We start from the raw sequence: 56,772 nt of genomic DNA on the forward strand, positions 1-56,772 counted from the left end.
TTCCAGCTCAGTGTGCTTCACCCAGGGCACCCCAGCGGTCTCCAGCTCAGCGTGCTTGACCCAGGGCACCCCAGCGGTCTCCAGCTCAGCGTGCTTGACCCAGGGCACCCCAGCGGTCTCCAGCTCAGCGTGCTTGACCCAAGGCACCCCAGCGGTTTCCAGCTCAGCGTGCTTCACCCAGGGTACCCCAGCGCTTTCCTGCTCAGCGTGCTTGACCCAGGGCACCCCTGCGGTTTCCAGCTCGGCGTGCTTGACCCAGGGCACCCCGGCGGTTTCCAGCTCAGCGTGCTTCACCCAGGGCACCCCAGCGGTTTCCAGCTCAGCGTGCTTGACCCAGGGCACCCCAGCGGTCTCCAGCTCAGCGTGCTTGACCCAGGGCACCCCAGCGGTCTCCAGCTCAGCGTGCTTGACCCAGGGCACCCCTGCGGTTTCCAGCTCAGCGTGCTTCACCCAGGGCACCCCAGCGGTTTCCAGCTCAACGTGCTTGACCCAAGGCACCCCAGCGGTCTCCAGCTCAGCGTGTTTCACCCAAGGGACGCCGGCGGTATGCAAGTTGGGATGAGTATTTACTTGAGCATTGGGCTGCTCAGGGACGCTGTTATTGATCCAGGGAATGTTCTTTATTTCGCTGCTGCCTGATTCCAGCCACGGAACACTTGCAAAGGCATTGGTAGACAGAGTTAAAGACAGAACAAGAACAGAGAAAGAAAAACGCGGGGACATGGCCGGCTCCTAACCTTTATAAGCAAGTGAGTAAACAGTTGCATAAAGGTTAGCAAGCGTTGTGCCAAATTACTCGACGGTTTCTTGACTGGCCGAAAATTCCAAAGAAGGGCTCTTCAGAAGCATTTTTTCAAATTCGACTTCTGGGATGGGTTTACTGAAAAAATACCCCTGAACGAGGTCGCACTGGAGACCTTTGAGTACCGCCAACTGTTCTTGGGTTTCTACTCCCTCGGCCACCACACTCAATTCCATGTTTCGTGCGATGGTCACGATGGAAGCGGTCATCATCCGGTCTTTATTGCTGGTAGCGATGTCGTCCACGAAGGACTTGTCCACCTTCAGGGTGTCGATGGGGAAGCGTTTGAGGTAGGACAACGACGAGTAACCGGTACCGAAGTCGTCCAGAGCCAAGTGGATGCCCATGTCCTGCAAAGACTGCATGGTGGCGATCGCCTTATCAGGCTGCTGGATCACAGTCCCCTCGGTGATCTCCAGTTCCAGGCAGTGCGCCGGCAGTCGGGTCAGCTCAAGAATGCGCTGAATGCGCTCGCACAGATCCGGCAGCATAAATTGCTGAGAGGCCAGATTCACCGCAATCCGCCCATTGAGCGCGCCCATGCTTCGCCATTTCTCCGCGGCGAAACAGGCCTGTTTGAGGACGTACTCCCCGATCTCCACCACCAGGCCAGTTTCCTCTGCCAGGGGGATGAACTCGCCGGGCCTGATCAGGCCCCGAACGGGGTGATTCAAGCGCACCAGGGCTTCCATCCCGTGAATTCGATTGGTCTTCAAATCCACCTTGGGCTGGTAGTAAACCTCGAAGTGGTTCTCCTTGAGCGCCTGACGGATCAGGTTCTCCGTATCCAGGCGCTCCATTGCCGCCTGATTGAGGGATTCGCTGAAGAACTGGTAACACTGCCCGCCCTGGCCTTTGGCGTGGTACATGGCCAGATCCGCCTTTCTCAGCAGCGCCTGACGCTCGATGTCGTCCTCCGGGTAGGTGACGATGCCGATACTGGTGTTGACCACCACTTCGCCCTCATCCAGTAGGAATGGCTTGCTGAACGCCGCCAGAATCTCCTGGGCCAGCTTGGTACTCTGGTTTAGGGCATTGGCCCCGTCATACACCACCGCAAACTCGTCGCCGCCCAAGCGGTACAAGGAGGTGTCCTTAGGCAACTGGTTCTTGACCCGGTTGGCCACATGACACAGCAGCGCATCGCCAGCCCCGTGGCCCAGGGAGTCGTTGACCTTCTTGAAGTTGTCCAGATCGAAGATCAGCAAGCACAGCGGTACCTGTCGTCTGACCAGGTTATCCAGGGAGATCTGCAGGTAGCTGCGGTTGGGCAGGCCGGTCAACACATCGTTGTTGGTCAATCGACGCAGTTCGGATTCGGCCTGCTTGCGGTGGGTGATGTCACTGAACACGCCCACGTAGAAGCTGGCCTGGGTGTCGTTGTCCCGGATTTGATCGAGGGTCAGTTCTATTTGGATAACCCGGCCGTTGGAGCGCTCCAGCTCCAACTCGCCACTCCATCGGCCCTGCTGGCGGACGATCCGGATGATGTCGTCGGTATAGGCCTCGGGGTAGCGCTCAAACTTCATCGGTTGATCAATGAAGTTGTCGTTGGGAAACCCGGTCAGTTCGAGGCAGGCTTCGTTGACCTCGATGTAGTGCATGCGGTCATCGAGGATGAACATCCCCTCGGAGATGTTCTTAAGTGCCCTGGCAAACAGGGTCAGGCGCTCCTCGGCCTCCTTGATGCTGCTGATGTCCTTGATGGTGCCCGTCATCCGCGTGGGACGGTCCTGCTCGTCGCGCTCCACCACCTTGGCCCGGTCCAGGATCCACAGCCAGTGGCCGGTTTTGCTCTTGACCCGGTAGGTGGCCTCGAAGTGCTCGGACTCACCCTTAAAATGCTCGAGCAGCAGGTCATTGACCCGCTCCAGATCGTCCGGGTGGATATTACTTTCGCCCTTGCCGCTGCGTTTGCCGTCCCGAGGAAACTCCAGGGTACCCCAGATGTTGGAGCGGTAGATCTTGCCCGCTTCCATATCCCAGTCCCACATCTCATCCCCGCTGCCCCACAGAGAGAGTTTGAGACGCTCTTCGCTTTGGGCGATTCGAAGCTGAACCCGCTTACGACGGAGAAACTCTCTGTGAGCCATGTAGAAGATGAGCAGCGCGATCAACCAGTAGGTGGTCTTGGCGTAGGTTGAAAGCCACCAAGGGGGCGTAATGATGATGCGGATTCTGGACTTGCGTTGAGACTCGCTCAGGAAGGGAATAAAGGACTCAAGCTCCAGCGTGTATTCACCGTAACTCAGATTGGTGAAGGTGATGAAGTTCAGACTGTTGTCCAGTTCAATCCATTTATCATCCAGGCCGACGACCCGGTAACGGTAGGACGTCAGCGAGCCGTAATCATTGATGAGGCTGGCGAAGCTCAGTGAGAAGGGATAATCACTGTACTTCAGTTCAATTTGACTGGCGGTCACGATGTTTTGTCGCAAGCGCTGACCAACGCTCTCCTCTTTATTGAAGACTTTCAGTGAGGTGAATATCGGGCTGGAGACCCGGATACCCAGGTGCTCCTGAGTGCCGGTGAGGCGATTAACGCCCTGGGTACCACCAAAATACACCGCATCGTTCGTCGCGAGCGATGCCATGCCGTTGAACTCCTTTTGCGCTCCGCGGCTTTGATCATAGAAGTTGAGTACCGAGAGGCTTTTCTGATCGATCTCGACAATGCCATTGCTGAATGAGGCGTACACCGAACCATTCTGCTCAACGGAGCTGTACACCAATATTTTTTCTTCGTCCGGGATCCCAAAAGATTGTTTGCTTTCACTCCAGTCGGCTGAAAGCTTGTAGAATCCTTCCCCGACAGTGCCAATCAAATACCCATCAGAGATGGGCGAGATAGAGGTAATGATCTTCTCCGGGAAGGCATTCTTGCGCCTTATCCAAATCCCCAATCGGTCATCCATTTCGTAGATATGGACGCCGGTTTGACTGCCAACGAGAATAAAGTGGTCTGACACTTCGATGGTGAATACGGTGGATGAAACCTGCGGGGAGAAATAGGCGCTGTCGACCTCTTGATTGTTGTCTAGCAGCAGCACCCCGTGTGAAAAGGTGCCAAGTAAAACACGTTCACCCAGGCTGGTAATCGAAGTGACGATCTTATCGTCCAGGCTAATGGCACTCTCGACCACCGCCCCACTTTCCACCGTCGCCAGATGAAGTAGGCCCTTGCCACCGGTCAGCAGAGTGCCCTCATGACTGTGGATGGTTTTGGGCCCCAGAATGCCCGTTTCCAGCTTTCGTCTTGGGCTGTCATTTTGGTTGAGTGTGATGACGTATTCCGAGTCGTTGGCAACCCAGATATCGCCATCAAATTGCGCCAGGCTCCAGACCTGGTTGCAGTTTGCGTTGGTGCACTGAATGTCGTGTTGCGAGATGTTTGAGCTGCCAAAAGACAGCTTTACCGCACCGGTACCTATGATGCCAAGCCACAGGTTGCCAAGGGTGTCCAGATAGAGCGAAGAGGGGTTGGTTTCAAACCTGGCGCTGATCAGAGTGGGAGGAAGCTGCTGCTGTAACTCATCGGTTCGAGCGACAAACAGGCTCTTCCCCGAAGTGAAATACAGCGTTTGGCTCTCCGGGTTGAACTGGGCGTAGTCAATGGGCAGTTGGTAGATGCGTTCCAAGCGAAATTGCTCGGTATCGAGAATGATGAGCCCGACCGAGGTACCCAGTACGTAAAGACTTCCGTGAATTTTGGATACGCTGTTGATGTGGCCGTTCAGATTCAGCTCAATGGTTTGCTCGCTGTGCACATCGTACGCGAAGGAGCTGCCCTTGCTTTCGGAAAACAGCAGCAGGCCATTGCCCAGACCAAACACTTCGGCAATACCGGTGTAGGAAAAGCGCTCGGACTTTACCTCCAGCGTCGACTGACTCTCGATGTCGTACTTGAGCAGGCCCGTTTCGGTGCCAACAAACAGATGGTTGCCTTCCGACGTCACGCTCCAAAGATTTGAGGTGTGATCAAGGGGGACACCGTCAAAACGGTCTTTGACCAGGTCGTACCGGTAGAGCTGCTGATTGGTGACGACCCAAAGCCGATGCGCTTCGTCCACATGCAGTTGGCGAATGGTATTGTGGCCGAGGCCGTAAAGATCGGCATTTGAGGAGTTGTATTGCTTAAAGGATTTGCCGTCGAATCGATTTAAACCGTTGATGGTACCGACCCAAACAAAGCCGATATGGTCTTCTTGGATGCTGGTGACGGTGGTTTCGGACAGGTTTTGTTCGAGTCCGAAGTAGCTGAGCTTGTGAGAGGCGGCCTGACGGTCGTCAGAGGCTATCGCCGGCAATGCGAATAGAATGAGAAGCAGCGCTATCCATGGCTTCATCGGGCATCCTGCTCAGTAGAATCAATGGTTATTAGTTATTGTTATCAGTAGGTAACGATAGCACCTGCTCCGAGCAAGGCCAATACCCCCGAAGGGGATTCGTGCCCCGGCCCGCCTGGGATTGCGCAATTCGCCGCCAGCCGGTGCAGAGCGGGGATCTTAGCCGAAGTTGGGCAGTACGCATAGGGCGTCAGAATACCTCAAATTATTGAATTAAAAATCGATCAATGCCGATTGCCCTTTGAAGTGGGACAGGTCGGTGATGCGGCTTTTACCGGACAGGGGTTCCAGTTCACTGTGAGAGCCGCCGCTGGAGTAGAGCACCAGGCGGTCCGGGTTACTGCATCGCATGCGTTGCATCATAAAGCGGATGAGATCCGCCCGCTCGAGGGCCTGAACCGCCTCGGCGATTCGCTCCCGGTGGTTGAAGTCGGTGTCTTTGTTGCCGATGGAGACCCAGAGCCGCTGGGCTTTGGCCTTGAGGTTGTTGTCCTGCTCCAGGATCTGATTGCACAGGGCGTCTTTGGTGGCCTGCCACTGGGTGTGGGAGATCTGCATCAGCGCGTAGCCGAAATCCGCGATGAACTGGTCGATGGACTCCATCAACTGCAGCGGGCCGGCCACCGGGCTCTGCACGTAGAATATGATGCCCGGACAGCGGTTCATCGGTACGTAGCTGGTGCCCACCATGTAACCCAGCTGCTGCTTGGTGCGCAGTTCGTTGAAGAAGCTGCTGGACATGCTGTGGTTGAGCAGACAGAACAGGGCCATCTTTTGCAGGTCGTTCTGCCGTGATTGGTAGTAGACGATGATGGCGCTGTCCTGATGATCGTGTTCGATCTCCCGCAAGATGGTGCCCTTGCCGTGGATGCTGATGAGCTGACGCTGCACCTCCGGACCGGGGTTGGAGACCTGGGCCAGGGTGCGGGTCAGGCGCTCGTTCAGCCCCTCCGCTTCCTCTTTGAGCCAATCACCGTAGATCAGCCCCTCGACGTGCACCTGCTGATAGATGCTGTCGATGTGGTAGTGCAGTTGCTCCAGGGTGCAGTGCTCCAGCGCCGCGGCCATGTTCAGCGGCTCGTGACTGCGCCGCTGCAAGGTGGCGGTCAGAGCGTTGAACAGACGTGAGATGGGGCGGGCCGAGCGGATGCCGTTCCAACTGCGCAGCAGCTGGCCCTTGATCTCGTTGAAGCGGTCCGGGGCGAAGTTGCGCTGGCGCGCCTCGCGCAGCAGCAGGTCCAGCAGCGCTTCCTGGCCCCCGGTGAAGCCGCTCAGATGCAGGGTCAAGCCGCCCTGGTGGGGGTAGACGTTGTAGCTCAGGCCGGCCACTTCCGCCTGGTAGGTGGGCTCGGCCAGGGCGTCCATCAGCATGGCGATGTAGAGCCGGGTCAGGGCGGCGGTGCGCGCGTCGTGGTGGCACGCCTCGCTGTCCAGGGCCAGGAACAGGTGCGCCTTGGGCACGTTAAACTCCTGATCCTTCTTGTACCAAAGCGCCAGGGCTCCCGTGTCGGTCAAGCGTGCCGGATCCTCGCTGGTGCTGGGCTGGTGCCTGGGTTCCAGCAAGCCGACCAGGTAGGGGTTGGCGTCGGGCAGCTGGAGATCGGGTTGGGGTTCGGTCAAAACCCAGCGCGCCCGCCGCGGTGCATCGATGGGCACCACGCAGTAGGGGGTGTCGTACCATTTGGCCTGGCGGTCGGTTTCCAGCTCCGGGGCGATCAGCGTCAGGCGCAAGTTGTCCGGGCGGAAGCGGTCGAGGATCTCGTGTACCGCTTCGGTGTCCAGGCCATCCATGCGGTAATCGCCGTAAGCGATGTCCTCGGTGTCATAGTGGTGCATGTTGATGGCCAGGTGGCTGGCCAGATCCAGGGGCTTGCTGGGCTCCTGGAAGCGGAACGCCCGCTCCAGCAGCTGCTGGCGCTCGTGGTAGCGCCAAGGCTCGATGCCGCCCTCTCTCATCAGCGTCAAGTAGTGAAAGGTCTTGGCCAGGATGCGATCCCTGTTGGCCAATCCCTTGTCCGTCAGCTGGTAGCTGATGTTGTAATCCTTGAAGTTGTAGCCGTTAACGCCCCCGCCGGCGCTGAGCTGGCTGACCAGCCCCTCATGCTTGAGTCCGGACAGCAAACTGCCCGGGCCTTCGTATCCCAGCAGGTAGGAGATGTAGGTCAGCGGTTTGTGCCGATACCAGGGGTCCAGGGCGGGCAGGGGGAAGGTCAGGGTCAGCTGACGCTGCCGTTTGTTGGGCAGCATCCGCAGCTCGACGTTGAGATCGCCGTCCCGGTAGAGTGGGGTGTCCGGCAGGGACTTGGCCAGCCCCCGATTGACGATCTCGCCGAAATGGGCGCGCACCAGGGCCTCCACCTCCTCCAGCGGATGGGGGCCCACCACCACTAGGGTCATCAGGTTGGCGGAGTAGTGTTCCCGGTGAAAAGCAAGCAGCTCCTCGCGGATGGAGGCGCCGTCGCGGTCCGCCAGGGTGTGCTGGTTGCCCACCGAGAACTTGGCAAAGGGGTGGGCGGGGTTCACCGTCTCCTTGTGCACCTGGTAGAAGCGACGCATGTCGTCCTGCAGTTTCATCCGAAACTCGGAGTCCACCGATTGGCGCTCCTTCTCCACCAGTTGGGCGTCAAACAGTGGCGCGGTGAAAAACTGGCTGAAGCGATGCAGCGCCTCGGCCAGGGCCTGGGGGTTTACATCGAAGTAGTAGCTGGTGAACTCCGGGCCGGTCCAGGCGTTATGGTTGCCGCCCTGGTCGCTGATGAACTGCTGGTATTCGCCGGCCTGGGGGTAATCCCGGGTGCCAAGAAAGAGCATGTGCTCGAGAAAGTGGGCCATCCCCTCCCGGTCCGCCGGGTCGTCAAAATGGCCTACCCGCACCGCCATCGCCGCAGCGGATTTGGTGGCCTCGCCGTCCTGCACCAGGGTGACGCGCAAGCCGTTATCCAGCACCAGGTACTGGTAGTGGCGCGGGTCGTTTGGGCTGATTTTCAGCTTATCGGTCATATCCTTATCCTGATGTCCACGGCGACGGTCAGCTCAATACGCGGGGGTATGAGTATCGGTCCAGTTTGCGCCTTGTGGCCTGAGGGCGCAATCTCCCGGCCCCCTTAACGACTAAAGACTAGTCAATCGGGTCTTTTTTCCCGACGAAAAGCCGCGATAAGATAGCGGCGTTGTTTTCCTTTATGAAATCTTGCATGGAACTCTTCCTGATGCGCCATGGTGAGGCCAGCTTCGATGCCCCGACGGATCGACAGCGGCCCCTGACCGAAGTGGGCGCAACCCAATGCCAGCAGATGGCGGCGCATCTGGCCGCCAACTTGACCGGCTTGGACATGGTATTCGTCAGTCCCTACCTTCGGGCGCAGCAAAGCTGGCGGGCCTGCCAGCCCCTGCTGCCCCAGCCCAAAGGCGTCCAGACCCTGGATGAGCTGGTGCCGGAGGGCGATCCGGCGCTGTGTCATGACCTGGTGATGGCCCACATGGACCTAGCCCAGGCTAAGACCGCCTTGGTGGTGGCCCACATGCCCCTGCTGGGCTATCTGGTCAGCGAATGGGTGCCCGGGGAGACCCCGCCGCTGTTCGCCACCTCCGCCATCGCCCACCTGGAGTGTCGCCCCAACCCCCGCCTGCTCAGCCTGCAGGGCCCCAGGGACTTAGCCCTCGTCGTTTAACCCGATGTCCACCAGCACCAGCAAGGCACCGTCCCCCCCCCACTCCAGGGGGGCCTGGTGGAACGCCAGCACGTCCGGGTGCTGGGTCAGCCAGGCGGGCACCTGGCGCTTGAGCACGCCGCTGCCCAGGCCATGCATCACGCTGGCGCAGGCCAGATGCTGTTTCTTGCAGGCGTTGATGAGCGCAATCAGCTCCTGGCGCGCTTCCGCCTGGGTGTGGCCGTGCAGGTCCAGCAGCACCTCCGGCACGTAATCGCCCCGGCGCAGCCGTTTCACTTCATAGCTGGAGACCCCCTCCTTGACGTAGCGCATCGGTCCCTCGGTGGGCAGGGCCGGCTGGTAGCTGTCGGAGAAGTAGTGATCCGCCTCGCGGCGCTGCTGTTGCTGCTGCACCGCCTGGCGGGGCTTCTGGGCGCGACGGTGCACCACGGTGTCGTGGTTCAATGGGCGGACATCGCTCAGGCTGTCCCGAAACAGCGCCAGCTCTTCGGGATCCATGGTCTTGGGCTTCTTCATAGCCGCCTATTATGCCACTGGTCGGGGAGATAGGAACCGGCCCCACCATTGGTTACAATGCCTGCCACTGGTTGTCATAAGGACCTCTCCTGTGGAAAAGATTTTTATCGATGAAGCGGTCAACGAGCTTCACACCATCGATGACATGCTGCGCTGGTGCGTCAGCCGCTTTAACGCCGCGGGCATCTACTACGGCCACGGCACCGACAACGCCTGGGACGAGGCGGTCGCCCTGGTGATGCACACCCTGCACCTGCCCCTGGAGCTGGGCCGGGAAGTGCGCCGGGCGCGCCTGACCAGCACCGAGAAGCACCGCATCGTCGAGCTGGTGATCCGCCGGGTGCGGGAGCGGGTACCGGTGCCCTACCTGACCAACACCGCCTACTTTGCCGGCCTGGAGTTCTACGTGGACGAGCGGGTGCTGGTGCCCCGTAGCCCCTTCGCCGAGCTGATCGAGAACGGCTTCAAGCCCTGGCTCTACAACAAGCCGGTCAACCGGGTGCTGGACCTGTGCACCGGCTCCGCCTGCATCGCCATCGCTTGCGCCTACGCCTTCGAAGAGGCCGAGGTGGACGCCGTGGACATCAGCGCCGACGCGCTGGAGGTGGCCCAGATCAACATCGAGCAGCATGGCCTGCTCAACCGTGTCTTCCCCTTGCAGTCCGACGGCTTTGCCGCACTGGGCGGGCAGAAGTACGATCTCATCGTCTCCAACCCCCCCTACGTGGACGCCGAGGACATGGGCGATCTGCCCGAGGAGTTCCACCACGAGCCGGAGCTGGGGCTGGCCTCCGGCCGCGATGGCCTGGATCTGACCAAGCGGATCCTGGCCCGGGCGGCGGACCACCTCAACGACGAAGGCCTGCTGATCGTCGAGGTGGGCAACTCCATGGTGGCCCTGGCGGAGCAGTATCCGGAAGTGCCCTTCACCTGGCTGGAGTTTGAGCGGGGTGGCGATGGCGTCTTCCTGCTGACCCGGGAGCAGCTGCTCGAAGCCCAGGACCTTTTCGCCATCTACCGCGACTGAACTTAAGGAGACCGTGTCGCCATGGCCGGCAACAGCATTGGAAAACTCTTCACCGTCACCACCTTCGGGGAAAGCCACGGCCTGGCCCTGGGGGCCATTGTCGACGGCTGCCCCCCGGGGCTGGCCCTGTCCGAGCAGGACCTTCAGGGGGACCTGGACCGGCGTCGTCCCGGCAGCTCCCGCTACACCACGGCCCGGCGCGAGCCGGACCAGGTCAAGATCCTCTCCGGGGTGTTCGAGGGCAAGACCACCGGCACCCCCATCGGGCTGCTGATTGAAAACACCGACCAGCGCAGCAAGGATTACTCCGAGATCGCGCCGCTGTTCCGCCCCGGTCACGCCGATTACCCCTACCACCACAAGTACGGCAACCGTGATTACCGCGGTGGCGGACGCAGCTCCGCCCGGGAAACCGCCATGCGGGTGGCCGCCGGGGCCATCGCCAAGAAGTATCTGGCCCAGCAGCACGGCATTGTCATCCGCGCCTGCGTCAGCCAGCTCGGTCCCATCGTTGCCGAGCAGTACCAGTGGGATGAGGTGGCGCAGAACCCCTTCTTCTTCCCCGACCCCGATAAGCTCGAGGCCCTGGACCAGTACATGCGGGACCTGAAAAAGGCCGGTGATTCCATCGGCGCCCGGGTCAAGGTGGAGGCCACCGGCGTGCCGGTGGGCCTGGGCGAGCCGGTGTTCGACCGCCTGGATGCGGATCTGGCCCACGCCCTGATGGGGATCAACGCCGTCAAGGCGGTGGCCGTGGGGGATGGCTTCGATGTGGTGACCCAGAAGGGGTCCGAGCATCGGGATGAGATGCACCCGGACGGTTTTGCCAGTAACCACGCTGGCGGCGTGCTGGGGGGGATCAGCTCCGGTCAGCCGCTCACCGCCGAGATCGCCCTCAAGCCCACCAGCTCCATCATGGTGCCCGGCCACAGCATCGACGTGGACGGCAACCCGGTGGAGATGGTCACCCGGGGACGCCACGACCCCTGCGTGGGGATCCGCGCGGTGCCCATCGTCGAGGCCATGGTGGCCATCGTGCTGATGGATCACCTGCTGCGCCACCGGGCGCAGAACCTGGAGGTGTCGGTCTCCACCCCGGTGCTGGGCATGCGGGACTGAGCCCTCGATGAGCGGGTTGTTGGCAGGCCGTCAGCGCAAAGCGCTGGCGGCCTCTTACTTTGCGTTTTTCGCCATCCTGGGGTTGATGGTTCCCTACCTGAGCCTCTACCTCGACCACCTGGGTTTCGATTCCCGCCAGATCGGCTGGATGCTGGCGATCCTGTTCGGCACCCGGATCCTGGCCCCCAACCTCTGGGCCGCCCTGGCCGACCGGCTGGGCCGGCCGGTGGGGGTGATCCGTGCCGGTGCTTTGCTGGCGGCCCTGGCCTACTTGGGGCTGTTTGTCGCCGAAGGCTTCTGGGCTCTGGCCCTGGTGCTGGGGATCTACACCTTCTTCTGGAACGCCATCCTGGCCCAGTTGGAGGTGGTGACCCTCACCACCCTGGCGGACCGGCCCCAGGATTACGGTGGACTCAGGAGCTTCGGCAGCGTCGGCTACATCGTGCTGGTGGTGGGGGCCGGCTGGTGGTTCGACCGCCAGGGCCCCGGTGCTCTGCCCATCATCGGTTTGGTGCTCTTCTTTGCCCTGGCGGCCAGCGCCCTGGTGCTGGCCGAGGTGGCACCCAAGCGACGGGGGGAGTCCGCCGAGGCCGCCTTTATGGCTCAGCTGCGCCGCCGCTCGGTGCTCTGTTTTCTGCTGGCGGCGTTGCTGCTGCAGGCCAGTCACGGGCCCTTCTACACCTTCTACGTCCTCTACCTGCGCCAGCTGGGGCTAGGAGAGGGGGTGGCCGGGGTGCTGGTGGCCCTGGGGGTGGCGGTGGAGATCGGCATCTTCTTAGTGGCGCCCCGGCTGCTGGGCCGTTACCCCCTGCGGGGGCTGATGATGCTCTGTTGCCTGCTGTCGGCCCTGCGCTGGTGGCTGACCGGCGCCCTGGGGGCCAGCCTGCCGGGTCAGGCTGCCGCCCAGCTGCTGCACGCCTTCAGTTTCGGCCTGGCCCACGCCTGCGCCATCCAGTTCATCCACAGAAGCTTTTCCGGCGGGCACCAGGGCAAGGCCCAGGCCCTCTACGCCAGCAGCAGTTTCGGTCTGGGTGGGGCCCTGGGGGCCTACATCAGCGGCCAGATGTGGCACAATGGCGCCGGCGCCGAGGCCACCTGGACCCTGGCGTCGGGGGCGGCGCTGCTGTCGCTGGTCGCCATGGCCGCCATGGGAAGGGAGAGAGATGGTTCACGCCGATGAGCTGATGCGGGTGTTCAACGCCACCTTGGGGGCCCAGTACCGGACGCGCCTGGTGCGGGGCACCGATGAGCCGCTGTACCTGCCGGCGGATGAGCATTGCCCCTATCACCGCATCTACTTCGCCCACGGTTTTGCCGCCAGTGCCCTGCACGAGTTGGCACACTGGTGCCAGGCGGGGCCGGCGCGCCGCCAACAGGTGGATTACGGCTACTGGTACCACCCGGACGGTCGGGATGCCGAGGCCCAGGCCCGGTTCGAACAGGTGGAGGCCCAGCCCCAGGCCATCGAGTGGATGCTCAGTCGCGCCTGCGGCCATCGCTTCGACGTCAGTGCCGACAACCTTTCCATCGAGGTGGACCGGGGGGCCTTCGCCCGTACTGTGCTGATGGCGGTGCACCAGTACTACCAGCGGGGGCTGCCGCCGCGGGCGGCGGCTCTGATGGCGGCGTTTGGTGACCACTTTGGTCGCCCGCTGCCGAGGATTCAGGATTTTGCGTTAAGGGAAGACGGCCGTGTTTGCACTGGGACTCATCATTAATCCCCTGGCGGGGCTGGGGGGCAGCGTCGCCCTTAAAGGCAGCGATCAGGTGGCCGAACAGGCGCTGGCCCTGGGGGCCGAGCCCAAGGCGCAGCAGCGCATGGCCGAGGCCCTGGCCCACCTGGTGCCCCACAAGGCCCACATCCAGGTTTGGACCGGCAGTGGCGCCATGGGCGAGGAGTTGGCCCGTTCGCTGGGCTTCGAGGTCGAGGTGCTGCACCGCAGTGCCCACCCCTCCAGCGCCGAGGACACCCGGGCCCTGACTCGGGCCCTGTCCGAGCGCCGACCCAACCTCATCCTTTTTGCCGGTGGAGATGGCACCGCCCGGGATCTGTGTGCCGTGGTGAGTCCGCAACAACCGGTGCTGGGGGTGCCCGCCGGGGTGAAGATCCACTCCGGCGTCTACGGCCTGACCCCCAAGGCCAGCGGCATCGTTGCCGCCCAGATGGTCAAGGGGGAGCTGGTGAGCGTTACCGACGGCGAGGTGCGGGACATCGACGAGGTGGCGTTTCGCGCCGGCCAGGTGCGGGCCAAGTACTTCGGCGAGATGACGGTGCCGGAGGCACTGCGTTTTGTTCAGGCGGTGAAGATGGGGGGGCGGGAAAGCGAGGAGCTGGTCACCGACGACATCGCCGCCGAGGTGGTGGAGCAGATGGACCCGGACTGGCAATACGTCATGGGCTCCGGCTCCACCGTGGCCGCGGTGATGGCGGAGCTGGGGCTGGACAACACCCTGCTGGGGGTGGACCTCATCCGGGATGGCCAGCTGCTGGCGTCGGATCTGACCGCCGCCGAACTGCTGTCCCGCGTCCAGGGCGTGCCCACCAAGCTGGTGATCACCCTTATCGGCGGTCAGGGCCACCTCTTTGGCCGGGGCAACCAACAACTGAGCCCGGCGGTGATCCGGGCCATCGGCCGGGACAACATCGTCATCCTGGCCAGTAAGAGCAAACTGACGGCGCTGGCCCACCAGGCGATGGTGGCGGACACCGGCGACAGTCAACTGGACCTTGAGTTGCAGGGTCACTATCGAATCATTACCGGCTACCGGGATGCGGTGTTGTATCCCCTGGCCAATCCGGAGGAAGCAGTATGTTAGAGCGGTGGGAGACGATCTGCCATCAATGGGTTGAGGAGCAACTGGCGCAGGGTAGCGACGACGAAGTGTTCGCCAGCGGCTACCTGCAGGGCCACTTTGCCGTGGTGCTGGCCAGCCTGGAGCAGGAGAGCGACCCGAATTATGCGCGGCTGGAGGCCAAGATGGCGGAGCACCTGGACCAGGCGCGCAGTGAGCTGGAACCGGCGGACTTGGCCCTGGTCAAAGCGGCCTGGGCCAGCCTGGCCCAGCGCCTGAACGGCTGAGGCTCAGCCGCCGACCGGCTGGCCCTTCAGCCGTTTTCGGATCCAGAACCGGCCCGGCGCAAGCCGGGCTTGTTGATCCTGGTCCTGGGGGCGGGGTTCATCGCACAGCTGGCTGGCCAGCAGCTCGGCGCACAGGGCCGCCGAGCACAGCCCCCGGGAGCCCAGCCCGGTCAGCAGGTGCAGCCCGTCCTGCTGGGGCACCGCCTGACCCGGTTGCCACTGCGCCAGGGCCGGCCAGTCCGGCACCGCCCCCACCAGGGGCAGATGATCCCGTACCGCCGCCCGCACCGCCGCCCGGCCGCTGTCATCCAGCACCAGCTCCTCCGCCCAGCCCTCCTGTCCGAAACTTCGGGCCATGCGCTGAGCGATCGCCTCCCGGTCCGCGTCTCGCCAATCGCTGCCATCGTCGCCCCGGCCAAAGCTGGCCCCGCAGGTCAGCCGACCTTCATGGGCGGGCACCAGGTAACCGTCGGCGCACAGTACGGTGCGCAGCTGCCCCGGGGTGCCCTGGGCCGGCGGATGGCTGATCTGCCCCCGTACCGGATTGAGGGGCAGCGCCTCAGTGGCGGCAAACTGGCCGCTGCGATGGCCCAGGGCCAGCACAACCGTGGTGGCCTGGCAGGACGCATCGTCAAATCTCAGGTGCCACTGGCCCTCCTCGTAATGCAGCTCGGTGAGGGCGTGACCATAGTGCACCTCCAATCGTCCGCTCTCGGCCGCTTCGTCCAGCAGGGCCCGGGTCATCTGCGCTGGGCAGAGCCAGCCTCCCAGAGGAAAGTAGAGCCCGCCGCGGCTGAGCGGCACCGCGGCGATGGCGCTGGCCTGGGCCGCGTCCACCGGGTGCACCAGCTCGCTGGGGTGGCCGTTCTGACCCAGGGCCGTCAGCCGCTCGCTGCTTTTCTCATCCACCGGCAGCTGCAGCACACCGCACAGTTCGTGGGACACGTCGTGGCCCCGACCCACCAGCTGAAGCAGCTGCTGGCGCGCCAGGGGGAAGGCCTGCTGGTAGAAGCGAGCGAGGCCATCGTCGGCCTGGTTGAGCAGCGGATAGAGCGCCCCCTGGCGGTTGCCGGACGCGCCCTGGGCCGGCGCGTCATCGGCGCAGTAGAGGGTGACCGACCGGCCCCGGCGCACCAGTGACAGGGCCAGGCTGGCGGAGGCGATCCCGCCCCCCACCAGGGTGATGGCCTGTGGGGTAGGGCAGGGGAGCGGCGTACCCGGGAACTGGCCCCGCACCATCTCCCGCTTGCGGCCAAAACCGGGCACCTTCTCAATGATGAAGCCGACTTCCTTCAGGCCCCGCCGAACCAGGCCGGCGGCAGTGAAGGTGGCCAGGGTGGCGCCGGGGCGGGAGAGGCGGGCCATCTGGGCAAAGAGCGCCGGCTGCCACATGTCCGGGTTCTTGCTGGGGGCAAAGCCGTCCAGGAACCAGGCGTCCATCACTCCGTTCGGCCCGGCATCCAGTGCAGGCAGCTGGGTCAAGACGTCGCCAAACCAGAGATCCACGATCACCGCCCCCTCGGCCAGCACCAGTCGGTGGCAGCCGGGGGTGGCCGGCGGGTAGGCATCGCGCAGGGCCCGGGCCAGGGCGTCGAACTGGGGCCACTGCTGATGGGCCCGGGCCAAGTCGGTCACGCTCAGGGGGTATTTCTCAAAGCTGACAAAGTGCAGGCATTGGCAGCGGGCCTCGGGGTGCTGCTGGCGAAACTCGTTGAAACGCTGCCACAACACCAGTAGGTTGAGGCCCGTGCCAAAACCGGTCTCGGCCACGGCGAAATGGCTTCGGGGGTGGTCGAGCCAGCGCGCCGGCAGGCGGTTGTGCTGGAGGAAGACGTAGTCGGTTTCGGCGGCCCCGTCGTGCTTGGAAAAATAAACGTCGTCGAACTGGGCGGAAACCGGCGCGGCCGGATCGGACCAGTCGATGCTGGCGGACTCTAGAGGGGTCACTGGCGCTCTCGATGTATCGGATGTGGCGTCATTTTAACGCCCTTTGGGGAAAGCCGACCAGTTATCACCGGGCTTCGCGCTACCATAGCGCCAGCTTGCGACAGATCTAACGTAATAGGAAGGATGCATGAAAAGAGCGGTAATTACCGGGATCGGCGTGATCTCCAGTATCGGTAACAACGCCGAAGAGGTGACAGCTGCCCTCAAGGCCGGCAAAAGCGGCCTGAGCTATTCCGAACAGTTTGAAGAGATGGGGCTGCGAAGCCGCGTCTGGGGTGACCTCAAGATCAACCCCGCCGAGCACATCGACCGCAAGGTGATGCGCTTTATGGGCGATGCGGCGGCCTACGCCTACCTCTGCATGGAGCAGGCGATCCAGGACGCCGGTCTGGAAGAGTCCCAGGTGAGCAACGAGCGCACCGGCATCATCGTCGGCACCGGCGGGGCCTCCTCCCTGAACCAGGTGCAGGCCGCCGACACCCTGCGCCAGAAAGGCGTGCGCCGCATCGGTCCCTACCTGGTGCCGCGCATCATGTCCTCCACCGCTTCTGCCTGTCTGGCCACCCCGTTCAAGATCAAGGGCGTGAACTACTCCATCAGCTCCGCCTGCGCCACCAGTGCCCACTGCATCGGTAACGCCGTGGAACAGATCCAGCTGGGCAAGCAGGACATGGTGTTTGCCGGTGGCTCCGAGGAGCTGCACTGGACCCTGGCCATGGGCTTCGATGGCATGGGCGCCCTGTCCACCAAGTACAACGACGACCCGACCCAGGCCTCCCGGACCTACGACGCCGAGCGTGACGGTTTCGTCATCTCCGGTGGCGGCGGCATCGTGGTAGTCGAGGAGCTGGAGCACGCTCTGGCCCGTGGCGCCAAGATCTACGCTGAAATCGTCGGCTACGGTGCCAACTCCGATGGCTACGACATGGTGGCCCCCTCCGGTGAGGGCGCGGTGCGCTGCATGAAGCAGGCCCTGAGCCAGGCCGAAGAGGCCGGCGCCGGTCCGGTGGAGTACCTCAACACCCACGGCACCTCCACCCCGGTGGGCGACACCCGCGAACTGGGCGCCATCCGGGAAACCTTCGGTGACAACGCGCCGATGATCAGCGCCACCAAGGCGATGACCGGTCATGCTCTGGGCGCCGCTGGCGTGCACGAGGCGATCTACAGCCTGCTGATGCTGGAGCACGGCTTCGTGGCCCCCTCCATCAACGTCGAGAACCTGGATGCGGATGCCGAGGGGATGCCCATCGTCACCCAGTGCCAGGAGAAGGCCCTGGCCACCGTGATGAGCAACAGCTTCGGCTTTGGCGGCACCAACGCCAGCCTGATCTTCCGCAAACTGCCGTAAATCTCAGCGGGCCCGGGGGTTGCTCCGGGCCCGCTGTCGCACCCGTCTCCCGCATCGGGTACACTGTCCGCCCGGACAGTTCACAATTTCCCCACCATGCTTCTCGCCGATGAAAACATGGCGTGCCTGGAACCGCTCTTTGGCGGCCGGGTGCCCATCCGCACTCAGCCCGGTCGGGCGATCCATCCTGCCGCTATGGCCGATGTGGAGTACCTGTTGGTCCGCTCCGTCACCCAGGTCAACCGCGCCCTTATCGAGGCGGCACCCAAGCTCAAGTTTGTCGGCACCGCCACCATCGGCACCGATCACCTGGACATCCCGGCCCTCGAGACCCGGGGGATCCACTGGGCAAGTGCACCGGGCTGCAACGCCGAGGCGGTGGGCGAATACCTGCTCAGTGCCCTGTTGGAGCTGGCGCTGCGCCAGGGCGAGGATCTGCATAGGCGCACCATCGGCCTGATTGGCCTGGGCAACACCGGCAGCGCGGTGGCCCGCCGGCTGGAAGCTTTGGGCCTCACCGTGCTGCGCTGTGACCCCCCGCGGGCCCAGGCCGGGGAGCCCGGCCCCTGGGTCGAGCTCGACACCCTGCTGGCCCGCTGTGACGTGGTCAGCTGCCATGTGCCCTTCACGGCCCAGACCCACCACCTGTTGAACCGCGAGCGCCTGGCTGCACTGCGCCCCGGCTGCTGGCTTATCAACGCCAGCCGCGGTGAGGTGATCGACAACCGGGCCCTTATCGAGGTCAAGCGTGCCCGGGGGGATCTCACCCTGGTGATGGACGTCTGGGAGGGGGAGCCGGCGCCGATGCCGGAGTTGGTCGCGCTGTGTGAGCTGGCCACCGCCCACATCGCCGGATATTCGGTGGAGGGTAAGATCCGCGGCACCCAGATGCTGCATCGGGCCCTGGCCTGCACCCCGGTAGCGCTGCCCGGGATGGGGGAAACCCCGTCGCTGGCGGCGCTTATGTCGGCCGAGCCGCGCCCAGAGGTGACCCTGGCGGGGCGGCCAACCCAAAGCGAGTTACACCAATTGTGCCAGGGGGTGTATGACCTGGCCGAAGAGGACCGCCGGTTTCGTACGGCACTGACCCAGCCCGGCGGCTTCGATGCGCGCCGCAAAGCCAACCTGGCCCGGCGTGAGTTCAGTGCCCAACCGGTGCACACCCAAGATACGGGGGCGGCCAAGATGATGGCGGCCCTGGGCTTCAAGATACGAGAGTAAACGCATATGGCTTACAACATCGCGGTATTGGGCGCCACCGGCGCCGTCGGCCAGACCATGATCGAGATCCTTCAGGAGCGGGACTTTCCCGTGGCCAAACTCTACCCCCTGGCCAGCGCCAACAGTGTGGGTAAGACGGTGAGTTTCAAAGGCGAGACCCTGGACGTCATCGAAGTGGACAGCTTCGACTGGAGCCAGGCGGAGATCGCCCTGTTCAGTGCCGGCGGCAGCGTGTCGGAAAAGTGGGCCCCCATCGCCGCCGACGCCGGCTGCGTGGTGATCGACAACACCAGCCACTTCCGCAACGACCCGGAGATCCCCCTGGTGGTGCCGGAGGTGAACCCCCACGCCCTGGCTGAGTTTCGCAACCGCAACATCATCGCCAACCCCAACTGCTCCACCATCCAGATGGTGGTGGCCCTGAAGCCGCTTCACGACGCCTACGGCATCGACCGGATCAACGTGGCCACCTACCAGTCGGTCTCCGGTGCCGGCCGTCGCGCCATCGAGGAGCTGGCCAAGCAGTGCGGGCAGCTGCTCAACGCCCAGCCGGCCACCACCGAGGTGTTTGACCAGCAGATCGCCTTCAACGTCCTGCCCCAGATCGACCGCTTTATGGACAACGGCTACACCAAGGAAGAGATGAAGATGGTGTGGGAGACTCAAAAAATCTTTGGCGATGCCGATATCCGGGTAAACGCCACCGCGGTTCGGGTGCCGGTGTTCTACGGCCACGCCGAGGCGATCCACCTGGAGACCCGGCTGCCCACCTCCGCCGAGGAGGCCAAGGCCCTGCTGGACCAGGCCCCGGGGGTGACCCTGATGGCGGACGACGAGGATTTCCCCACCCCCTTTGGCAATGCCGCGGGGCAGGATGAGGTGTTCGTGGGCCGGGTGCGCCAGGACCTCTCTCACCCCCAGGGACTGAACCTCTGGGTGGTGGCGGACAACGTTCGCAAGGGGGCGGCCCTCAATTCGGTTCAAATTGCCGAGCTTTTGGTGAGCGAATACCTGTAATATTCTTTAAACTGAGTGCTTTAACTGCTGCTGGCGACCGTTGTACCCACCAGCACAGCGAACCCTAGGTAACGGACTGAACGCATGAAAACACGGATCCACTCTCTCGTCCTGGCCACCCTGATGGGCAGTGCCCTGTTGGTCGGTGGTGGGCTGCAGGCCCAGACCCTGATGATCACCGGGCCCGACGGTCAGGTCCGCGAAGCGGCGGAAACGCCGATCCAGGAGTACGGCCCCACCACCAGCCGGGACACCCTGTGGCGGATCGCCAACGAGGTGCGTCCGGATGAGGGGATCACCGTCTACCAGGTGATGCTGTCCCTGTACGAGGCCAACCCCCATGCGTTCAACTCCAGCAACTTCAACAGCCTGGAAAAGGGCAAGATCCTGCGGGTGCCCACCCGTGAGGTGATGGCCGCGCTGCCCGCCAGCGAAGCCCGGGCCCGGGCCCGTCAGGACGACCGCGCCTGGCAGCCCCCCAGCGCCGCCCCGGCCCGCCCGGCAGCGCCCGCCGCCGACACCACCGAGCTCAACCAGCTGAAGGCCGAGAACCGGCGACTCAGCGAGCAGCTTCAGCAGCAGGGGCGGGAGTCGGAACAGGTGGAGCGACTGCGCAGCGAGCTGGCCACCTCGGTGGACGAGCTGGCGGCGATGCTGGAGCAGAACGAGCGGCTTAAGCGCCGCTTGGACGCCCTCAACCAGGAGATGACCATGCTGCAGTCCGCCCTGGATGAGCAGCAGACCATCAACCAGCAGCTCGAGCAGCAACTGGAGCAGGGAGCGCCGATGCCGGGCGCGGCAGTGCCCGCCACCCCGGACAGTGTGGTGTCCGAGCCGGTGGTGACCGAGCCGGAGCCGGCTCCGACCCCGGATTTCTGGCAAAGCCTGCTGAGCAACCCCTGGCTGCTGACCCTGGGTGCGGTGATCCCGGCCCTGGGCCTGTTGCTTCTGCTGTTTGCCTGGCTGCGCCGGCGCAACGATCAGGAGGCGGAAGCCTACCAGTCGGAGCTGCAGGACCAGGACAGCGTGTTGAGCGACGAGCCCCTGGTGCCCGAGGAGCACAACGATGGCACCCTGGAGAAGCCGGACCTGGACGCCGAGCTGAACCTGGGTGAGATCCAGCTGGACCCCAGCATGGAGGAGCCGGAGGGGCAATCCCTCAGTGAACTGCTGCGGGAGCAGGAGAGCGCCCGGGCCGACGTGGATATGGACAGCCACCTGCTGACCGAAGATGCCCTGGAGGATCTGCTGACGGACCCCGAGCCGACACCGGAGCAACCGACCGAACCGGAGATCACGGCGGCCGAGAGCGAAACCGAGGCGGTGCCGGAGGCGGTCAGCCCGGAGCCGGAGCCCCAGAGTGCGCCCGAGCCGACGCCCATTGCGGCGGCAGCCCAGCCGGTCACCCCCGCGGCCCCCGAGGAGCCCTTTATCGACATCGATAAGCTGCTCGAGGAGAGCGAAGGGGAGGTTGAGGTGGCCTATCCCGGGGTCTCCTTCGAGATGGAGGGCAGCCCCGAGAGCACCGAGGTGATCGAGGATGAGAGCGCCATCAACGCCAAGCTAGACCTGGCCCGGGCCTACATCGAGATCGAGGACCACGACAGCGCCCGCGCCCTGCTCAAGGAGGTGGCCTTCGACGGCAACGAGCAGCAGAAGAATGAGGCCAACAGCCTGCTGGAGCAGCTCTGACAACAACAACGGTGGCGATGGCCACCGTTTTTTTTCGCCGCTATAATGCGCCCCCTAACGACAGATTGGGGGCACTATGCGGATCGCTTTGGGCATTGAGTACGACGGGCACGGTTACTACGGCTGGCAGCGCCAGCGGGAAGTGGTCGGGGTCCAGCAGCGCCTGGAGGAGGCGATCGCCAAGGTGGCCAACCATCCGGTTGAGGTGGCCTGCGCCGGGCGTACCGATGCCGGGGTCCACGCCACCGGCCAGGTGGTGCACTTCGACGCCCAGTTTGACCGACGCCCGGCGGCCTGGACCCTGGGGCTGAACGCCAACCTGCCCGACGGCATCGCCGTGCGCTGGGCCCAGCCGGTCAGCGACGAGTTTCACGCCCGCTTCTCCGCCACCGCCCGCCGCTACCGCTACGTCATCTACAACCACCGCCTGCGCCCGGGGATCCTCCGCCACGGAGTCAGTCACTACCACACCCCTCTGGACGCCGAGCGGATGCACCGGGCGGGCCAGCAGCTGCTGGGGGAGAACGACTTCAGCGCCTTCCGCGCCATCCAGTGCCAGTCCCGCACCCCCTGGCGCAACATCCACCACCTCAACGTCAGTCGCCACGGCCAGTACGTCATCATCGACATCAAGGCCAACGCCTTCGTCCACCACATGGTGCGCAACATCGTTGGCTCTTTGATGGAGGTGGGGCTGGGCAATCAACCCGAAGCCTGGATCGCCGAGCTGCTGGCGGGCAAGGATCGCACCCTGGCGGCGGCCACGGCCAAGGCGGCGGGGCTCTACCTGGTGGAGGTGGATTACCCGGACGCTTTCGGCCTGCCCAAGGCGATCCCCGGACCGCTCTTCCTGCCGGATCCTCTGTAACCGCACGTTGCTTGAGTTTTCGCCGGCGTTGGCCGCTCTATTATGGGGGTTCACCGGGTATGACCAGTTTTCGTTAGCCCCCTAAACCCCCTTGTGGTTTAATGTTTGCCAATCCAAATCCGGCGTATTGAGTGATTGTGATGGGATTCCGGGCCCTGTCCCGTTGATTGCCCCATTATCCCCGCCGGTTCGAAACAGATAGCGCCAGAAAGGCCAAAAAGGATACAGGACTGTAAATGAGCTGGTTAAAGAAGATCCTGCCGAAGAGTAAAGCGGTCTCCGAGCGTCGCCGCAGCGTCCCGGAAGGGGTGTGGAGCAAGTGTGACAAGTGTGACGCCATCCTCTATCGCGCCGAGCTGGAGCGCAACCTGGAGGTGTGCCCCAAGTGCAACCACCACATGCGGATCCACGCCCGTGATCGCCTGGCCCATTTCCTCGATGCCGACAGCGGCCGCGAACTGGGGGCCGAACTGGAGCCCCAGGACATCCTGAAATTCCGCGACAGCAAAAAGTACAAGGATCGCATCAGCCAGGCGCAAAAAAACAGCGGCGAGAAAGACGCCCTGGTGGCCATGGAGGGCACCCTCTACGGCATGCCGGTGGTGGCCTGCTCCTTCGAGTTCTCCTACATGGGGGGCTCCATGGCCTCGGTGGTGGGCGCGCGCTTCGTCCGTGCCGTCGAAGTCTGCCTGGAGAAGAACCTGCCCCTGGTGTGCTTCTCCGCCTCCGGTGGGGCGCGCATGCAAGAAGCGCTGTTCTCCCTGATGCAGATGGCCAAGACCTCCGCGGCCCTGGCCCGCATGAGCGAACGGGGCCTGCCCTTTATCTCGGTGCTGACCGATCCCACCATGGGTGGTGTCTCCGCCAGTCTGGCGATGCTGGGGGACATCAACATCGGTGAGCCCAACGCCCTGATCGGCTTTGCCGGTCCCCGGGTGATCGAGCAGACCGTGCGTGAAAAGCTGCCGGAAGGCTTCCAGCGCAGTGAGTTCCTGCTGGAGAAGGGCGCCATCGATATGATCGTGGACCGTCGCGAGATGCGCGACACCCTCGCCCGACTGCTGGCCAAGTTTGCCCACCTCGACCCGGTGCTGGTCGAAGAGAGCGCATGAGCTCGACCCCCTTTGCAAGCCACTCCCTGGCGGAGTGGCTTGATCACATCCTCGCGCTGCACCCCACCGAAATCGACCTGGGCCTGGATCGCCTGACTGCCGTCGCCAAGCGCCTTGAGCTCACCGCACTGCCCCACAGCACCGTCATCACCGTCGCCGGCACCAACGGCAAGGGCACCACCTGTGCCCTGCTGGAGTCCGTGCTGATGGTCGCCGGTTTCAGCGTCGGGGTGTTCAGCTCGCCCCACATCGAGCGCTACACCGAGCGTGTGCGGATCAATGGCCAGGAGCTGGCGGAGGCGGAGCACGTCACCGCCTTCAGTGCCATTGCCGCGGCCCAGGACAACACCTCGCTGACCTTCTTCGAATACTCCGCCCTGGGGGCCCTGTACCTCTTTGCCCAGCATCGGCCCCAGGTGGTGCTGCTGGAGGTGGGGCTCGGCGGGCGGCTGGATGCCACCAACCTCATCGATGCCGACCTGTCGGTGATCACCTCGGTGGATCTCGACCACCAAGAGTACCTGGGCAACACCCGGGAGAGCGTGGGGCGGGAGAAGGCGGGCATTGCCCGCCCGGGCCGACCGCTGGTCTGTGGCGAGCCCAAGCCACCGGTGACCGTGGCCCAGGAGGCGACCCGCCGGGGCGCAGAGCTGGTGCAGCGGGGCCAGGCGTTCGACGGCCAGTGGCAGGCGACGCACTGGGGCTTTACCGGCCAGCAGTGGCGCCTGGAAGCCCTGCCTCTGCCCCGGATCCCCAGGGACAACGCGGTGACCGCCCTGGCGGCGCTGGAACGGCTGTGGCCCGATCTGGCGCGCAGCGCCATCGAACAGGGGTTGAATCAAACTCGGGTTGAGGGCCGACTGGAGACATTAAGCGACACACCGCGTCTGGTGCTGGATGTGGCCCACAACCCCCATGCCGCCCGTCACCTGGCCCAGTGGCTGGGCCAGCAAAGCGCAGACCGTGTGCTGGCGGTGTGCGCCATGCTCAAGGACAAGGCGGTGGAGGAGACCCTGGCAGCTCTGACCGAGTCGGTGGACTGCTGGTTTCTGGCGGACCTGTCGGTGCCCCGGGGGGCCAGTGCCAGCCGCCTGGCTGCAGCGCTGCCGGAGGCGGCCTGCTTCGATGACGTGGCTCAGGCGTTGGCGGCGGCGATGGCCGAGGCCGAGGCCGGGGATCTGGTCATTCTCTTTGGCTCCTTTTACACTGTGGCGCAAGCCAAACAGTATTGGCAGACGAGGAGATAGGCTTGGCCAAACAGCTGCATAACCGCATCGTAGGCATCGTGGTGCTGACCGCCCTGGGGGTGCTCTTCCTGCCCGAGTTGCTCAACGGTGAGAAGGCCCGGGTGGAGGAGCATTTTGCCACCATTCCGCTGCGGCCCAGCGCCGAGCGGCCGGAGCGACCGGCGGACGCCTACCAGCCCATCGAGGCCCAGGCACCCAGCGAAGTGGCGGCCCTGGTAGCCGAGGCCGACGCGCCGGCCGAAAAAGCGGCCGAGTCGGACGGAACCGTTGAGGTGCCGGTGGTCGAGGTGTCCACTCCGGCCCAGGCGGCCTGGGCAATTCGACTGGGCAGCTTCCGCGATGCCGGTAACGTCGGTCGATTGGTGAAGAGCCTGCAGGAGCAGGGCTATCGGGCCTACACGGTGCCCGCCAAGCCGGTCTCCGGGCAGCTGACCGTGGTCTACGTGGGCCCGGACGTCTCCCAGGAGAAGCTCAAGCGCACCCAGAAGAGCCTGGCCGACGAGCATGGCTTGCAGAGCCAGCTGGTCAAATACGACCCCCTACAGATGTGAGCCCGCCCAGCGGGCTCTTTTTTTGCCCCGGTTACAGGGGCTCACGAGAAATGCACAACGGCTCTAGTGAGAAAGCGTGGTGGCTCTGGTAGAATCGCCGCGCATTGGAAATCTGGAAGGATGAACTTGTGACCATGGTGTGGTTTGACTACGCGATCCTGGCGGTATTGGGGATCTCGGTGCTGATCAGCTTGATCCGCGGCTTCGCCCGGGAGGCGCTGTCGTTGGTGGTGTGGGTTGCGGCCTTCATCATCGCCAGCCGCTTCTACGAGGACCTGGCGGTCTACCTGACGCAGCTGAACGACCCCATGATGCGCAAGGGTGCGGCCATCGCCATCCTGTTTGTCTCGACCCTGATCCTGGGGTCTCTGGTGAACTATCTGGTGGGTCAACTGGTCGATAAGACCGGGCTCTCCGGAACCGACCGGGTGCTGGGGATCTGCTTCGGCGCCGTGCGCGGTGTCCTGGTGGTGGCGGCCATGCTGTTCTTCCTGGACTCCTTCACCGGCGCCTCGGACGCCCAGTGGTGGCAGGACTCGGTGCTGGTGCCCGAGTTCGGCACGGTGATCCAGTGGTTCTTCGACTACCTGGAACAGTCGTCCAGTTTCCGAAACACATAACAATAAGCCCTAAAATAGAACATCGACCTTTGTGAGGACTCTCAATAATGTGTGGTATCGTCGGAATCGTCGGTCACTCTCCGGTTAATCAGGTCATCTACGATGCCCTGACCGTCCTGCAACATCGCGGCCAGGACGCCGCCGGCATCGTGACTGTGGATGGCCAGGCGTTTCGCTTGCGCAAGGCCAACGGCCTTGTCAAAGATGTGTTTGAGATTAAGCACATGCATCGCCTGCAGGGCACCTCTGGCATCGGCCACGTGCGCTACCCCACCGCCGGCAGCGCCAGCGCCTCCGAGGCGCAGCCCTTCTACGTCAACTCCCCCTTCGGCATCACCCTGGCTCACAACGGCAACCTGACCAACGCCACCGAGCTGAAGGACGCCATGCGTAGCATGCGCCGCCACATCAACACCACCTCCGACTCGGAGCTGATGTTGAATGTGCTGGCCCACGAGCTGCAGATGATCCCGGGTCAGGAGATCAACGCCGAGCAGATCTTCTCCGCCGTGCGCAACCTGCATCGCCAGGTGCGCGGCGCCTACGCCACCGTGGCCCTGGTCATTGGCCAGGGGATGATCGCCTTCCGTGACCCCAACGGGATCCGGCCGCTGGTGCTGGGCAAGAAAGAGACCGAGCTGGGCACCGAATACATGGTGGCCTCCGAGAGCGTGGCCCTGGATGCCGTGGGCTTCAGCCGCATGCGCGACGTGGCCCCGGGCGAGGCGATCTTTGTCGACCGAGCCGGCCAGCTGTTCACCCAGCAGTGCGCCGATGCGCCCCAGCATGTGCCCTGCATCTTCGAGTTCGTCTACTTCGCCCGCCCCGACTCCACCCTGGATGGGATCTCCGTCTACGCCAGCCGGGTCAACATGGGCCGCAAGCTGGGCGCCAAGATCGCCCGCGAGTGGGAAGATCACGACATCGACGTGGTGATCCCCATTCCGGAAACCTCCTGCGACATCGCCCTGCAGATCGCCCAGGAGCTGGATCTGCCCTACCGCCAGGGCTTCGTGAAGAACCGCTACATCGGCCGGACCTTCATCATGCCGGGTCAGAGCGAGCGCAAGAAATCGGTGCGCCGCAAGCTCAACCCCATCAGCGACGAGTTCAAGGGCAAGAACGTGCTGCTGGTGGACGACTCCATCGTCCGTGGCACCACCTCTCAGCAGATCATCGACATGGCGCGGGAAAGCGGCGCCAACAAGGTGTACTTCGCCTCCGCTGCTCCGGAGATCCGCTTCCCCAACGTCTACGGCATCGACATGCCCAGCCCCAACGAGCTGATCGGCTACGGCCGGGAAGTGGAGGAGATCCGCGAGCTTATCGGCGCTGATGGCCTCATCTTCCAGGACCTGCCGGACCTGGAAGCCGCGGTGCGGGAGCAGAACGACGGCATCGCCCACTTCGAGACCTCAGTGTTCGACGGCCGGTACGTCACCGGCGACGTGGACCAGGGCTACCTGGATCGTCTCAACGCCTCGCGCAACGACGACGCCAAGACCGCCCGCTCCAAGGAGCAGGGGACCAACCTCGAGATCCACAACGTCTGCCACCCCTGAGGGAGTGGAGCACAAAAAAAACGCGCCCTCGGGCGCGTTTTTTTATGCGAGCGAGCAATCTAGCCCATGTAGGCCGGGCCGAAGCCGTAGCTCCAGAGGATCACCGAGCTGGCCATGATGGCCACCAGCAGCACCAGGCCGCAGGTCACCAGGGAGCTGGCGTAGATGAAGCCCCGCTCTTCGGGGATGTTCATCAGGATGGGCACTCCGGAGTAGAGCAGGTAGACCGAGTAGCTGACCCCGGCGAGACCGGCCATCATCACGAACCACAGCTCCGGGTAGAGGGCGGCAAAGCCGACCATAAACAGCGGGGTGGCGGTGTAGGCGGCCAGCTCCAGGGCCTGGGAGAAATCGGGATCGGCGCCAAAGGTCTTGGCCATCCAGTTGGCCAGGTAGGCCAGGGCAAAAACGCCGGCGATCAGAGCCACATACATGGCGGCGGAGATCTTCAGGGCGCTGGCTTGCGTCAGTCGGATGGGATCCCCGGCGCCGATGCTCCAGCCGATGTGGGCGCTGGAAAAATAGCCGCAGATGGCGGGGATCAAAGCGATGATCATGATGTGGATCAAGCTGGCAGAGAGGCCCTCATGGCTGCTCTCAATGCTTTTCCATTCTTGCTTCGGGTGTGCGTACAAACCCCATAAGTGGTTGAGAATCATAGTTATAGTCCTTCCCTTTACGTCACTGTGCGTTTTCGTCAGTCACTTCAGACGGTACAACTACTGCTCGCTCTTTTAGTTATTGGTGAATGTCAGGGTCGAGTCAAGCACTTATGTGATCCAGATCACGCCGGGCGCAAAGAAGGGATCCGGTATACTGCGCAGCTGTGACCCTAAATCGCCATGGAGGCCCCGTGTCCCTGCTCGACCCCATCCACCGGTTTCTGCACTGCGCCACCCCCCAGGCCTGGCTGGACGCGGCCGTCGCCCAGCCCCAGCTGCTGCTCATCGATCACTGCAACTGCGAGCTCAAGGCGGCCCAGACTGCGGTGCGCCTGATGCGCCGCTACGACGCGGTGCCGGAAGCGGCCCTGATGGCGTGGCTGGCGCCCTACGAGGCGGTGGCCTTTGGCCGCCTAGCCCCTGAGGCGCTGCTGGCCCAGCGGCCGGCCACTCCGGTTTTGAGCGATAAGTCCGAGATGGTGGAGAAGCTGTTTCTGCTGGTGCGGGAGGAGCTGCACCATTTCGAGCAGGTGCTGGAGATCATGCAGCGGCGCGGGGTGGCCTACGGGGCGGTGTCGGCGTCGCGCTACGCCAATGGCCTGCTGGCGTCGGCCCGGCGCACCGAACCCGGAGCCCGGGTGGACCGGCTGATCATCGGTGCCTACATCGAGGCGCGCAGCTGCGAGCGTTTTGCGGCGCTCATCCCCCATGTGGATGAGGAGCTGGGGCGATTCTACCGGTCGCTGCTGCGCTCCGAGGCCCGCCACTATCAGGACTACCTGGCGCTGGCTCAGGGCTTCAGCGACACTGACATCGGCGAGCGGGTGGCGCAAATCGGGGCGGTGGAGGCGGATCTTATCCGTATGCCCGACCCCCAGCTGCGCTTTCACAGCGGGCCGCCTCAGGCGGCCTGAACGCCGGGGCTAGAAAGCGCGGCTGGTGAGCTCGGCGTGGCCAGGGGTGATCACCAGTACGCTGTCCTGATGATACCAGTCGCCCACCACCAGGCGGTGGCGCTGATGGGGCAGGGGGTGGATGGCGGGTCTGTGGGTGTGGCCGTGGATCAGCCGGCTGGCGTGATGGGTCGCCATCAGGGCGTCCACCGCCTTGGGGGTGACGTCCATGATCCGCTCGTCTTTTTGCTGGGTGTGCATGCGGCTCTTGGCCCGGGCCCGGCGGGCCAGTGCCCGACGCATCGCCAGGGGCAGGGAGAGCAGCATCATGCGAAACCAGGGGCGGTTTCGCAGGCGTCGAAACTTCTGGTATTCCCGGTCCTCGGTGCACAGGCTGTCGCCGTGCAGGATCACCGTGGTTTCCCCGTACAGTTCCAGCACCTCCGGCTCCGGCAGCAGGGTCATGCCGCAGCGCCGGGCGAAGCGGGGGCCGATCAGAAAATCGCGGTTGCCGTGGCAGAAGTAGATGGGCAGCTTGGTGCTGGCCCGACGCAGCCGCTCGGCAATCTGATCGCTGAAGGGGGTCACGTCGTCGTCGCCGATCCAGGCTTCGAACAGGTCACCGACGATGTAGAGGGCGTCGGCGCCATCCAGCTCCTCGTCCAGGAACCGGGTGAACGCCTGGGTGATGTCCGGTCGGCCGGGGGAGAGGTGCAGATCGCCGATCACCAGGGTGCGAGGGCCGCCTTGGGCGGCCCTCTGGGTCAGGGTGTTAGGCTTCAATGGTCACCTTCTCGATGACCACGGCCTCCAGGGGCACGTCCTGATGCATGCCGTGGTTGCCGGTGCTGACGCCCTTGATGGCGTTCACCACGTCCATGCCGTCCACCACTTCACCGAACACGCAGTAACCGAAGCCCTGCATCGACTCGTTTTTGAAGTCGAGGAAGTCGTTGTCGTTGACGTTGATGAAGAACTGGGCGGTGGCGGAGTGCGGATCCGGGGTACGGGCCATGGCGATGGTGCCGGTCTTGTTGGACAGGCCGTTGCTGGCTTCGTTCTCGATGCCGCCCTTGGTGGGCTTCTGCTGCATCTGAGCGTCGAACCCGCCGCCCTGGATCATGAACCCGTCGATGACGCGGTGGAAGATGGTGCCGTCGTAGAAGCCCTCTTTGGCGTACTCCAGGAAGTTCGCTACGGTCTTGGGGGCTTTCTCGGCGTCCAGCGCCAGCTTGATGGCGCCGAAATTGGTCTGCAGTGTCACCATGGGTGTGTTCTCTTCATTAAAGGTTCAGCCGGGATTCTAGCGGATCCCCGCTTCGGGAAAAAGGTCGCGGGAACCGGCCTGTTACGTGTTAGAATAGCGCCTTTGTTTTCGCCATAAGGCTCAGTTCGAGCACGAGTTCAACGATGTTACAGATCTTCAATACCCTGACACGACAAAAAGAGGCTTTCACACCCATCGAACCCGGCAAGGTCGGGCTCTACGTCTGCGGGGTCACCATCTACGATTACTGTCACATCGGCCATGCTCGTACCTACGTCGCGTTCGACACCATGGTGCGCTACCTGCGCAGCCAGGGGTTGGAGGTCACCTACGTCCGCAACATCACCGACGTGGACGACAAGATCATCAAGCGGGCGGCAGAGAACGGCGAGAGCTGCGAGGCCTTGGTGGCCCGCTTCACCGAAGCGATGTACCAGGATTTCGACGCCCTGAACCTGCTGCGCCCGGACATCGAACCCACGGTGACCGGCCACATGGGCGAGATCATCGACATCATCCAAAAGCTGGTGGACAAGGGCCACGCCTATGTCACCGCCGGCGGCGACGTCTGGTTCGAGGTCAGCACCTTCAATGACTACGGCAAGCTGTCCCGCCAGGATCTGGAGCAGTTGCAATCCGGTGCCCGGGTTGAGGTGGATGAAACCAAGCGCAACCCCATGGACTTTGCCCTGTGGAAGAGCGCCAAGCCCGGTGAGCCGAGCTGGGACTCCCCCTGGGGCGCCGGTCGGCCCGGCTGGCACATCGAGTGCTCGGCGATGAACGGCAAGCACCTGGGTGACGTCTTCGACATTCATGGCGGTGGCTCCGATCTGATGTTCCCCCACCACGAGAACGAAGTGGCGCAAAGCTGCTGTGCCCACGACACCAACTACGTCAACTACTGGATCCACTCCGGCATGGTGCAGGTGAACAAGGAGAAGATGTCCAAGTCCCTGAACAACTTCTTCACCATCCGCGAAGTGCTCAAGGTGTACCAGAGTGAGTCGGTGCGTTACTTCCTGCTCTCCAGCCACTACCGCAGCCAGCTCAACTACTCCGAGGAGAACCTCAACCAGGCCCACGCGGCCCTGGAGCGCCTCTACACCGCCCTGCGTGGCGTCGAGTCGGCGGCCGAGCTGAACCTGGACAACGACTTCGTTCGCCGCTTCAACGCCGCCATGGACGACGACTTCAACACCGCGGAGGCTCTGCCGGTGCTGTTCGACCTGGCCCGGGAGCTGAACATCACCAAGGAGGACGGCGAGTCCGACGAGGCGGCCCAGCTGGCTGGTCTGCTGCGCCACCTGGGGGCGGTACTGGGCCTGTTGCAGCAGGCGCCGGAGCAGTTCCTGCAAGGGGGCGGTGACGACGATGAAGTGGCCAAGATCGAAGGCCTGATCCAGGCGCGCAACGACGCCCGGGCCAGCAAGGACTGGGCCGCGGCGGACGCCGCCCGTGATGAGCTGACCGCCATGGGGATCGTGCTGGAAGACGGTGCCGGTGGCACCAGCTGGCGTCGCAAGTAACCTCCTATTCCGCCATAAAAAAAGCCCGCAGTTGCGGGCTTTCTTGCGTTTGGGGGCCGGCTCAGCTGTGGTACTGCTCGCAGGCAAACAGGGTGTTCTCCAACAAACTGGCGATGGTCATGGGGCCCACGCCGCCGGGCACCGGGGTGATGTGGCTGGCGCGCTCGGCGGCCACCGGGTAATCCACGTCCCCCACCAGGCGGCCATCCTCCAGGCGGTTGATCCCCACGTCGATAACGATGGCGCCGGGCTTGATCCAGTCACCGGGGATGAAGTGCGGTTTGCCCACGGCCACCACCAGCAAGTCGGCGCGACCCACCTCGGCCTTGAGGTCCTCGGTAAAGCGGTGGCAGGTGGTGGTGGTGCAGCCGGCCAGCAGCAGCTCCAGGGTCATGGGGCGGCCCACGATGTTGGAGGCCCCCACCACCACGGCATGCAGGCCGTGAGTCTTGACGCCGGTGGACTCGATGAGGGTCATGATCCCCATGGGGGTGCAGGGGCGCAGTACCGGGATGCGCTGGGCCAGGCGGCCGACGTTGTAGGGGTGGAAGCCGTCCACGTCCTTGTCCGGCTGGATCCGCTCGATCACCTTGGCGCTGTCGATGTGCGCCGGCAGAGGCAGCTGCACCAGGATGCCGTCGATGGTCGCGTCCCGGTTGAGCTCATCGATAAGGGACAGCAGGGCGGTCTCCTCGGTATCGGCGGGCAGGTCGAAGCTCTTGGAGAGGAAGCCCACCTGCTCACAGGCCCGGCGCTTGTTGCCCACGTAGACCTGGGAGGCCGGGTCCTGGCCCACCAGGATCACGGCCAATCCGGGAGGCCGCTTGCCAAGGCGAACCCGTTCGGCCACGTTATGTTGAATGGTTTGGCGGATGTCGGCGGCAATGGCTTTTCCATCGATGACGGCGGCTGGCATGGGGATCCCTGTCTAAAGTGTGATAACGGCGACATTTTATCAGTCAGTGCCAAGGCTGTCACAGATGCCGGCAAGGGGTTGCGCAACCTTTGTGCAAAAGGGGTGGCAACCGGAAAAAAGGTTTGACGACAAAGGGGGCCAGCGCTAATATGCGCCCCCGTTGAGAGGCCAGCGCCTCCGACGTGTCGGTGAATAGCGCAGCCTGGTAGCGCATCTGGTTTGGGACCAGAGGGTCGGGGGTTCGAATCCCTCTTCACCGACCACTTAAGGTACGCAAGGTAAACCCTGTTTCTGCGCCCGTAGCTCAGCTGGATAGAGCAGCTGCCTTCTAAGCAGCTGGCCGCAGGTTCGAGTCCTGCCGGGCGTGCCAAGCAAATTGTGGTGGCTGTAGCTCAGTTGGTAGAGTCCCGGATTGTGATTCCGGTTGTCGCGGGTTCAAATCCCGTCAGCCACCCCACTCTTTACGAAGGGGAGACGCGTTCAGCGTCTCCCCTTTTTCATTGAAATTTCCCCCTCCGATCCCCATCTCGACTCTGCTGGGCGCTGTCGCTATAATGGCGCGTCTTGATCCCGGCGAGGACGCCGATTTTCACCTCAGAAGGGCGCACGACGCCGCCCCTGAGACCGGATTTTTTTACCAGCGGGGGATCCCGCTGGTCAGCACAAGAACATCGAGTACTTGAGGTAACGAAATGCAAGTTTCTGTTGAAACCACCCAGGGCCTGGAACGCCGCATGACCATCACCGTCGCGGCCGCCGATTTTGAGCCCAAGGTGACCGAAGAGATGAAGAAAGAAGCCAAGCGCGTGCGCCTGGATGGTTTCCGCCCGGGCAAGGTGCCGGTTTCGGTATTCAAGAAGCGTTTTGGCGCTTCCATTCGTGCTCAGGTGATGGGCGACGTGATGCAGCAGAGCTTCTTCCAGGCCATCGTTGAGCAGAAGCTCAACCCCGCCGGCATGCCGAAGTTCGAGCCCCTGAAGAGCGAAGAGGGCGGCGACCTGGAGTTCGCGGCCATCTTTGAAGTGTACCCGGAAGTGGCCCTGGCCGGTCTGGACAGCATCGAAGTGGAGAAGCCCACTTGCGACGTGACCGACGCTGACGTCGACACCATGCTGGAAACCCTGCGCAAGCAGCACGCCGAGTTCAACGCCGTTGAGCGCGAAGCTGGCGACAACGACCGCACCAAGCTGGACTTCACCGGTTCCATCGACGGTGAAGAGTTCGAAGGCGGCAAATCCGAAGGCTTCGAACTGGTGATCGGCAGCGGCCGCATGATCCCGGGCTTCGAAGAGGGCGTTAAAGGCCACAAGGCCGGCGACGAGTTCACCATTGAGGTGACCTTCCCCGAGGAGTACCACGCCGAGAACCTGAAGGGCAAAGCCGCTCAGTTCGCCATCAAGCTGCACAGCGTTGAAGAGCAGGTCCTGCCGGAACTGAACGACGAGTTCGTGGTCAAGTTCGGCATCGCCGAAGGCGGCGTGGAAGCCCTGCGTGCCGAAGTGCGCAAGAACATGGAGCGCGAGCTGTCCCAGGCGCTGAAAAACGCCGTTAAGCAGCAGGTGATCGAAGGTCTGGTGAAGGCCAACGACATCGACATGCCCCAGGCCCTGATCGATTCCGAAATCAACGTTCTGCGCCAGCAGGCGATGCAGCGTTTCGGCGGCCAGCAAGCCCAGAACATGCCGGAACTGCCGGCTGAGCTGTTCCAGGACGAAGCCAAGCGCCGCGTCCAGGTGGGTCTGCTGCTGGGTGAAGTGATCAAGTCCCAGGACCTGAAAGTGGACGACGAGCGCGTCAACGCCCTGATCGCCTCCATGGCCTCTGCCTACGAAGATCCTCAGGAAGTGGTCGACTACTACGCCGGCAACCAGGAAATGATGCAGAACATGCGCAACGTTGCCCTGGAAGAACAGGCGGTTGACGCCGTTCTGGCTCAGGCTAAAGTTACTGAGAAAGCAGTGAACTTTGACGAGTTCATGAATCAACAGCGCTAAGTTAAGTTGAGTTGACTTGGCCGCCTCGGCCAATCTTATAATGGCTCGTGTGAGGCTTTGCTCATGCGGGCCATTTTGTTAGGAAGACGGATTAACTATGCAGCACCTGCTCGATTCCCCTCTGAACGCTCTGGTGCCCATGGTGGTTGAACAAACCTCCAAGGGGGAGCGCTCCTACGACATCTACTCCCGTTTGCTCAAAGAGCGGGTGATCTTCCTCACCGGTCCGGTGGAAGACCACATGGCCAACCTGGTGGTGGCGCAGCTGTTGTTCCTGGAGTCGGAAAATCCGGACAAGGACATCTACCTGTACATCAACTCGCCAGGCGGCTCGGTGACCGCGGGCATGTCCATCTACGACACCATGCAGTTCATCAAGCCCGATGTCAGCACCGTCTGCATGGGCCAGGCGGCCAGCATGGGCGCCTTCCTGCTGGCCGGCGGCGCCAAGGGCAAACGTCACGTGCTGCCCAACAGCCGTGTGATGATCCACCAGCCCCTGGGGGGCTTCCAGGGCCAGGCGTCGGACATCGCCATTCACGCCCAGGAGATCATCGGCATCAAGCACAAACTCAACACCTTGCTCGCCGAGCACACCGGCCAACCGCTGGAGGTGATCGAGCGGGACACCGACCGGGACAACTTCATGAGCGCCACCGATGCCGTCGAGTACGGGCTGGTGGACTCCGTGCTGACCCGCCGGGCCGCTGAATAAGCAAAGGCCCTAAGCCTGTCTTAGACTCTAGAGACAACCGTGACGCACCAGCACCAAGAGGTCGTTAATGAGTGATATCAAGAAGGGGGATGGCGATAACAGCAAGCTGCTGTACTGCTCTTTCTGCGGAAAGAGTCAGCACGAAGTGCGCAAGCTGATCGCTGGTCCCTCTGTGTACATCTGTGATGAGTGCGTTGACCTGTGCAACGACATCATCCGGGAAGAGGTGAAGGAGCTGTCGCCCAAGCGCGCCTCCGATCGCCTCCCCACCCCCCACGAGATCCGCGCCCACCTGGACGAGTACGTGATCGGTCAGGAACAGGCCAAGAAGGTCCTGGCCGTGGCCGTGTACAACCACTACAAGCGCCTGCGCCACGGTGGTGACAGCGCCGAAGTGGAGCTGGGCAAGAGCAACATCCTGCTGATCGGTCCCACCGGTTCCGGTAAGACCCTGCTGGCGGAAACCCTGGCTCGCCTGCTGGACGTGCCCTTCACCATGGCCGATGCCACTACGCTGACCGAAGCCGGTTACGTGGGCGAGGACGTGGAGAACATCATCCAGAAGCTGCTGCAGAAGTGCGATTACGATGTGGAGAAGGCCCAGCGCGGCATCGTCTACATCGATGAGATCGACAAGATCTCCCGCAAGTCCGACAACCCCTCCATCACCCGTGACGTGTCCGGGGAAGGGGTGCAGCAGGCCCTGCTGAAGCTGATTGAAGGCACCGTGGCCGCGGTACCGCCCCAGGGCGGCCGCAAGCACCCCCAGCAGGAGTTCCTGCAGGTGGACACCTCCAAGATCCTCTTTATCTGTGGCGGCGCCTTTGCCGGCCTGGATAAGGTGATCGAGCAGCGGGCCTTTACCGGCACCGGCATCGGTTTCGGTGCCGAAGTGCGCAGCAAAGACGACGGCAAGTCTCTGACCGAGACCTTCGCCCGGGTGGAGCCGGAAGATCTGGTCAAGTACGGCCTGATCCCCGAGTTTATCGGTCGTCTGCCGGTGGTGGCCACCCTGGGGGAACTGGACGAGGACGCCCTTATCCAGATCCTGCAGGAGCCGAAGAACGCCCTGACCAAGCAGTACGGCGCCCTGTTCGATCTCGAAGGGGTGGAGCTGGAGTTCCGCGAAGACGCCCTGCGCGCCATTGCCCGTAAGGCGATGGAACGCAAGACCGGCGCCCGTGGCCTGCGCTCCATCGTCGAGGGCACTCTGCTGGACACCATGTACGACCTGCCCTCCGCTTCGGACGTGGCCAAGGTGGTGGTGGACGAGTCGGTTATCAAGGGCGAAACCGCGCCTTTGCTGATCTACAACGGAGACGCCCAGGCCGCCTCCGCGGAATGAGCGAAGTGATTGATGAAAAAGGGGCCATTGCGGCCCCTTTTTTTGTGACGAGGTCATTGAATCCTCTGGATCCGGCCCCATATACTGGTTATCCCCCTTATCAATCCTGCAGCAAAACGGAATCGAGCGATGACCCTAGAGCGTTCTGACCACGTTGTCATTCCTGTGCTCCCACTCAGGGATGTGGTGGTCTACCCCCATATGGTGATCCCCCTCTTTGTGGGTCGAGAAAAATCTATCCGCTGCCTGGAAGCGGCCATGGAACAGGAGAAGCAGGTGCTGCTGGTGGCCCAGCGTGAGGCCGACCAGGACGATCCCTCCGAGGACGACATCTACCAGGTGGGGACCGTGGCCTCCATCCTGCAACTGCTGAAACTGCCCGATGGCACCGTCAAGGTGCTGGTGGAGGGCGGACAGCGCGCCCGCATCGAGCAGATGACCGAACTGGACCCCTTCTTCGTGGCCGAGGCCAGCTTCCTCACCTCCAAGCCGCTTCCGGAGCGGGAAGAGGAGGTGCTGGTGCGCACCGCCATCAGCCAGTTTGAGGGCTACATCAAACTCAACAAGAAGATCCCGCCGGAGGTGCTGACCTCCCTCAACGGCATCGACGAAGCGGCCCGACTGGCCGACACCATGGCTGCCCACATGCCGCTCAAGCTGGCGGACAAGCAGGCGGTCATCGAGATGGTGGACGTGGGTGAGCGGCTCGAGTATCTGATGGCCACCATGGAGTCGGAGATCGACATCCTCCAGGTGGAGAAGAAGATCCGCACCCGGGTCAAGAAGCAGATGGAGAAGAGCCAGCGGGAGTACTACCTCAACGAGCAGATGAAGGCGATCCAGAAAGAGCTGGGTGAGCTGGATGACGCGCCGGATGAGTTCGAGGCCCTGACCAAGAAGATCGACGAGGCCAAGATGCCCGCCGAGGCGAAGGAGAAGACCGTCGCCGAGCTCAATAAGCTCAAGATGATGTCGCCGATGTCCGCCGAGGCCACCGTGGTGCGCAGCTACATCGACTGGATGGTGGGCGTGCCCTGGACCAAGCGCTCCAAGGTGAAAAAAGACCTCACCGTGGCCAGCGAAGTGCTCAACTCCGATCACTACGGCCTGGAGAAGGTGAAGGACCGCATCCTGGAGTACCTGGCGGTGCAAGCCCGGGTCAAGCAGCTCAAGGGCCCGATCCTCTGCCTGGTGGGACCGCCAGGGGTGGGTAAGACCTCCCTGGGCCAGTCCATCGCCAAGGCCACCGGGCGCAAGTACGTGCGCATGGCCCTGGGGGGCGTACGGGACGAGGCGGAGATCCGCGGTCACCGTCGTACCTACATCGGCTCCATGCCCGGTAAGCTGATCCAGAAGATGTCCAAGGTGGGGGTGAAAAACCCGCTGTTCCTGCTGGATGAGATCGACAAGATGAGCTCCGACATGCGCGGCGATCCCGCCTCCGCGTTGCTGGAGGTGCTGGACCCGGAGCAGAACAGTGCCTTTAACGATCACTACCTGGAAGTGGACTACGACCTGTCCGACGTGATGTTTGTCGCCACCTCCAACTCCATGGCCATCCCCGGCCCGCTGCTGGACCGGATGGAGGTGATCCGTCTGTCCGGTTACACCGAGGACGAAAAGCTCAACATCGCCCTGCAGCACCTGCTGCCCAAGCAGCTCAAGCGCAACGGGGTGAAGCCGACGGAGCTGACCGTTGAGGACAGCGCCATCATCGGCATCATCCGCTACTACACCCGGGAAGCCGGCGTGCGCTCGCTGGAGCGGGAGATCTCCAAGATCTGCCGCAAGGCGGTCAAGCAGATCCTGCTGGGCAAGGCGGACAAGACCGTGGTGGTCAATATGGAGAACCTCAAGGACTTCCTCGGTGTGCAGCGCTTCGACTACGGCAAGGCCGAGGAGAGCAACCAGGTGGGTCAGGTCACCGGCCTGGCCTGGACCGAAGTGGGCGGCGATCTGCTGACCATCGAAACCACCTCGGTGCCGGGCAAGGGCAAACTGACCTACACCGGCTCCCTGGGCGATGTGATGCAGGAGTCCATCCAGGCGGCGATGACCGTGGTGCGGGCCCGGGCCGAGAAGCTGCGGGTCAACGGCGACTTCTACGAGAAGCGGGACATCCACGTCCACGTGCCTGAGGGCGCCACCCCCAAAGATGGCCCCTCCGCTGGTATCGCCATGTGCACCGCCCTCGTCTCCAGCCTCACCGGCAATCCGGTTCGGGCGGATGTCGCCATGACCGGCGAAATCACCCTGCGGGGTGAGGTGCTGCCCATCGGTGGCCTCAAGGAGAAATTGTTGGCGGCCCACCGTGGTGGCATTAAGCGCGTGCTGATCCCTAAGGAGAATGAGCGCGACCTGGAAGAGATCCCGGATAATGTAAAAGCGGATCTCGATATTCGGGCGGTTCGTTGGATCGACGAGGTTTTAGCCCTGGCGCTGGAGCACCCACCAGAAGGGTTTGAAGTGGTGCAAGCCACTAATTAATCAACCAATATCAAAATGCGCCCCCAGGGGCGCATTTTTTGACTAAAGATGGCTAAAAAGGGGTTTTCAACACGAAAATACGTGGTAGTGTAGAGAACTGACGCAGCCCTGAACCCGCTGTAGACCGCAGCAGGACTGGGTTTGAGCCGTATCCAATTAATGGAATTTGCTGTCTGTATGGCGCTTGAACTTCAAATTCAGGCTTGCTATAAAACTTTCCGCAGACCGCGCTTTAATGGAACAGGCGGCGGCGCGAATAATAGCATTCAAGGGGATGATATGAACAAGTCTCAACTGATCGATCAAATTGCTTCTGGCGCAGACATTTCTAAAGCGGCCGCTGGCCGTGCGCTGGACTCTTTCATCGACGCCATCACCACTTCTCTCAAGGACGGTGACAAGATCTCTCTGGTAGGTTTCGGTACTTTCGAAGTGCGTGAGCGAGCTGAGCGTACCGGTCGCAATCCGCAGACCGGTAAAGAAATCAAGATCGCTGCCGCGAAGATCCCTGCCTTCAAAGCCGGTAAGGCGCTGAAGGACGCTGTAAACTAAGCATTGGTTTACGGTTCAACGCTCAAGCCCCGGCTTGAGCGTTGTTGTTTGATACGGTAGAAAACGCTCCGCGTTTGATGGACTCAGTGCCATCCAGATTGACTACAGTGTCACGCAAATCCCAGCGCATCTTGCATAGATGCGCTTTTTTTATGACACTGCGAACCATTCCGAAAACCGATTCGAATTAAGAGAAGGTCGATGTTAGAAAAGATCCGTGAAGGCTCACAGGGAGTGGCCGCCAAGATCATCCTTGGGGCAGTGATCCTGTCGTTCGCCCTGACCGGCGTGTACAGCTACCTGGGCAGCAATGCAGAGATGCTGGCCGCCGAAGTGAATGGGGAAGAGATCTCCCGCTACGACCTGGACCAGGCTTTCCAAAATGAACAGGGCCGCATGCGCGCCCAGCTGGGTGAGATGTTCGACACCCTGGCGGCGGATCCCGGCTACATGGCCGGCCTGCGCCAGAGCGTGCTGGACCGTCTTATCGCCGAGCGCCTGATTGACCAGAAGGTCCAGGCCCTGGGCCTGCGGGTGTCCGACGCCCAGATCCAGCAAGCCATCGTCGCCATGGAAGAGTTCCAGGTGGACGGTCGTTTCGACAACGACCGTTACCAGGCGGTGCTGCGCCAGAACAACCTGTCCGGCGTGCAGCTGCGGGACATGATGCGTCGTGACATGAGCCGTCAGCAGCTGATGCTGGGCCTGCTGGGCAGCGAGTTTGTTACTCCTGCCGAAGTGGCCTCCCTGACCGCCCTGCAGCAGCAGACCCGCGACATCGATTACGTGGTGCTCTCCCAGGCCGACTTCAACGCCGGCATCGAGGTCGGCGACGAGGCCGTGGCTCAGTACTACCAGGACAACCTGGCCCGTTTCGCCACCGCCGAGCAGGTGGCGCTGGAGTACGTGGAACTGGCGGTGGCCGATCTGGCCAAGGACGTTACCGTGACCGACGAGGAGGCCCAGGCCTTCTACCAGTCCCAGGCTCACGCCTACCAGCAGCCGGAGCGCCGTCTGGCGGCCCACATGCTGTTTGAAGGGGATGATGCCCAGGCCCGTGCCGAGGCCGCCCTGGCCCGCGTACGCGGTGGCGAAGCCTTTGCCGCCGTTGCCGCTGACAGCTCCGACGACAGCTTCACCGCAGAAAACGGCGGTGAGCTGGACTGGATGACCCCGGGTCAGATGGACGAAGCCTTCGACCAGGCGCTGTTTGCCCTGGAAGCCGGTGGCACCTCCGAGGTGATCAAGACCGACTACGGTTACCAGATCGTCCACGCCAAGGCCGTGGAAGCCGCCACCCAGCGCCCCTTCGAAGAGGTGAAGGCCAGCATTCTGCAAACTCTGCAGAACGACAAGGCCCAGTCCGAGTTCTACAGCCTGCAGCAGCAGCTGGCGGACGTCAGCTTCGAAGTGCCGGACAGCCTGGTGGAGACCGCGCAAGCCGTGGGCGGTGAGGTGAAGAGCACCGCGCTGTTCAACCGCATGAACGCCCCGGCGCCGCTGGATAACCCCCGCGCCCTGGCTGCCGCCTTCTCCGATACCGTGCTGCTCGACGGCATGAACTCCGAGGTGGTGCAGATCGACAACGGCCACATCCTGGTACTGCGTGTCAAAGAGCACCAGGCCGCCGGGACCGAGCCGCTGGAGAACGTGGCCCCGATGATCCGCGACCAGCTGGTGGTGGAGCAGGCCAGTGAGAAGGCCCAGGCCCAGGCCGAAGCGGTGGAAGCCGCCTGGCAGGCCGGCACCGCCCCGGAAGGGGTGATCGCCGTGGCCGAACTGGGTCGCTTCGGTCAGCCGGAGCTGGATCCCACCCTGGTGCAGGAGGTGTTCAAGATGCCCAAGCCCACCGAAGGCGCGGCCGTGTACGGTCACTACCGTCTGCCCAGCGGCGACATCGCCGTGGTGGCCCTGAACCGGGTCAGCGAAGGCGCGGCAGAGGCCGGTCAGAACGAAGCGCTCAAGGGCCGCCTGGCCCAGCAGATGAGCGAAGCGGACTACCGGGCGCTGGTGGACAGCCTGCGCGCGGAAGCGGAGATCCGCTACCTGGACAACCAGCCGGTGACCCAGTAAGGGTTCCCTGGTGATTCAAACGGCGGCCTCGGGCCGCCGTTTTTGTATTAAGTGCCTGAGCGGGATGGTCGGATCACCTGGCTTTGGCTTCAAGAGAGCCGGGGTTCTGGGTTAACCTTGCGCTCAAGCTCAATTCAGAGGGGCCCCGATCTGGGGGTCTCAGCGGACCCGTCGCCTGGCCGACGGCCGAACTAAGGGAATTACGACATGATCATCAAGCCGAAAATCCGTGGATTCATCTGCACCACCACCCACCCGGTGGGCTGCGAGAAGAACGTGCGGGACCAGATCGCTTTCACCCAGCAACGGGGCCCCATCGCCAACGCCCCTAAGCGGGTGCTGGTGGTCGGCTCCTCCAGCGGTTACGGCCTCTCCTCCCGCATCGTTTCCGCCTTCGGCGGCGGCGCTGCCACCCTGGGCGTGTTCTTCGAGAAGCCGGCCACCGAGAAGAAGCCCGGCACCGCCGGCTGGTACAACGCCGCTGCCTTTGACAAGGCCGCCCATGAGGCGGGCCTGTACGCCAAGAGCATCAACGGCGACGCCTTCTCCCACGAGGCCAAGCGCAAGGCGATTGAGGTGATCAAGGCGGACCTGGGCCAGGTGGACATGGTGGTCTACTCCCTGGCATCTCCGGTGCGCAAGCTGCCCGACAGCGGCGAGTTGGTGCGCTCCTCCCTCAAGCCCATGGGCCAGACCTACACCGCCACCGCGGTGGACACCAACAAGGACACCCTGTTCGAAGCCAGCATCGAGCCGGCCAATGAGCAGGAGGTGCAGGACACCATCACCGTGATGGGCGGTCAGGACTGGGAGCTGTGGATCCAGGCCCTGTCCGAGGCCGGCGTGCTGGCCCAAGGCTGCCGCACCGTGGCCTACAGCTACATCGGCACCGAGATCACCTGGCCCATCTACTGGCACGGCGCCCTGGGCGAAGCCAAGAAGGACCTGGACCGCGCCGCCGCGGCCCTGGACAGCCATCTGGCCGGCATCGGTGGCGGCGCCAACGTGGCGGTGCTCAAGTCCGTGGTGACCCAGGCCTCCTCCGCCATTCCGGTGATGCCCCTGTACATCGCCATGGTGTTCAAGAAAATGCGTGAAGAGGGCGTGCACGAGGGCTGCATCGAGCAGATCTACCGCATGTTCAACGAACGCCTCTACAAGGCTGATGGCAGCGCGGCCCAGACCGACGAGCAGAACCGTCTGCGCCTGGACGATCTGGAGCTTCAGGAGCACATCCAGCGCCACTGCCGCGAGCTGTGGCCGCAGCTGACAGACGACAACCTCAAGGAGCTCACCGACTACGTGGAGTACAAGGAGGAGTTTTTGAGCCTGTTCGGTTTCGGTCTGGACGGAGTGGATTACGAGGCCGACGTGGATCCCCAGGTGCCTTTCGAGGTGATCAGCCTGGAGGGCTAAGCCCGCCGACCCATACGAAAAGGGAGCGCACTGCGCTCCCTTTGTCGTTTCTAGCGTTCGCTGCGCAGCAGCTGCTCCTCTAAAAGACGGCGGGTGTACTCGTGTTGGGGGTCATCAAACACCTGACGGGTGGGGCCCTCCTCCACCACCTGGCCGGATTTCATCACCATCACCCGGTCCGCCACGTGGCGCACCAGGCCCAGGTCGTGGGACATCAGCACGTAGGCCAGCCCCAGCTCCTTTTGCAGTGACAAGAGCAGGTTGATGCACTGAGCGCGGATCGAGGTGTCCAGCCCGGTGAAGGCCTCGTCGGCGACGATGATCTTCGGCTCCAGCATCATCGCCCGGGCGATGGCGATGCGCTGGCGTTGGCCGTGGGCCAGCATGTGGGGGTAGAAATCCGCGTGCTCCCGCAACAGGCCCACCCGGGTCAGCGCGGTTTCCACCGCCGCCCGGCGGGACTCCTGGTCCATGGGGGTGTTGAACAGCAGCGGCTCCTCCAGCTGCTCGCCGATGCGCAGGCGGGGGTTTAGCGAGGTGGTGGGGTCTTGGAAGATCATCCGGATCATCCGGCTGCGCTGCTTGTAGTTGCGGGTGGTCAGCTCCTGGCCGTCCAGCAGGATCTGCCCCCCGGTGCGGGCCTGGGCGCCGGTTAGGATCCGCGCCAGGGTGGTGCGGCCCGAGCCCGCTTCGCCGACAAAGGCCAGGGTCTGACCCGCTTCCAGATCAAAGGAGATGGGGGAGAGCGCGGTTTGGTACTGGCGGCGCCACCAGGCCCCCACCTGGAAGCGCTTGTGCAGCTCCCGTACCTGCAGCAGCGGGGTCATGACTGGGGCTCCTTCTTGAGCGGGTTGAGCGGGTAGTGGCAGCGGAACGCCTGGCCCACCTGGGTGCGGATCCGCGGCGGCTGAACGCACTCCTTACGCGCGTAAGGGCAGCGGGGCCCCAGCCGGCAGCCCACCGGCAGGTGGTGCATGGGGGGCACGGCGCCGGGCAGGGTGGAGAGCGGCGCCTTGGCCTCCAGTTTACTGCGGGTGGTCAGGGAGCTTTGGATCAGGGCCTGGGTGTAGGGGTGCATCGGCTGCTTCAGTAGCTGCTTGGCTCGGCCCGACTCCATCAGCTGGCCGCAGTAGAGCACGCTGATGCGGTTGGCCAGGCGGGCCACGGACTCCAGGTCGTGGCTGATAAGCAGGATGGCGACGCCCCGCAGCTGGTTCATCTTGGCCAGCAATCGGAAGATCTGGGCCTGGGTGGCGGTCTCCAGGCCGGTGGTGGGCTCATCGGCGATCAGCAACTTGGGCTGGTGCGCCAGGGCCATGGCCAGCATCACCTTGTGGGCTTGACCGTCGGTCAGCTCCCAGGGGAAGGCTTTCATCACCTTGGTGTGGTGTTTGACCCCCACCTTATGCAGCAGGCGAATGGCGTGGGCCCGGCGGGCCGCTCGCTTGGGCAGCCACCAGCGCTCCCCCTCGGGCTCCGGCATCGCCTCCAGCAGCTGGGCACCAATCCGCGCCGAGGGATCCAGGCTCGAGGCCGGCTCCTGGAAGATCATGGCGATCTCCCGACCCATCAGGGCCCGGCGCTGGGCGGTGGTCATCTCCAGCAGGTTCTGGCCGTTCCAGCTGAGCCGGTCAGCCCGGACGTGGGTGCGGCGGTCGGCAATGCCGAGGATCGCCTTGGCCAAAAGACTTTTGCCGGAACCCGACTCGCCCACCAGGCCGTGGATCTCCCCCTCCGCCAGCTTGAGGCTGAAGCGATCCAGCGCCAGCATGCGGCCGTGGGGGGTGTCCAGCTCGATGGTGAGGTTGCGAATGTCCAACAGGGGCATCAGCCGCGCTCCTCTGCAATCGCCTGGCGCAGGCCGTCACCCACCAGGTTGGCGGCCAGTACCGAGAGCAGGATGGCCAGCCCCGGCATGGTCACCGTCCAGGGGGCACTGAGGACGTTGTCCAGCCCCTGGTTGACCATGGCGCCCCATTCTGGCGAGGGGGCCTGGGCGCCCAGGGCCAGGAAACCCAGGGCGGCGATGTCGAGGATGGCGTTGGAGAAGGCCAGGGTGGTCTGCACCACGATGGCGTCGGTGACGTTGGGCAGGATCACGTAGCGGAACAGCTGCCAGCGGCTGGCGCCGTCGAGCCGGGCCGCCATCACGTACTCCTTCTGCATCTCGTCGTGCACCGCGTTGTGCACGGCGCGGATAAAGCCCGGCAGCAGTGCCAGTCCCACCGCCCAGAACACGTTGTCCAGTCCCGGGCCTAGGACTGCGGCGATCAGCAGCGCGAGCACCACCGAGGGCAGGGAGAGCAGGGCGTCCATCAGGTGGCCCAGCACCGAGGATTTGAGGCCCACGCTCATGCCAGAGAGGGCGCCGATCAAAAAGCCGGCCACCAGGGCCACCAGCACAATCAGGGCGGCGTAGCCGAAGGTGAGGTGGGCGCCGTGCAGCAAGCGGGAGAAGATGTCCCGGCCCAGGTCGTCGGTGCCGAGGAAGTACTCCACTGAGCCCTCCGCGTGCCATGAGGGGGGCATCAGCAGCGCTTCGCTGGCCTGGTACTCCGGCTCGTAGGGGGCCAATAAGGGGCCAAACACCGAGAGCAGCACCACCAGGGTCAGGCACCAAAGCCCCAGCATGGCGGTGGGACGATTGGCGAAATGTTGCCAGATCAGGTGCCAGGGTGAGGGGATCTTGTCCTCGTGGTAGAGCTGAGGATTAGCCATGGATCGCTTTCCGACTGATGGGGTTGAGCAGTGCCTGGAGGATCTCCATCAGGATCCCCAGCACGATGATGAACAGGGAGATCACCAGGATCCCCCCCTGCAGGGCGGTAAAGTCGCTCTGACGCAAAGCGGAGAGCACCCAGTTGCCCAACCCGGGCCAGGAGAAGATCGCCTCGACGATGATGGCGGAGGAGGCCAGGGTGCCGATCTGCAGGCTCAGGGTGCGGAACAGGGGGGCCATGGCGTTGGGCAGGGCGTGGAACAGCACCAGGCGCATCCGATGCACCCCCCGGGCGGTCAGGGCGCGGATGTAGTTCTTGTCCAGCTCCGCCAGCATCGCCACCCGGATGGTGCGGACAATGATGGTGGCGGGCAGGGTGGCCAGAACGATGGCGGGCAGCCACAGGTGGTTCAGGGCATCGAGAAAGGCCGCGCCGCGCCAGGGCTCGCCGGAGAGCAGAACATCCAGCAGCAAGAAGCCGGTGCGGTCGGGCACGTCGTAGAGCAGGTTGAATCGCCCAGACGGTGGCAGCCAGTCCAGCTGAATGCCAAAGGTGAGCATCAGCAGCAGCCCCAGCCAGAACACCGGCAGGGAGAAGCCCAGCAGGGTGAGCCCCCAGAGGATCTTGGCCAGGGGGCCACGTCGACTGGCGGCGAGGATCCCAAAGGGGATCCCCACCAGCAGGGCCAGGGCCATGGCGAAGGCCGCCAGCTCCAGCGAGGCGGGCAGGTGGACGGCAATTTCGGAGATCACCGGCTCTCCGGAGTTCATCGACAGGCCGAGATCGCCGCTGAGGCGCTTTTGCACGTAGGCCAGGTAACCGCTGGCCAGGGAGTGCTCCAGCCGGTACTCGCGGATCACGGCTGCTTCCTCCGCCAGGGTCGGCTGGTCGATGCCGCTGAGGTTGGTGATGGGATCGCCGGGCATCGCCAGGGTGGCGGCGTAGAGCAGGCCGAGCAGCACCAGGGTGGTCAGCACAAAGAGGTTGAAGCGGCGCAGCAGGTAGGTGTGCATCAGGGTTCCTTGGCCACGGCGGAAAAGTCGATGCCGCCGGTGGTGTGCAGCATGTCCCCTTGCCAGTGACGTTGGCGACCCAGGGTGCGGCTGGCGTGGGCCAGGGGCAGCAGCGGCATCTGCTGTCGCAGGGTCAGCTCCAACTGGCGGTAGAGTTGACGACGGGTGGCCTGATCACTCTCCTGGCGAGCCGCCTGCATCAGGGCATCGAACTCGGCGTCGCACCAGCGGGCCCGGTTGGAGCCGAACAGCAAGGCTTCGCAGCTGAGCAGGGGGGTAAAGAAGTTGTCCGGGTCGTAGTTGTCGGCGCTCCAGCCGATGAGTACCGAGTCGTACTCGGCGTAGCCCAGGCGGTTGACGAAGACGTTCCAATCGTAACTGACGATGCGGCTCTGGACACCGATGACCGCCAGGTCCTGCTGGATCAGCTCCGCCATCTTGATGGCGTTGGGGTTGTAAATTCGGCCCACCGGCATCGCCCAGATGTCCATGCTGAGGGCATCCACCCCCGCTTCCTCCAGCAGCCTTCGGGCCTGATCCGGATCGTGGGGTGGCAGCTCGAGCTGACTGTCGTAAGCCCAGGAGATGGGGGGCAGCAGCCCGCGGCTGGCCACCGCGGTATTGTGGTACACCGCCGCCAGAATACGGCGCTGGTCCACCGCCATGGCCAGGCCCTTACGCACCCGAGGGTCACTCAGGGGCGGCTTCTGGCTGTTGAAGGCCCAGAAGGCGACGTTCATCCCCGGCCGGGTGTCCACCGCCAGGTCGTCGTATTGCTGGATCACCGACAGTTCGGTCACCTGGGGCAGGGCGGCCACGTCGCAGTCGCCGCCAATCAGCTTGATCAGACGCGCGGTGCTGTGGGGGGTGATGTCGAACACCAGCTGCTCCAGGGCCACCGGCCCCTGCCAGTAGGCATCGTGACGCAGGTAACGGATGTAGTGGTTGCGCTGATAGCGGGAGAGCTTGAACGGGCCGGTGCCCACCGGCTGGCTGTCCAGCAGGCCCGGGGTGCTGGCCTCCAGCATCCGCTGACCGTATTCGGCGGAGAGGATCACCGCAAAGTCGGTGGCCAGTTCGGAGAGGAAGCTGGCACTGGCGTAGTGGAGCTCGAACACCACGTCGTGGTCGCCGTAGCGGTGCACCGCTTTGATCTGCTTGTTGAGCCCGGTGCCCTGGAAGTAGGGGTAACGGCCGCCGCCGATGCCATGGTAGGGGTGATCCGCATCCAGCATCCGCTCGAAGCTGAAGATCACGTCGTCGGCGTTGAAGTGTCGGCTGGGGGTAAAGCGGTCGGTTTGGTGGAAGGCGACGGATTCCCGCAGGGAGAAGCGCACCTCCAGGCCGTCTCGGCTGACTTGCCAGTCGGTGGCCAGGTCCGGCACCAGTTCACCGCTTTGAGCGTCGAAACGCAGCAGCCGGTTGTAGAGTTGCTTGGCACTGGCGTCGACGCTGGTGCCCGAGGTGGTCAGTTGCGGATTGAAGCTGTCCGGATCCCCTTCGGAGCAGTACACCAGCCCCTGGGGATCCACCGCAGCGCCGCCGCAGCCTGACAACAGTGCCAGGGCCCCAGCAAGCATCGACAACAGCCGTAATTTTGCCATGATTTCAATTCACAACGCCTTGATCCGCCTAGTCTAGCAAGGGCCTAGATCCAGCTCAAACCTCATTGCCCAGCAGGTCGTACTTTTTCAGGATCCCCCGCAGCTGGTGGTAGGTCAGTCCCAGAAGTTCCGCCGACTTTTTCTGGTTGTACTGGCTCTGCACCAGGGCCTGCTTGAGGATCTGGACCTCGTAAGCTTGGCAGGTTTCCTTGAAATCCAGGGGCAGGCTGGGGCCCTCGCTGGCCACCGGGGCGGCGGCACCGGTGCTGGGCGCCGCCTCAGGGGCACGGGATTCGGTCTCGGCGGGGCGCTGGTCCCGGGTTCGCACCGAGCCGTTGGGCCGCCAGGGGGAGTCGAAGGGATCCAGGATAATCTCATGCACCGGCAATTGAGCGTTGTTGTGGCGGTAGACACTGCGCTCCACGGTGTTTTTCAGCTCCCGGATGTTGCCGGGCCAGGGGTAGTCTATCAGGGTGCGGCGGGCTCGCTCGGTGAAGCCGGCAAACAGCTCCAGCTCCAGCTGGCGGGTCATCTGGATGGCGAAATGCTCCGCCAGCATCAGGATGTCCTCGGGCCGCTCCCGCAACGGGGGCAGGGTGATGACGTCGAACGCCAGGCGATCCAGCAGGTCGGCGCGAAACTCCCCCCGCTCCGCCAGGGCCGGCAGATCCTCGTTGGTGGCGCAGATCAGGCGCACGTCGGAGCGCACGGTCCGGCTGCCCCCCACCCGCTCGAACTCGCCATACTCGATCACCCGCAGCAGCTTCTCCTGCACCAGCCCGGAGGTGTTGGCCAACTCATCCAGAAACAGGGTGCCCTTGTCCGCCCGTTCGAAGCGACCCTCGTGGCGCTTGCTGGCGCCGGTAAAGGCGCCGGACTCGTGGCCGAACAGCTCGCTTTCCAGCAGGTTTTCATTCAGCGCCGCACAGTTGAGCTTGAGATAGGGCTGGTCCCAGCGACTGGACAGGAAGTGCAGGCGCTCGGCGATCAGCTCCTTACCGGTGCCACGCTCACCGATGATCAGCACCGGCTTGTTGAGGGGCGCCACCTTGGAGACATGGTCCAGCACTTCGTGGAAGCTGGTGGACTGGCCGATCAGGTTGTCGTGTTGGTGAGGATTTGGCATCGGTCCCTGATGTGGTGAGTTTGGCTAATATGTGGTGGTTTCCATGATAGGCAGCCCAAGGGCAAAAATAAACAGCTTGTAAAAATACTTACCTAACAATAACCTACGACTAATATTCGAGTTGGCACGGAATCTGATTGTTGTTGGTCCGAGGGCATATCAACAATTGAGGAACACATTATGGGTATCTTTTCTCGCTTTGCAGATATTGTGAATTCCAACCTCAGCGCCTTGCTGGACAAGGCCGAGGATCCGGAAAAAATGGTTCGCCTGATCATTCAGGAGATGGAAGACACCCTGGTGGAAGTGCGCTCCACCTCCGCCAAGGTGCTGGCCGAGAAGAAGGAGATGCTGCGTCGCGTCGAACGCGCCGAGCGTCAAGTCGGCGAGTGGCAGGCCAAGGCCGAGCTGGCCCTGAACAAGGGCCGGGAAGATCTGGCCAAGGCCGCCCTGGCGGAGAAGCAGAAGGCCGCCGAACTGGTGGAAGCCCTGAAAGGGGAGCTGGTCAACATCGAGGAGCAGATTGAGCGACTCAAAGAGGAGATTGGCCAGCTGCAGGAGAAGCTCAATGACGCCCGCGCCCGGCAGAAGACCATCATCATGCGTACGCAGACTGCGTCTTCCCGCCTGGATGTGAAGCGCCAGCTGGATTCCTCCAAGATCGACCAGGCGATGAACAAGTTCGAACAGTACGAACGTCGCATCGAAGGGTTGGAGGCGGAAGTGGAGTCCTACGACCTGGGCCAGGCCCGCACCCTGGAAGATGAGTTTGCCGCCCTGGAAGCCGAGGACAAGGTGAACCAGGAGCTGGAGGCCATGAAGAAGAAAATGGCCAAGAAGAAATCTTGAGCGACGGACGATAGGGGGATTCGACTATGGAAGATCTGATTGCACTGCTTGTCGCGCCACTGTTGGTGTTTATGGTCATCGTGGCACCCATCTGGCTGATTCTGCACTACCGTAGCAAGAAGCAGATCAGCCAGGGGCTGACCGAAGAGGAGTATCAGCAGTTGAATGGCCTGCTTCAGCGGGCCGACAAGATGGCGGATCGGATCGAGACCCTGGAACGGATCCTGGATGCCGAATCGCCGGAGTGGAGGAGCAAACATGAGTCATAAAGCTAAGAAAGAGCTGTATCGGATCCCGGAGCAGGGCAAGGTGGCCGGCGTTTGCGCCGGCATCGCCGAGCACTTCAACCTCGAGGTCTGGCTGGTGCGGATTGTGGTGCTGTCGGCCATCATCCTGACCGGTGTCTTCAGCTTCGCGTTGCTGCTCTACATCGTGGCCTGGGTGCTTCTGGACAAGAAACCGCCCATGCGGATGGACCACAGGTCTGAGCTGAAAACCAAGATCTGGCAGGCCGGGGAGTCCCCCCGCCAGGCGATCCGGGAGATCGGCACCCGCTTTCGCTCACTGGAGCTGAGGCTGCGTCGACTGGAACAGCACGTGACCTCCGATTCCTACAGCCTCAAACGTGAAATCGACAACCTCAAATAAGCCCTCAGCGGGAGCCCGAATCGGGCTCCCGCCTATCTTTTCTCTATGACCCAACACCTTTCTGCCACTTCCCACCGTCTCAAACCCCGGGTCAAAGCCTGGGGACACAAGCTGGAAGAGTGGGCCCACCGGGGCCTGGACCAGCACCTGAGAGTGGGGATCACCGGGTTGTCCGGCGCCGGGAAAACCGCCTTTATCACCGCCTTGGTGCACCAGTTGCTGCACGCCGAACGGGATCACCTGCCGATGTGGGAGGTGCTGGCCGAGGGACGTTGGCTGGGGGCCCAGCGGGCTCGCCAGCCGGATCTGACCCTGGCCCCCTTCGACTACGAGCAGGCGATGGCGCACCTGCGCGGGGCACCGCCCCAGTGGCCCCCCTCCACCCGGGGCATCAGCGAGATTCGCCTGGCCCTGCGCTACCGACCCGGTCGCGGGCTCAAGCGACAGCTCAAGGAGAGCGTGACCCTCTACCTGGACCTGGTGGACTATCCCGGCGAGTGGCTGCTGGACCTGCCGATGCTGTCCCAAAGCTATCGCCAGTGGTGTGAGCAGAGCTGGCAGTGGCTGAGCGAAGGGCTCTGGGCCGCCACCAGCGCCGACTGGCGCCAGGCAGTGGCCGCCCAATCGGGCGCCGATGAAGCGGCGGTGGCCGCGCTGGCACAGGAGTACGGCGAACTGCTGGGTGTGCTTAGACAGCAAGGCGCCACTTTGCTGCAACCGGGCCGGGCGCTGTTGCCCGGAGAGCTGGCCGGCACCCCGGTGATCGCCTTCTACCCGCTGGCCCCGGCGCAGCTGGAGCAGGAGGCGGAGTTGGTGGCGCTGATGCAGGAGCGCTACGACGCCTACTGCGAACAGGTGGTCAAACCCTTCTATCGGGACCATTTCGCCCGTTTCGACCGCCAGGTGGTGCTGGTGGACAGCCTTACCGCCCTCAACCAGGGTCGGATGCAGGTCGAACAGATGGGAGCGGCGCTCAAGGGGGTGCTGGACAGTTTTCGCTATGGCCCCGGCTCGCTGCTGCGGCGGCTGTTTCGGCCCCAGATCGACAAGCTGTTGTTTGCCGCCACCAAGGCGGATCACCTGACCGTGGAGCAGCACCCCCGCCTGCTCAGCCTGACCCACAGTCTGATGGGGGAGGCCCAGCGCCAGGTGCGTTTCGCTGGCGGGGCGGTGGAAACCATGGTGCTCAGCGCCATCCGGGCCAGCGAACAGGGCCAGGTGGACGACGGCCGAGGCCCGGTGCCGGTGATCCGCGGTCGGGACAGTCAGGGGCAGGCGCTGATGCGCTTTCCCGGCGAAGTGCCGGATCGCCTGCCGCCCCCGGCGTTTTGGCAGCAGCAGGGGTTTGATTTCGTGCCCCTGGCGCCCCCGGAGCCGGGGGATGGGCCCATGCCCCACATCCGCATGGATCACCTGCTGCAGTGGCTGTTGGGAGACAAGATGCGATGAGCGAACTGAAACCCTCTCGGGAGTTTACCCCCGACGCCCACCCGGAGCCGGTGGCCTTGAAACCCGCCCAGGAGTGGGCTCCGGAGCAGTGGCAAAGCATGACCCCTCCGCCGGAGGAGGTGGTTGAGCCACCTCGGCGCGGTCGTCGCTGGGGCACGGTGCTGCTGGGCTTCCTTGCCCTGCTTCTGCTGGTGGAGGGCGGCCTCACCCTGTGGGACAGTTGGCAGCGCAGCCCGGCGCTGTTTGGCCTCTACGCCGCCACCTTTGGTCTGGCCGGAGTCTGGCTGGGGCGAGGGCTGTGGCGCGAGTGGCGCCGTTTGCGCCAACTCAAGCGCAGCGAGCAGCTGCGCCAGGTGGGGGCCCGTATTGGCCAGAGCCAGCAGCAGGGGGAGGCGGACTCGGTGACCGAGGCATTGAAGGCCCAGTTGCCCGAGCGCTTTGCGCCCCAGTGGCAGCAATACCAGCAACAGCTGCAGGACCACCACAGTGACGCCGAGCGGCTGCGCCTGTATGAGATCACCGTGCTGGGGGCCCAGGACGAGCTGGCCCAGGAGTGCATCTACCGTTACTCCGCCCAGGCCAGTCTGCTGCTGGCCGCCAGCCCCATGGCGGCGCTGGACATGGCACTGATGCTGTGGCGCAACCAGGCGATGCTGGATGAAGTGGCGCGGATCTACGGCATTGAGCCCGGTTACTGGGGACGAGTGGCCTTGGTGCGCAAGATTCTGCAGAACCTGCTCTACGCCGGGGGCAGCGAGCTGGCGCTGGATCTGGGCACCCAGATGATGTCGGCGGAGCTGACCGGCAAGCTGTCCGCCCGGGTGGCCCAGGGGCTGGGGGCAGGGCTGCTCACCGCCCGGCTGGGGTACGCCGCCATGGCCCAGTGCCGACCCCTGCCGTTTGACGCCAGGCCTAGGCCGCCGCTGCTGACGGTACAAAGTCGGCTGTTGAAGGAGCTGACCCGGGTCTCTGCCGATGCCCTGGCCTCGGTGCGACGCCGCCAGGAGCAAGAGAAGACGCCACCGTTGTAACCAATAATTTACAGCCAAACGGCAGTGTGATCGTGGTCACAGAGTTTGCCTTCCCCGGTCTGCGTATATGTTAGACCGACAGATCCGCCCCTAAAAAACAATCACTGGCGGACGAAGTATCAAGGGGAGTTAAGCAACATGGCTGCGTTTAAGCACCAAAGCACCTGCGTGATCCACGGCGGTCACGTAAGGGACGAACAGGGGAGTCTCACCACCCCACTGTACCAATCCGCCACCTTCGTGTTTCCCGACTGCCAGACCGGCGGTGCCCGCTTCGGCGGTGAGCAGGCGGGGCCCATCTACACCCGTCTGGGCAACCCCACCACCGACGAGCTTGAGCGTCGCCTGGCCCTGCTGGAGGGCGCCGATGAAGCGGTGGCCTTCGGCAGCGGCATGGGGGCGGTGTCCGCCGCCCTGCTGACCCTGCTTCAGGCGGGGGATCATCTGGTGGCCGCCACCGGCCTCTATGGCTGCACCCATGCCCTCATTACCGAGCAGCTGCCGCGGCTCGGCATTCAGAGCACCCAGGTGGACTTCAGCGACCTGGATGCGGTGGAGGCGGCGATGACCGCCGACACCCGGGTCTTGTTCCTGGAAACCCCGGTCAACCCGCATTTGGCGGTGTACGATCTGGACGCCATCGTCGCCCTGGCCAAGCGCAAAGGGGTGCTGACGGTGGTGGACAACACCTTTATGACGCCCCTGCTGCAGCGTCCGCTGCGCCACGGGGTGGACCTGGTGCTGCACAGCGCCACCAAGTACCTCAATGGCCATGGTGACGTGGTGGCGGGGATCGTCTGCGGTCGCACCGAACTGATGACCCCGCTGCGCAACGGGATCCGCAAGGACTTCGGCGCCATCCTGTCCCCCCACGACGCCTGGCTGATTCTTAGGGGCCTCAAAACCCTGGCCCTGCGCATGGAGCGGCACTGCGACAACGCCATGGCGGTGGCCCACTTTCTGGAAGCCCACCCCAAGGTGCGCAAGGTGCACTACCCGGGCCTCTCCAGCCACCCCGGCCATCGCCTGCTGGGTCGCCAGATGAGCGGCGCCGGCGGCGTGCTGGCGCTGGAGCTAGCGGGGGATTTCGACACCGCCATGACCTTCGTCAACCGGCTGCGCCTGTTCACCCTGGCGGTCAGCCTGGGGGATGCCGAGTCCCTGGTGCAACACCCGGCGTCCATGACCCACAGCCCCTACAGCGCCGAGGCGCGCGCAGCGGCGGGGATCGGCGATAACCTGGTCCGCCTGGCGGTGGGTTTGGAGCACATCGAGGATATCCTGGCGGATCTCAAACAGGCGCTGGATGAACTGCCAGACGTCGGCCAGGGTCATACTGAACAGGAAGCGTTGGGAGAGACAGAATGAAAGGCACCCAGTACCAGGCCAGGCAACCGGATGCCCAGGGGTTTATCCACTACACCGATGAGGAGCACCGGATCTGGAGCGAGCTTGTCAGCCGCCAGCTGGCCTGCATCCAGGGCAAGGCTTGTGACGAGTTCGTTGCCGGCCTGGAGGCATTGAACCTGCCCCAGGATCGCATCCCCCAGCTGTCGGAGGTGGACGCGGTGTTGGAGGCGGCCACCGGCTGGCGCACCGCCCAGGTGCCGGCGCTGATCTCCTTCGAGCGCTTCTTCGAGCTGCTGGCCAACAAGCAGTTTCCCGTGGCCACCTTCATCCGCAGCCGCGAGGAGTTTGATTACCTGCAGGAGCCGGACATCTTCCATGAGATCTTCGGCCACTGTCCCCTGTTGACCAACCCGGCCTTCGCCCACTTTACCCACACCTACGGTAAGCTCGGCCTGGCGGCCAGCCCCAAGGAGCGGGTCTACCTGGCGCGCCTCTACTGGTTTACCGTGGAGTTTGGCCTGGTCAACACCCCCCAGGGTCAGCGGATCTACGGCGGTGGCATTCTTTCCAGCCCCGGCGAAACCCTGTACGCCCTCTCCGGCGAGCCGGAACACCAGCCGATGTCGGTGCTGGATGCCATGCGCACCCCCTACCGCATCGACATCATGCAGCCCATCTACTACGTCCTGGACCAGGTGGACGACCTGTTCGCCATGGCCGAGATGGACCTGATGGCCCTGGTGCAAGAGGCGATGGCCCTGGGGCTGTTTGAACCCAAGTTTCCCCCCAAACCACAAGCAAGCTAAGGGAAGTGCAATGAGCGAACTGAGCAAAATGACCTGCGAGGCCTGTCAGGCGGACGCCCCCAAAGTCAGCGACGACGAGCTGGCCAGCCTGATGAAGGAGCTGCCGGACTGGGCCGCCCCGGCGCGGGACGGCGTCCTCCAGCTGGAACGGGTCTACAAATTCAAAAACTTCAAGCAGGCCTGGGCCTTCAGCAACCAGGTGGCGGAGCTGGCGGAGGCGGAGTTCCACCACCCGGGGATCTTGCTGGAGTGGGGCAAGGTGACCGTCACCTGGTGGACCCACGCCATCGGCGGTCTGCACAGAAACGATTTCATCATGGCGGCCAAGACCGACGCCCTGATGGCCGAGTGACCCTTCCAAGCCCGCCGCCCGGCGGGCTTTTTGCGAAGAATTTGCCGTGGCAGAGCGGCCTTTTTGCAGTATCATCAGCCCATCCCGACCAAGATAACGGAACTATAACAACAGGAAGGGCAAGCAATGCGTCTACAAGTAAGCTGTCACGATCGTATCGGTCTGGCCCGCGAAATCCTCGAAGTGCTGGAAAAGCACGGGATCAACATCAACGCCATCGATGCGGGCA

The 56,772-nt window shown here is 63.5% G+C and carries 49 protein-coding genes, 3 tRNA genes and 2 pseudogenes (1 of these 54 only partly in view); 39 read left to right on the forward strand and 15 right to left on the reverse strand.

Annotated features, from left to right (window positions below):
* From KUV81_RS16715 to KUV81_RS16725, 3 genes are all read right to left on the reverse strand, one after another.
* Positions 1–528, reverse strand: a 528-nt coding sequence (locus KUV81_RS16715; protein WP_222545042.1) for a hypothetical protein, incomplete at its 3' end; no start/stop codon positions are given.
* A 264-nt stretch (positions 529–792) separates the two neighbouring features.
* The gene (locus KUV81_RS16720) at positions 793–5,148 is read right to left on the reverse strand and encodes an EAL domain-containing protein (RefSeq protein ID WP_222545043.1); all 4,356 of its coding nucleotides are present in this window, start codon (positions 5,146–5,148) and stop codon (positions 793–795) included.
* 213 nt (positions 5,149–5,361) lie between these two features.
* On the reverse strand, positions 5,362–8,148 hold the full coding sequence (locus KUV81_RS16725; protein ID WP_222545044.1) for an insulinase family protein: 2,787 nt from the start codon (positions 8,146–8,148) through the stop codon (positions 5,362–5,364).
* Between the two features lie 194 nt (positions 8,149–8,342).
* Between KUV81_RS16725 and sixA the strand changes: the two genes are divergently transcribed.
* Positions 8,343–8,819 (forward strand): phosphohistidine phosphatase SixA, encoded by a 477-nt coding sequence (gene sixA / locus KUV81_RS16730; protein WP_222545045.1) that lies wholly within the window; start codon positions 8,343–8,345, stop codon positions 8,817–8,819.
* Here sixA and smrB read toward each other — a convergent pair.
* Entirely contained in the window at positions 8,802–9,335 is a 534-nt protein-coding gene (gene smrB, locus KUV81_RS16735; RefSeq protein WP_222545046.1) for an endonuclease SmrB, read from the reverse strand. The genes sixA and smrB overlap by 18 nt on opposite strands.
* A 91-nt stretch (positions 9,336–9,426) precedes the next feature.
* On the opposite strand from smrB, the gene prmB reads away from it, so the two are divergent.
* Genes prmB through KUV81_RS16765 form a run of 6 tightly spaced genes read left to right on the forward strand, consistent with a single transcriptional unit; the run spans position 9,427 to position 14,561 of the window.
* Positions 9,427–10,362, forward strand: coding sequence for a 50S ribosomal protein L3 N(5)-glutamine methyltransferase (gene prmB, locus KUV81_RS16740; RefSeq protein WP_222545047.1), 936 nt, complete (start codon positions 9,427–9,429; stop codon positions 10,360–10,362).
* A 21-nt stretch (positions 10,363–10,383) separates the two neighbouring features.
* Entirely contained in the window at positions 10,384–11,481 is a 1,098-nt protein-coding gene (gene aroC, locus KUV81_RS16745; RefSeq protein ID WP_222545048.1) for a chorismate synthase, read from the forward strand.
* A gap of 7 nt (positions 11,482–11,488) precedes the next feature.
* Entirely contained in the window at positions 11,489–12,661 is a 1,173-nt protein-coding gene (locus KUV81_RS16750) for an MFS transporter (RefSeq protein WP_222545049.1), read from the forward strand.
* Complete coding sequence (locus KUV81_RS16755; protein WP_222545050.1) at positions 12,645–13,199, forward strand: elongation factor P hydroxylase; 555 nt, start codon at positions 12,645–12,647, stop codon at positions 13,197–13,199. Before KUV81_RS16750 ends, KUV81_RS16755 begins: the two co-directional genes overlap by 17 nt.
* A complete protein-coding gene (locus KUV81_RS16760; RefSeq protein WP_222545051.1) occupies positions 13,174–14,298 on the forward strand; it encodes an ATP-NAD kinase family protein in 1,125 nt (374 codons plus the stop codon). Before KUV81_RS16755 ends, KUV81_RS16760 begins: the two co-directional genes overlap by 26 nt.
* Positions 14,292–14,561, forward strand: a complete 270-nt coding sequence (locus KUV81_RS16765) for a YfcL family protein (RefSeq protein ID WP_222545052.1) — start codon at positions 14,292–14,294, stop codon at positions 14,559–14,561. The genes KUV81_RS16760 and KUV81_RS16765 overlap by 7 nt, the downstream gene beginning before the upstream one ends.
* 3 nt (positions 14,562–14,564) lie before the next feature.
* Here the strand turns inward: KUV81_RS16765 and mnmC are convergent, their stop codons facing one another.
* Positions 14,565–16,508, reverse strand: coding sequence for a bifunctional tRNA (5-methylaminomethyl-2-thiouridine)(34)-methyltransferase MnmD/FAD-dependent 5-carboxymethylaminomethyl-2-thiouridine(34) oxidoreductase MnmC (mnmC, locus tag KUV81_RS16770; RefSeq protein WP_222545053.1), 1,944 nt, complete (start codon positions 16,506–16,508; stop codon positions 14,565–14,567).
* Positions 16,509–16,635: 127 nt separating this feature from the next.
* On the opposite strand from mnmC, the gene fabB reads away from it, so the two are divergent.
* From fabB to purF, 11 genes and pseudogenes are all read left to right on the forward strand, one after another.
* On the forward strand, positions 16,636–17,859 hold the full coding sequence (gene fabB / locus KUV81_RS16775) for a beta-ketoacyl-ACP synthase I (protein WP_222545054.1): 1,224 nt from the start codon (positions 16,636–16,638) through the stop codon (positions 17,857–17,859).
* A 117-nt stretch (positions 17,860–17,976) separates the two neighbouring features.
* Complete coding sequence (locus KUV81_RS16780) at positions 17,977–19,080, forward strand: 4-phosphoerythronate dehydrogenase (protein WP_222545055.1); 1,104 nt, start codon at positions 17,977–17,979, stop codon at positions 19,078–19,080.
* A gap of 6 nt (positions 19,081–19,086) precedes the next feature.
* Positions 19,087–20,097, forward strand: a complete 1,011-nt coding sequence (locus tag KUV81_RS16785) for an aspartate-semialdehyde dehydrogenase (RefSeq protein WP_222545056.1) — start codon at positions 19,087–19,089, stop codon at positions 20,095–20,097.
* Positions 20,098–20,268: 171 nt separating this feature from the next.
* Positions 20,269–20,556: pseudogene (locus tag KUV81_RS19920) on the forward strand (FimV/HubP family polar landmark protein); the annotation flags it as partial.
* A gap of 1,089 nt (positions 20,557–21,645) precedes the next feature.
* Positions 21,646–21,789, forward strand: a pseudogene (locus KUV81_RS19925) (FimV/HubP family polar landmark protein); the annotation flags it as partial.
* Positions 21,790–21,865: 76 nt separating this feature from the next.
* The gene (gene truA / locus KUV81_RS16795; protein WP_222545057.1) at positions 21,866–22,657 is read left to right on the forward strand and encodes a tRNA pseudouridine(38-40) synthase TruA; all 792 of its coding nucleotides are present in this window, start codon (positions 21,866–21,868) and stop codon (positions 22,655–22,657) included.
* A 236-nt stretch (positions 22,658–22,893) separates the two neighbouring features.
* Positions 22,894–23,769, forward strand: a complete 876-nt coding sequence (accD, locus tag KUV81_RS16800) for an acetyl-CoA carboxylase, carboxyltransferase subunit beta (protein WP_222545058.1) — start codon at positions 22,894–22,896, stop codon at positions 23,767–23,769.
* Positions 23,766–25,016 carry a bifunctional tetrahydrofolate synthase/dihydrofolate synthase gene (gene folC / locus KUV81_RS16805; RefSeq protein ID WP_222545059.1) on the forward strand — a complete coding sequence of 417 codons (1,251 nt, stop codon included), beginning with the start codon at positions 23,766–23,768 and terminating at the stop codon, positions 25,014–25,016. Before accD ends, folC begins: the two co-directional genes overlap by 4 nt.
* Before the next feature lie 2 nt (positions 25,017–25,018).
* Entirely contained in the window at positions 25,019–25,567 is a 549-nt protein-coding gene (locus KUV81_RS16810) for an SPOR domain-containing protein (protein ID WP_222545060.1), read from the forward strand.
* A gap of 134 nt (positions 25,568–25,701) precedes the next feature.
* The gene (locus KUV81_RS16815; RefSeq protein WP_222545274.1) at positions 25,702–26,187 is read left to right on the forward strand and encodes a CvpA family protein; all 486 of its coding nucleotides are present in this window, start codon (positions 25,702–25,704) and stop codon (positions 26,185–26,187) included.
* Positions 26,188–26,234: 47 nt separating this feature from the next.
* A complete protein-coding gene (purF, locus tag KUV81_RS16820; protein WP_222545061.1) occupies positions 26,235–27,749 on the forward strand; it encodes an amidophosphoribosyltransferase in 1,515 nt (504 codons plus the stop codon).
* A 59-nt stretch (positions 27,750–27,808) separates the two neighbouring features.
* Here the strand turns inward: purF and KUV81_RS16825 are convergent, their stop codons facing one another.
* The gene (locus KUV81_RS16825; RefSeq protein ID WP_222545062.1) at positions 27,809–28,408 is read right to left on the reverse strand and encodes a Yip1 family protein; all 600 of its coding nucleotides are present in this window, start codon (positions 28,406–28,408) and stop codon (positions 27,809–27,811) included.
* A gap of 194 nt (positions 28,409–28,602) precedes the next feature.
* Between KUV81_RS16825 and KUV81_RS16830 the strand changes: the two genes are divergently transcribed.
* Positions 28,603–29,325: a tRNA-(ms[2]io[6]A)-hydroxylase gene (locus KUV81_RS16830; protein ID WP_222545063.1), complete on the forward strand. Its 723-nt coding sequence runs from the start codon at positions 28,603–28,605 to the stop codon at positions 29,323–29,325.
* Between the two features lie 9 nt (positions 29,326–29,334).
* Here the strand turns inward: KUV81_RS16830 and KUV81_RS16835 are convergent, their stop codons facing one another.
* Positions 29,335–30,087, reverse strand: coding sequence for a UDP-2,3-diacylglucosamine diphosphatase (locus KUV81_RS16835; protein WP_261389469.1), 753 nt, complete (start codon positions 30,085–30,087; stop codon positions 29,335–29,337).
* Positions 30,077–30,571: a peptidylprolyl isomerase gene (locus KUV81_RS16840; protein WP_222545064.1), complete on the reverse strand. Its 495-nt coding sequence runs from the start codon at positions 30,569–30,571 to the stop codon at positions 30,077–30,079. Before KUV81_RS16840 ends, KUV81_RS16835 begins: the two co-directional genes overlap by 11 nt.
* Positions 30,572–30,714: 143 nt before the next feature.
* On the opposite strand from KUV81_RS16840, the gene cysS reads away from it, so the two are divergent.
* The gene (gene cysS / locus KUV81_RS16845; protein ID WP_222545065.1) at positions 30,715–32,097 is read left to right on the forward strand and encodes a cysteine--tRNA ligase; all 1,383 of its coding nucleotides are present in this window, start codon (positions 30,715–30,717) and stop codon (positions 32,095–32,097) included.
* A 61-nt stretch (positions 32,098–32,158) separates the two neighbouring features.
* Here cysS and folD read toward each other — a convergent pair whose 3' ends face one another.
* A complete protein-coding gene (gene folD, locus KUV81_RS16850; RefSeq protein WP_222545066.1) occupies positions 32,159–33,013 on the reverse strand; it encodes a bifunctional methylenetetrahydrofolate dehydrogenase/methenyltetrahydrofolate cyclohydrolase FolD in 855 nt (284 codons plus the stop codon).
* A 186-nt stretch (positions 33,014–33,199) separates the two neighbouring features.
* On the opposite strand from folD, the gene KUV81_RS16855 reads away from it, so the two are divergent.
* The 10 genes from KUV81_RS16855 (at position 33,200) to fabV (ending at position 43,595) form a co-directional block, all read left to right on the forward strand.
* A tRNA-Pro gene (locus KUV81_RS16855) sits at positions 33,200–33,276 on the forward strand.
* Between the two features lie 30 nt (positions 33,277–33,306).
* Positions 33,307–33,383: transfer RNA gene (locus tag KUV81_RS16860), tRNA-Arg, on the forward strand.
* 11 nt (positions 33,384–33,394) lie between these two features.
* Positions 33,395–33,470: transfer RNA gene (locus KUV81_RS16865), tRNA-His, on the forward strand.
* Positions 33,471–33,705: 235 nt separating this feature from the next.
* Positions 33,706–35,007, forward strand: coding sequence for a trigger factor (gene tig, locus KUV81_RS16870; RefSeq protein ID WP_222545067.1), 1,302 nt, complete (start codon positions 33,706–33,708; stop codon positions 35,005–35,007).
* A gap of 97 nt (positions 35,008–35,104) precedes the next feature.
* On the forward strand, positions 35,105–35,722 hold the full coding sequence (gene clpP, locus KUV81_RS16875; protein ID WP_222545068.1) for an ATP-dependent Clp endopeptidase proteolytic subunit ClpP: 618 nt from the start codon (positions 35,105–35,107) through the stop codon (positions 35,720–35,722).
* Positions 35,723–35,789: 67 nt separating this feature from the next.
* Positions 35,790–37,067, forward strand: a complete 1,278-nt coding sequence (gene clpX / locus KUV81_RS16880) for an ATP-dependent protease ATP-binding subunit ClpX (protein WP_222545069.1) — start codon at positions 35,790–35,792, stop codon at positions 37,065–37,067.
* Positions 37,068–37,196: 129 nt separating this feature from the next.
* Positions 37,197–39,554, forward strand: a complete 2,358-nt coding sequence (lon, locus tag KUV81_RS16885; protein WP_222545070.1) for an endopeptidase La — start codon at positions 37,197–37,199, stop codon at positions 39,552–39,554.
* 264 nt (positions 39,555–39,818) lie between these two features.
* Positions 39,819–40,106 (forward strand): nucleoid-associated protein HU-beta, encoded by a 288-nt coding sequence (hupB, locus tag KUV81_RS16890; RefSeq protein ID WP_315900099.1) that lies wholly within the window; start codon positions 39,819–39,821, stop codon positions 40,104–40,106.
* Positions 40,107–40,307: 201 nt separating this feature from the next.
* Positions 40,308–42,179 (forward strand): SurA N-terminal domain-containing protein, encoded by a 1,872-nt coding sequence (locus KUV81_RS16895; protein WP_222545071.1) that lies wholly within the window; start codon positions 40,308–40,310, stop codon positions 42,177–42,179.
* Between the two features lie 207 nt (positions 42,180–42,386).
* Positions 42,387–43,595 (forward strand): enoyl-ACP reductase FabV, encoded by a 1,209-nt coding sequence (gene fabV / locus KUV81_RS16900; protein WP_222545072.1) that lies wholly within the window; start codon positions 42,387–42,389, stop codon positions 43,593–43,595.
* Between the two features lie 50 nt (positions 43,596–43,645).
* On the opposite strand, the gene KUV81_RS16905 is transcribed toward fabV, so the two are convergent.
* From KUV81_RS16905 to pspF, 6 genes are read right to left on the reverse strand one after another with little or no spacing between them, the layout of a single operon-like run.
* Positions 43,646–44,422 (reverse strand): ATP-binding cassette domain-containing protein, encoded by a 777-nt coding sequence (locus tag KUV81_RS16905; protein WP_222545073.1) that lies wholly within the window; start codon positions 44,420–44,422, stop codon positions 43,646–43,648.
* Positions 44,419–45,423 carry an oligopeptide/dipeptide ABC transporter ATP-binding protein gene (locus KUV81_RS16910; protein ID WP_222545074.1) on the reverse strand — a complete coding sequence of 335 codons (1,005 nt, stop codon included), beginning with the start codon at positions 45,421–45,423 and terminating at the stop codon, positions 44,419–44,421. The genes KUV81_RS16905 and KUV81_RS16910 overlap by 4 nt, the downstream gene beginning before the upstream one ends.
* Positions 45,423–46,313, reverse strand: coding sequence for an ABC transporter permease subunit (locus KUV81_RS16915; protein WP_222545075.1), 891 nt, complete (start codon positions 46,311–46,313; stop codon positions 45,423–45,425). Before KUV81_RS16915 ends, KUV81_RS16910 begins: the two co-directional genes overlap by 1 nt.
* Entirely contained in the window at positions 46,306–47,328 is a 1,023-nt protein-coding gene (locus KUV81_RS16920; protein WP_222545076.1) for an ABC transporter permease, read from the reverse strand. The genes KUV81_RS16915 and KUV81_RS16920 overlap by 8 nt, the downstream gene beginning before the upstream one ends.
* Positions 47,328–48,932 (reverse strand): ABC transporter substrate-binding protein, encoded by a 1,605-nt coding sequence (locus KUV81_RS16925; RefSeq protein ID WP_222545077.1) that lies wholly within the window; start codon positions 48,930–48,932, stop codon positions 47,328–47,330. The genes KUV81_RS16920 and KUV81_RS16925 overlap by 1 nt, the downstream gene beginning before the upstream one ends.
* 55 nt (positions 48,933–48,987) lie before the next feature.
* A complete protein-coding gene (pspF, locus tag KUV81_RS16930; protein WP_222545078.1) occupies positions 48,988–50,058 on the reverse strand; it encodes a phage shock protein operon transcriptional activator in 1,071 nt (356 codons plus the stop codon).
* Positions 50,059–50,238: 180 nt separating this feature from the next.
* On the opposite strand from pspF, the gene pspA reads away from it, so the two are divergent.
* The 9 genes from pspA to tyrR all read left to right on the forward strand — a co-directional run.
* Positions 50,239–50,907 carry a phage shock protein PspA gene (gene pspA, locus KUV81_RS16935; RefSeq protein ID WP_222545079.1) on the forward strand — a complete coding sequence of 223 codons (669 nt, stop codon included), beginning with the start codon at positions 50,239–50,241 and terminating at the stop codon, positions 50,905–50,907.
* A 26-nt stretch (positions 50,908–50,933) separates the two neighbouring features.
* The gene (gene pspB / locus KUV81_RS16940) at positions 50,934–51,176 is read left to right on the forward strand and encodes an envelope stress response membrane protein PspB (protein ID WP_222545080.1); all 243 of its coding nucleotides are present in this window, start codon (positions 50,934–50,936) and stop codon (positions 51,174–51,176) included.
* Positions 51,166–51,555, forward strand: coding sequence for an envelope stress response membrane protein PspC (pspC, locus tag KUV81_RS16945; RefSeq protein WP_222545081.1), 390 nt, complete (start codon positions 51,166–51,168; stop codon positions 51,553–51,555). The genes pspB and pspC overlap by 11 nt, the downstream gene beginning before the upstream one ends.
* 45 nt (positions 51,556–51,600) lie before the next feature.
* Positions 51,601–53,004, forward strand: coding sequence for a YcjX family protein (locus tag KUV81_RS16950; RefSeq protein ID WP_222545082.1), 1,404 nt, complete (start codon positions 51,601–51,603; stop codon positions 53,002–53,004).
* The gene (locus tag KUV81_RS16955) at positions 53,001–54,035 is read left to right on the forward strand and encodes a TIGR01620 family protein (protein ID WP_222545083.1); all 1,035 of its coding nucleotides are present in this window, start codon (positions 53,001–53,003) and stop codon (positions 54,033–54,035) included. The genes KUV81_RS16950 and KUV81_RS16955 overlap by 4 nt, the downstream gene beginning before the upstream one ends.
* 138 nt (positions 54,036–54,173) lie before the next feature.
* Positions 54,174–55,403 carry a trans-sulfuration enzyme family protein gene (locus tag KUV81_RS16960; RefSeq protein ID WP_222545084.1) on the forward strand — a complete coding sequence of 410 codons (1,230 nt, stop codon included), beginning with the start codon at positions 54,174–54,176 and terminating at the stop codon, positions 55,401–55,403.
* Entirely contained in the window at positions 55,400–56,191 is a 792-nt protein-coding gene (gene phhA / locus KUV81_RS16965; RefSeq protein WP_222545085.1) for a phenylalanine 4-monooxygenase, read from the forward strand. The genes KUV81_RS16960 and phhA overlap by 4 nt, the downstream gene beginning before the upstream one ends.
* A gap of 10 nt (positions 56,192–56,201) precedes the next feature.
* Positions 56,202–56,543 (forward strand): 4a-hydroxytetrahydrobiopterin dehydratase, encoded by a 342-nt coding sequence (locus KUV81_RS16970; RefSeq protein WP_222545086.1) that lies wholly within the window; start codon positions 56,202–56,204, stop codon positions 56,541–56,543.
* A gap of 126 nt (positions 56,544–56,669) precedes the next feature.
* Positions 56,670–56,772: the 5' end (the start) of a transcriptional regulator TyrR gene (tyrR, locus tag KUV81_RS16975; RefSeq protein WP_222545087.1), read on the forward strand. Its footprint extends 1,448 nt past the window's final position; 103 of the gene's 1,551 nt are visible here — the first part of the coding sequence; its start codon is at positions 56,670–56,672; the stop codon falls past the right edge of the window.

It is taken from the genome of Ferrimonas balearica (genome assembly GCF_019802085.1).
Lineage (GTDB): Bacteria > Pseudomonadota > Gammaproteobacteria > Enterobacterales > Shewanellaceae > Ferrimonas > Ferrimonas balearica_B.

What these genes read in the sequence shown, in the direction of transcription:
- KUV81_RS16720 (WP_222545043.1), bottom strand. Translation starts at nt 5,148, where the DNA reads ATGAAGCCATGGATAGCGCTGCTTCTCATTCTATTCGCATTGCCGGCG.
- KUV81_RS16725 (WP_222545044.1), bottom strand. Translation starts at nt 8,148, where the DNA reads ATGACCGATAAGCTGAAAATCAGCCCAAACGACCCGCGCCACTACCAG.
- sixA (WP_222545045.1), top strand. Translation starts at nt 8,343, where the DNA reads ATGGAACTCTTCCTGATGCGCCATGGTGAGGCCAGCTTCGATGCCCCG.
- smrB (WP_222545046.1), bottom strand. Translation starts at nt 9,335, where the DNA reads ATGAAGAAGCCCAAGACCATGGATCCCGAAGAGCTGGCGCTGTTTCGG.
- aroC (WP_222545048.1), top strand. Translation starts at nt 10,384, where the DNA reads ATGGCCGGCAACAGCATTGGAAAACTCTTCACCGTCACCACCTTCGGG.
- KUV81_RS16750 (WP_222545049.1), top strand. Translation starts at nt 11,489, where the DNA reads ATGAGCGGGTTGTTGGCAGGCCGTCAGCGCAAAGCGCTGGCGGCCTCT.
- KUV81_RS16755 (WP_222545050.1), top strand. Translation starts at nt 12,645, where the DNA reads ATGGTTCACGCCGATGAGCTGATGCGGGTGTTCAACGCCACCTTGGGG.
- KUV81_RS16765 (WP_222545052.1), top strand. Translation starts at nt 14,292, where the DNA reads ATGTTAGAGCGGTGGGAGACGATCTGCCATCAATGGGTTGAGGAGCAA.
- fabB (WP_222545054.1), top strand. Translation starts at nt 16,636, where the DNA reads ATGAAAAGAGCGGTAATTACCGGGATCGGCGTGATCTCCAGTATCGGT.
- KUV81_RS16780 (WP_222545055.1), top strand. Translation starts at nt 17,977, where the DNA reads ATGGCGTGCCTGGAACCGCTCTTTGGCGGCCGGGTGCCCATCCGCACT.
- KUV81_RS16785 (WP_222545056.1), top strand. Translation starts at nt 19,087, where the DNA reads ATGGCTTACAACATCGCGGTATTGGGCGCCACCGGCGCCGTCGGCCAG.
- truA (WP_222545057.1), top strand. Translation starts at nt 21,866, where the DNA reads ATGCGGATCGCTTTGGGCATTGAGTACGACGGGCACGGTTACTACGGC.
- accD (WP_222545058.1), top strand. Translation starts at nt 22,894, where the DNA reads ATGAGCTGGTTAAAGAAGATCCTGCCGAAGAGTAAAGCGGTCTCCGAG.
- folC (WP_222545059.1), top strand. Translation starts at nt 23,766, where the DNA reads ATGAGCTCGACCCCCTTTGCAAGCCACTCCCTGGCGGAGTGGCTTGAT.
- KUV81_RS16815 (WP_222545274.1), top strand. Translation starts at nt 25,702, where the DNA reads ATGGTGTGGTTTGACTACGCGATCCTGGCGGTATTGGGGATCTCGGTG.
- purF (WP_222545061.1), top strand. Translation starts at nt 26,235, where the DNA reads ATGTGTGGTATCGTCGGAATCGTCGGTCACTCTCCGGTTAATCAGGTC.
- KUV81_RS16825 (WP_222545062.1), bottom strand. Translation starts at nt 28,408, where the DNA reads ATGATTCTCAACCACTTATGGGGTTTGTACGCACACCCGAAGCAAGAA.
- KUV81_RS16840 (WP_222545064.1), bottom strand. Translation starts at nt 30,571, where the DNA reads ATGGTGACACTGCAGACCAATTTCGGCGCCATCAAGCTGGCGCTGGAC.
- cysS (WP_222545065.1), top strand. Translation starts at nt 30,715, where the DNA reads ATGTTACAGATCTTCAATACCCTGACACGACAAAAAGAGGCTTTCACA.
- folD (WP_222545066.1), bottom strand. Translation starts at nt 33,013, where the DNA reads ATGCCAGCCGCCGTCATCGATGGAAAAGCCATTGCCGCCGACATCCGC.
- tig (WP_222545067.1), top strand. Translation starts at nt 33,706, where the DNA reads ATGCAAGTTTCTGTTGAAACCACCCAGGGCCTGGAACGCCGCATGACC.
- clpP (WP_222545068.1), top strand. Translation starts at nt 35,105, where the DNA reads ATGCAGCACCTGCTCGATTCCCCTCTGAACGCTCTGGTGCCCATGGTG.
- clpX (WP_222545069.1), top strand. Translation starts at nt 35,790, where the DNA reads ATGAGTGATATCAAGAAGGGGGATGGCGATAACAGCAAGCTGCTGTAC.
- lon (WP_222545070.1), top strand. Translation starts at nt 37,197, where the DNA reads ATGACCCTAGAGCGTTCTGACCACGTTGTCATTCCTGTGCTCCCACTC.
- KUV81_RS16895 (WP_222545071.1), top strand. Translation starts at nt 40,308, where the DNA reads ATGTTAGAAAAGATCCGTGAAGGCTCACAGGGAGTGGCCGCCAAGATC.
- fabV (WP_222545072.1), top strand. Translation starts at nt 42,387, where the DNA reads ATGATCATCAAGCCGAAAATCCGTGGATTCATCTGCACCACCACCCAC.
- KUV81_RS16905 (WP_222545073.1), bottom strand. Translation starts at nt 44,422, where the DNA reads ATGACCCCGCTGCTGCAGGTACGGGAGCTGCACAAGCGCTTCCAGGTG.
- KUV81_RS16910 (WP_222545074.1), bottom strand. Translation starts at nt 45,423, where the DNA reads ATGCCCCTGTTGGACATTCGCAACCTCACCATCGAGCTGGACACCCCC.
- KUV81_RS16915 (WP_222545075.1), bottom strand. Translation starts at nt 46,313, where the DNA reads ATGGCTAATCCTCAGCTCTACCACGAGGACAAGATCCCCTCACCCTGG.
- KUV81_RS16920 (WP_222545076.1), bottom strand. Translation starts at nt 47,328, where the DNA reads ATGCACACCTACCTGCTGCGCCGCTTCAACCTCTTTGTGCTGACCACC.
- KUV81_RS16925 (WP_222545077.1), bottom strand. Translation starts at nt 48,932, where the DNA reads ATGGCAAAATTACGGCTGTTGTCGATGCTTGCTGGGGCCCTGGCACTG.
- pspF (WP_222545078.1), bottom strand. Translation starts at nt 50,058, where the DNA reads ATGCCAAATCCTCACCAACACGACAACCTGATCGGCCAGTCCACCAGC.
- pspA (WP_222545079.1), top strand. Translation starts at nt 50,239, where the DNA reads ATGGGTATCTTTTCTCGCTTTGCAGATATTGTGAATTCCAACCTCAGC.
- pspB (WP_222545080.1), top strand. Translation starts at nt 50,934, where the DNA reads ATGGAAGATCTGATTGCACTGCTTGTCGCGCCACTGTTGGTGTTTATG.
- pspC (WP_222545081.1), top strand. Translation starts at nt 51,166, where the DNA reads ATGAGTCATAAAGCTAAGAAAGAGCTGTATCGGATCCCGGAGCAGGGC.
- KUV81_RS16950 (WP_222545082.1), top strand. Translation starts at nt 51,601, where the DNA reads ATGACCCAACACCTTTCTGCCACTTCCCACCGTCTCAAACCCCGGGTC.
- KUV81_RS16955 (WP_222545083.1), top strand. Translation starts at nt 53,001, where the DNA reads ATGAGCGAACTGAAACCCTCTCGGGAGTTTACCCCCGACGCCCACCCG.
- KUV81_RS16960 (WP_222545084.1), top strand. Translation starts at nt 54,174, where the DNA reads ATGGCTGCGTTTAAGCACCAAAGCACCTGCGTGATCCACGGCGGTCAC.
- phhA (WP_222545085.1), top strand. Translation starts at nt 55,400, where the DNA reads ATGAAAGGCACCCAGTACCAGGCCAGGCAACCGGATGCCCAGGGGTTT.
- KUV81_RS16970 (WP_222545086.1), top strand. Translation starts at nt 56,202, where the DNA reads ATGAGCGAACTGAGCAAAATGACCTGCGAGGCCTGTCAGGCGGACGCC.